We start from the raw sequence: 55,973 nt of genomic DNA, 5'->3' as shown, positions 1-55,973 counted from the left end.
AGCTGGTGCCACTTCGTTGGCGGGAAGCTGGCAAACGCGGGCAGGTGGACGTCGTGCATGGAGAAAAACTGCCGCGTCTGACCGAGTATGTCGTTGATGTCGGAGCGTTTCATAGATTCTCCTTTGGCGTGTTACCCCTAACCCTCTCCCATAGGGGAGAGGGAACTGTACGGTGCGGTTTTGACGTTTCCCCTCGCCCCTTTGGGGAGAGGGCCGGGGTGAGGGGAAGTGGCTGCACAATCCTTACTTAACCGTCCAGCCCTTATACGTTCCGATGTTTTTCTTATCGATTAACGTCACCGGGATCAGCACGGGCTCTTTCGGCGCAGGTTTGCCCTGTAGTATGTCATAGCCGATTTCCACCGCTTTTGCTGCCATTACCTGCGGATCCTGCGCAGGCGTTGCCACAAACAGCGAGTTCTCGCGCTTCAGCGCTTCTTCACCGTCCGGACTGCCGTCGACACCGACGATAAAGAACTCTTTACGCTGCGCCTGTTTCGCGGCCAGATCGGCACCGATCGCCGTTGGATCGTTAATCGCGAACACGCCGTCGATCTTCGGATTCGCTGCCAGCAGCGAAGTCATCACCTCCAGCCCGCCTTCGCGGCTGCCTTTGGCGTTCTGGTTGTCAGACAGCACCTTGATGTCAGGATGCTTTTTGAACTCGGTCTGACAGCCTTCTACGCGGTTCTGCACGGCGGAAACCGGCGGCCCGTTGATGATCACCACGTTGCCTTTGCCGTTCAGGCGATCGGTGATGTATTTACAGGCCATTTCGCCCGCCTGGGTGTTATCGGAAGTGATGGTTGCGTCGGCCCCTTCGGCCGCCACGTCAACCGCCACGACCACGATCCCCGCTTCTTTCGCGCGCTTCACCGCCGGGCCAATGCCTTTGGAATCCGCGGCGTTAAGAATGATCATATCGACCTTCGCGGCGATAAAGTTATCGATCTGCGTGACCTGTTGGCCGAGATCGTAGCCGCTGGAGACCAGCGTCACCTTCACGTTATCGCCAGCCAGTTTGCGGGCTTCCAGCTCAGCCCCTTTGGTTATTTGCACGAAGAACGGGTTGGCAAGGTCGCCGACCGTCACGCCGATGGACTTCAGCTCTTTGGCCTGGGTGAACGGCGCTGCGGTTAGCAGCGCTCCCGCACAGAGCGTAATAGCAATGGGCTTCAAACGCATATGACTTTCCTCATGTAGAGTACTTTTTGTTGTGAGTGCCTGATGGCGCTGCGCTTATCAGGCCTACGGATCGGTAGGCTGGATAGGCGGACACGCCGCATCCGGCAGGTTTATGCACTTTGATGGTGTCGGGTACGGTATTTGTCGATCAGTACCGCAATGATGATCACCGCCCCTTTGATCACCAGTTGCCAGAAGTAGGAGACGCCCATCAGCGTCATGCCGTTGTTGAGCGTGGCGATAATCAGCGCCCCCACCAGCGTGCCGGTGATGGTGCCGATGCCGCCGACGAAGCTGGTGCCGCCGAGAATCACCGCCGCGATGGCGTCCAGCTCGTAGCCCATGCCGAGGTTGCCGTTGGCGCTGTAGAGCCGCGAGGCGCTCATCACCCCGCCGAGCCCGGAGAGCAGGCCGCTCATGCCATACACAAACAACAGCACCAGCCACACCTTAATGCCCGTCAGGCGCGCCGCCTGCATGTTGCCCCCGACCGCGTAAATGTGAACGCCGAGGGTGGTGCGGCGCAGGATGAACCAGCACACCACGATCACCGCCAGCGCGATCACTACCAGCCACGGAATGGGCCCGAGATAGTCGTTGCCGATCCATTCGAAGCTGATATTGGAGTTGATCACCGTCGTGCCGTCCGCCAGCAGATAAGCCGCACCGCGCAGCGCCGTATAGGTGCCGAGCGTGACGATAAACGGCGGCAGTCCGGCGAAAGCGACCAGTGCGCCATTAAACAGCCCGAGCAGCAGGCCGAGCATCAGCGCGGCGGGAATTGAGAGCATGGCAAATTCAGGGATCAGCGATACCACCATTGCCGCCACCGCCGTGGTGCCCAAAATGGAACCCACGGAAAGGTCTATCCCGCCGGTGAGAATGATGAAGGTCATCCCCGCTGCCAGCACGATGTTGATCGACGCCTGGCGGGTAATGTTCAGCAGATTGCTTTCGGTGAAGAAGTTCGACGCAACGAAGCCAAATACCGCCACAATCAGGATTAGGATCGGCAGGATCCCCACGGTCTGCATCAGATCGCCCATCAGCATTTTGCGGGCCGAGGTTTTTGCCACCTGCTGCGGCGAAGGCACGGAATTCTCTTTTTGCGTGGTCATGGTTGTACCGCCTGGTGGTGGGATTCGTTCACGCCCGTGGCGAGCGTCATAATATTTTCCTGGGTGATGTCGTGGTTCAGCAGTTCACCGGCAATGCTGCCCTCGCGCATGACGTACACCCGGTCGCTCATGCCGACGATTTCCGGCAGCTCGCTGGAGATCATCAGGATGGCCACGCCCTGACGCGCCATCTGGTTCATGATGCGGTAGATCTCGCTTTTCGCGCCGACGTCCACGCCGCGCGTTGGTTCATCGAGGATCAGAATGCGCGGGCCAATGGCCACCCAGCGGGAGATCAGCAGCTTCTGCTGGTTGCCGCCGGACAGGCCGCCCGCCCGCACCTGGGAATGCGGCACGCGAATATTCAGCAATTTAATGGCGTCGTCGGAAATGCTTTGCGCCTTTTTGCGATCGAGCATGCCGTAATGCGCGTCACGCTCGAGCGTCGCCATGGTGATGTTTTCCTGCGCAGCCAGTTCGAGGAACAGCCCCTGCTCTTTGCGGTTTTCGGTGAGGAAGCCGATGCCTAAATCAATAGCTTCGCGCGGGGAGTGAATAAGCACGGGTTCGCCGTCCACTTCAATCACGCCGCCGGTGGCTTTACGCACGCCGAAAATCAGCTGCGCCAGTTCGGAGCGGCCCGCACCCACTAAGCCTGCCAGGCCGACGATTTCGCCAGAGCGCACCAGCAGGCTGCATGGCTGTACTTTGCCGCCGTCCGTCAGATGATGAACGTTGAGGCGCGGCTGGCCGTGGGGAATATCACGCTCTTTGTTGAACAGATCGCTCAGCGGGCGGCCCACCATCATGCGCACCAGCTCGGAGGCGTTGAGCTTGTCGCGCATCAGGCTGCCAACGTACTGCCCGTCGCGCAGGACGCTGACGCGGTCGGAGAGCTCATACACTTCCGCCATGCGGTGGCTGATGTAGATGATTGCCATCCCTTCGTCGCGCAGGCGCAAAATGAGTTCGAACAGGCGATGGGTTTCGCGGGAGGAGAGGGCCGCGGTGGGTTCATCCATCACCAGAATGCGGCTATTGCGGTGCAGCGCGCGGGCGATCTCCACCTGCTGCTGTTCGGCAATGGTGAGCTTCATTACCCGATCGGTGGCTTTGAACTGTGCTCCGAAGCGGTTAATGACCTCCTGCGCCTGAGCGACCATGGTTCTCCGCTGTACCAGCCCGCCCCGGGACAGCTCGCTGCCGAGGAAAATGTTCTCAGCGACGGTTAGATTTGGGGCCAGCTGCATCTCCTGATAAATCAGGGTAATGCCCGCTGCCAGCGCATCTTTCGGCCCTTTGATAGCGCGGGGCTTGCCGTCGATCAGGATCTCGCCGCTGGTGGCGGTATAGGCCCCGGCGAGGATTTTCATTAGCGTGCTTTTGCCTGCGCCGTTTTCCCCCATCAGGGCGTGGATTTCGCCGGGAAATACCGTTAAATCCACGCCTTTCAGCGCATAAAACTTGCCGAACGCTTTGGCGATATTGCGCATCTCAAGTACCGGCGTCTGATTCATGGCGCAACTCCTGAGGGAAGGTCGATATCAGCAGTCCATCACAGGAAAGTAAATGCAAAATGTCAGAGGCCGTTCATATTTGTCATAGTGCGGGGAATTTGATTCGGGTCACAGTCAGCCCTCTCCCTGACCCTCTCCCGGAGGGAGAGGGAACCGATCGGCATTCTCCCTTACGCGACCGGAGCCGGTTTGGTTTTCTCCCTCTCCCTTTTGGGAGAGGGCCGGGGAGAGGGTATGCACGAAGCTCACAAACGGAGATACCATGCCACTACGCCAACCCTCGTTCTTTACCAGCGCCCGCGGCCGCCTGCTGTTTTTCAACCTGCTGGTGGTGGCGGTGACGCTGATGGTGAGTGCGGCGGCGGTGCTGGGCTTTCGTCACGCCAGTCAGATCCAGGAGCAGGTGCAGCAGCAGACCTTTGATGACGTCACCAGCAGCATGAACCTGGCGCGCGATACGGCGAACGTGGCGACGGCGGCGGTGCGGCTTTCACAGGTCGTTGGCGCGCTGGAATACAAAGGTGAAGCGGAGCGTTTACAGGCAACGCAAAGCGCGCTGAAACACTCTCTCGACCAGCTGGCCGCCGCACCCCTGGCAAGCCATGAACCGGAGCTGGTGCAGCGTATTATCCAGCGCAGCAATGAACTTCAGCAAAGCGTGGAAGGGATGCTACAGCGCGGCCAGCAGCGCCATCTTGAGCGTAACGCTCTGCTAAGTTCCCTCTATCAGAATCAGAGCTATCTGCGACATCTGGAAACGATTAACCAGCGTCCTGGCGAAGGTTCGCTGGATGAGCGCCTGCTGAAGGAAATGGATCGGCTGATGACGGCGGCAATTGAAACGCCGACGCCGCGTTCGGTGGTGCGTCAGCTGGACGTGGTGATGGCTGGCGTGCCGCAGGCAAGCGCCGATCTTCCCATCGCCTTTATCCTGCCGGACTTTAACGCTGAGCTGCACAAGCTGGCGCCGCTCTCCGTAAAGCTTGAGCAAAGCGATCTGGCTATCAGCTGGTACATGTTCCACATCAAAGCGCTGGTCGCCATCCTCAACGACGACATCAATCAGTACGTGATGCAGGTGGCGCGTTCATCCGAACAACGCGTGGCCGAAAGCCATCGCGAGCTGGGGTCGATTGTTGACCTGATCGTCAGCTTTGCCCTGCTGGCGCTGATCATCACCGGCTTTGCGGGCTGGTATATCTATCGCAACCTGGGCTCGAACCTGAACGCCATCTCCTCGGCGATGTCGCGGCTGGCCCACGGCGAGCAGGACGTTTCCGTGCCTGCATTGCAGCGGCGCGATGAGCTGGGTGAACTGGCGCGTGCCTTCAGCGTATTTGCCCGCAACACCGCTTCGCTTGAGCACGCCTCAAGGCTGCTGAAGCAAAAGACAACGCAGATGGAGCTCGATCGCATCGAGCGCCAGGGGCTGGAGGATGCCCTGCTGCACAGCCAGAAAATGAAGGCGGTCGGACAGCTGACCGGTGGCCTGGCCCACGATTTCAATAACCTGCTGGCGGTGATTGTCGGCAGCCTCGAGCTGGTGAAGCCGAACGAAGACGATGAGGCGCGTATCTCCCGGGCGCTGAAAGCCGCCGAGCGCGGAGCCCTGCTTACCCAGCGCCTGCTGGCGTTCTCGCGTAAGCAGTCGCTGCATCCGCACGCCGTTGAGATGAAGGGACTGCTGGAGAACCTCGGCGAACTGATGCGCCACTCCTTGCCCTCCACGCTGACGCTGGATATTGAGGCCCAAAGCCCGGCTTGGTCGGCGTGGATCGACGTTGGTCAGCTTGAGAACGCCATTATCAACCTGGTGATGAACGCCCGCGATGCGATGGACGGGCAGTCCGGCGTTATCAAAATTCGCACCTGGAATCAGCGCGTCACCCGCAGCGACGGGCGCAGGCAGGATATGGTGGCCATTGAGGTGATCGACCACGGCAGCGGCATGTCGCAGGAGGTAAAGACGCAGGTGTTCGAGCCGTTCTTCACCACTAAGCAGACCGGCAGCGGCAGCGGACTCGGGCTGTCGATGGTCTACGGGTTTGTCCGCCAGTCCGGCGGGCGGGTGGAAATCGAGAGCGCGCCGGGGCAGGGCACCACGGTACGGCTACAGCTGCCACGTTCGACGCTACAGGCAGTGGAACGATTGCCGGAAGCCATCGTGGCCGATGAGCTACCCGCCGAACGGCTGGCGCTGGTGCTGGAGGACGAAACCGACGTGCGTCAGACTCTGTGCGAACAGCTGCACCAGCTGGGCTGGCTGACGCTGGAGGCCGCCGACGGCGATCAGGCTATCGCGCTACTTGATGCCTCAGAAGAGATAGCGATGCTGATAAGTGATTTGATGCTGCCGGGCAGGCTGAGCGGTGCGGAAGTGGTGAATCACGCGCGCACTTACCATCCGCAGGTCGCCGTGCTGATGATCAGCGGTCAGGATCTGCGTCCGGCAAACAACCCGCAGCTGCCGGACGTGGCGCTGCTGCGAAAACCCTTTACCCGAACGCAGCTTGCACAGGCGCTGCGTCAGGCGCAGACGTAATTGAGATTCGTCCGCTACTCGCCGTTATGGGCATTGATTAGGCTGAGGTCAGTTCACTCCAGAGCCTGATCCGATGAAACGACCCGCAACGGCGCTGCTGTTTTGCACGCTCTCCCTGGCAAGCCAGCTGGCGCATGCCGATATCATTGATGATGCGATCGGCAACATTCAGCAGGCGATCAACGACGCGTACAAACCGGACAGCGATCGCGTTTATCACGACGATCGCGACGACGATGACAGCGATCGCCCGCAGAATACCGAACGCAGCCGTCAGTATGATGACCGCTACCGTCAGCTTGAAGACAGGCGTCGCCAGTTAGACGACAGGCAGCGTCAGCTCGACCAGGAGCGCCGTCAGCTCGATGACGAAGAAAATCAGCTGCGGGAAGAGTACGACCGCTAATCCACCACAATGTCCATTCCGTCAAATCCCGCTTCGATGCCTTCCGGCAGCGGGTTGTCCATCATCCACGCGTCAAACTGATGGCTGATGTGCGTCAGCACCACGCGCGGGCAGCGGACGATCTCGTTGATCGCCATAACCGTGTTCAGATCGCAGTGATTGCGCGGCGGCTCCGTGCGCGGCTCGTGGCTACAGTCGATGATCGTCACCTGCGGGCGGTTGTTGAGTAAAAATTTCAGCGTTTTTTCCGGCAGCCCGGCGGTGTCCGAGAGCCACGCCACCCGGCTGTGGGCGGATTCCAGCAGGTAGCCGAAGGTGAGTTTTGAATGGTTGAGCGGCAGCGGTGTGACCTGCAAGCCCTGCAGTTCAAACACCACAAACGGCTCGACGACGTGGCTGAAATCGAGCAGGCCGGGATGCTTAAAGAGATCGTCACACCCCTGCTCGTCCGGCGGCCCGTAAACGGGGATTTTATCACCCACGCCCCAGCGCAGCGGAAACAGGCCCTGCACGTGATCCATATGATAATGGGTGAGCAAAAACTGGCGGAAGCTGCCTGCTGCATGATGGTCCATCAGGTCAGGGATCCCCGCGTCCAGTAGCGTGACAGCGCCGTTGTAGCGCACTTCACCGCTGCATGGGCGACGGCGAAAATCGGAGTTGAGCCGTGCGCGCTGGCAGGCTTTGCATTCACAGCCGAAGGCGGGCACCAGCTGCGCGCCGCCGGTGCCGGTCAGGCGAATGGACAGGTTCATGGGTCACCTCGTCAGAGAGCGCCGGGTGGCGGCTTTGCCTTACCCGGCCTACAAAACCGTAGGCCCGGCAAACGCAGTGCCGCCGGGCAATTGTTCACAGCGTCTTCTTAAACCGAAAATGGCTCTGCTCGTACCCTTCTCGCTGGTAGAAACGGTGCGCATCGGTACGGACCTTGCCGCTGGAGAGCTCCATCAGGCTGGCGCCGTTTTTGCGGGCTTCGTCTTCGGCCCATGCCAGAAGCCGTTTACCAACGTTCAGGCCGCGCATCTGCGGCAGGACGACCAGCTCCTGAATCTCGCCAATCCAGCAGTTGAGGTTCAGCGGGAACATGATCTGGATACCGATAAGCCCGACGACTTCGCCGCTTACCTCGGCCAACTGATAGCGCTGCTGCGGGTTGTTAAGGTTCGCGGCAAAGCCCGCCGCGAAGGTGTTGCGGTCATAGGCTTTCTTTTTCAGCTCGCAAATCAGGCCATAAACGGCTTCGGTATCGGCGAGGCTTGCGGGGCGAAGGTCACAGGACATGCTGGCTCTCTTTCTGGTTTCCATGAGTGCGGATCATCTGCAAAAAGGTGTCCACAGACTGTAGCAGACTGCCGTCGTTGTTCAGCATTAAACAGCCGGTGGGCGTGTAGCGTGCGGCGCGATCGAGCCGCTGTGCTATCTCTTTTTGCGTTTCCCTTCCGCGTTGTTCGAGGCGGCTGCGCAGCACATCGGGTGACACCTGCAAACACACCGGCAGCAGCGCATTGGCATAGCGGGCCTTCGCCTGCGGCAGATGGGCGCGAGAACCGTTCACCACCACGTCAAACCCGGCGTGCAGCCAGACGTCGATTTCAATGCCGACGCCGTAGTACAGCGCGTTGGCGTGCCAGCTCAGGGCGAAAAGCTGGCGCTCGGCGCGGGTGAAAAATTCATGCTCGCTGAGCGCGATATGGTTTTCGCTTCCGGCACTGGCTGGGCGGGTAATGTAGCGATGAGCGACCAGCATCTGTGCGTGTTCCTGCTGGCGTAACGCCGCCAGCAGGCTGTCTTTCCCTGACCCGGACGGGCCGACTAACCAGATAAGTCTTCCCGTCATCAGAACACCCTCTTGCCCTGGCGCCACACGTGGTCGATATGCACGTGCTCGCCTTTGCGGTGCACCAGCACCAGGTCCGCGCGTTTGCCTTCGGCAATCACGCCACGGTCGGAGAGATTAAGCGCCCGCGCGGGGTTGCGCGTGACGAGGTGAATCGCCTGAGGCAGGTTGAACGCATTGCGATCGTCGTCAGCGATGCGGAACGCGGCGTCCAGCAGGCTCGCCGGGTAATAGTCAGACGAGAGAATATCGAGCAGGCCGCGTGAGGCCAGTTCATGTGCCGCCACGTTGCCGGAATGCGAGCCGCCGCGCACGATGTTCGGGGCACCCATCAGCACGTTCATTCCAAGCTGGCGGGAAGAGTGCGCGGCTTCGAACGTGGTGGGAAATTCTGCGATCACGCTACCAATCTGATGCGATTCCACAACATGCTCGTGCGTAGCATCGTCGTGGCTTGCCAGCGCAATATTACGCGCGCGGCAGGCTTCGGAAATGGCCATTCTGTTCGGATACGACCACTCCTCTGCCAGCGCGGTTTGCTCGGTTTCGAAACGCGCCATCTGCTCGTTGGTCAGGTGATATTTGCCCTGATAGTACTCGCGATATTTCGAACGGTCGGCGTACTGGCGCTGGCCCGGCGAGTGATCCATCAGGGAAACCAGCGACACCAGCTCCCGGTCGACCAGCTTTTCAAACAGCGGCAGGGTGGTGAAATGCGGCAGCTCGCAGCGCAGGTGCAGGCGATGCTCGGCGCGGTTGAGGCCGCGCTTTTGCGTGTCCTCGACGGCGTTGATCATCTTCTCTAAGTTTTCCAGACGATCGCCGCCGTCGCGTACGTCGCCAATCGCCACCGCGTCCAGCACGGTGGTGATGCCGCTTGCCACCATCAGCGCGTCATGGCTGCTCATTGCCGAATGCGCGGGCCAGTCGACTTTCGGGCGCGGGGTGAAGAATTTATCAAGGTTGTCGGTGTGCAGCTCAATGAGCCCCGGCAGCAGCCAGCCGCCTTCGCCGTCCATTGCCTGCGGATTCTGGCTTTGGGTTTCGGCGAAGGTACGGATCACGCCGTCCTGAATATCAATGGAGCCGTGAACCACTTCATTTTCCAGCACTAACTTCACGTTGTTGATAATCATGCTGCGGCTCCCATCGGGTACAGGCGGTCGGCGACGCGGGAGCGCACCGCTTCATCATGGAAAATGCCGACGATCGCCGCGCCGCGCGCCTTGGCTTCGTCGATAAGCTGAACCACGGCGGCGCTGTTCTTTTCATCCAGCGAGGCGGTGGGTTCATCAAGCAGCAGAATCGGGTAGTCAACGACAAACCCACGGGCGATGTTGACGCGCTGCTGCTCGCCGCCGGAGAAGGTTGAGGGCGGCAGGTGCCACAAATGTTCCGGCACGTTCAGGCGCGTTAACAGACTCGCGGCTTTGACATAGCACTCATCGCGAGGTACGCCGAGATCCAGCAGCGGCTGCATAACGACGTCGAGCGCCGAAATACGTGGGATCACGCGCAGGAACTGACTTACCCAGCCGATGGTGGTTTTGCGCACTTCCAGCACTTTGCGCGCCGGAGCGGTGACTAAATCGACCCACTCATCACCGTGCCTCACGTGAATGTGGCCCGTGTCCGGCAGATAGTTGGCGTACAGGGAGCGTAAGAGAGTTGATTTTCCGCTGCCGGAATGGCCATGCAGTACGACGCATTCCCCGGCGTCGACGGTCAGTTCGGCTTTCCAGAGCACCGGCAGGTGAATGCCGTTTTGATGATGCAGGACGAAGGTTTTACTCAGGTTTTCAACGCGAATCATGTTGGCCTCGTGATTCTGATTGCCGGGTGGCGCTGCGCTTACCCGGCCTACAAATATATGGCGCTGTAGGTCGGGTAAGGCAAAGCCGCCACCCGACAAAAAGTCAGTTCTGCAATACGGACGACACCAGTAGCTGGGTATACGGATGGTGCGGGTCGTCGAGCACGCGGTCGGTTAAGCCACTTTCCACCACCTGGCCCTCCTTCATCACCATCAGTCGGTCTGCCAGTAGGCGGGCGACACCCAAATCATGGGTGACAATCACCACCGCCAGATCCAGTTCCACCACCAGGCCTCTGAGCAGGTCGAGCAGGCGCGCCTGCACGGAGACGTCAAGGCCACCGGTGGGCTCGTCCATAAACACCAGCTTCGGGTGCGTCACCAGGTTGCGGGCGATTTGCAGGCGCTGCTGCATGCCGCCGGAGAACGTCGTCGGCAGTTCGTCGATGCGTGATGGCGGGATTTCCACCGCCTCCAGCCACTGCTGCGCGGTTTCGCGAATGTGGCCGTAGTGGCGCGCCCCGGTGGCCATCAGGCGCTCGCCGATGTTGCCGCCCGCCGAAACCTGGCGGCGCAGGCCGTCCATCGGGTGCTGGTGGACGACACCCCATTCGGTGCGCAGCAGGCGACGGCGCTTGCCTTCGCTCATGCCGTACAGCGACTGGTTTTCGTAAACCACTTCGCCCTGCTGCGGGGCCAGGCGTGCGGAAATGGCCTTCAGCAGCGTGGTTTTGCCGGAGCCGGATTCGCCGACGATACCGAGGACTTCGCCAGGCCACAGCTCAAACGAGACGTCGGTGAAGCCTTTGCCTGGCGCATAAAGGTGGGTCAGGTTATTGACCGAAAGTAGCGGCTGATTCATTGGTTTAGCGCCTCGCTCTGTTGGCGGCAGTAGTCGGTATCGGAGCAGACAAACATCCGTTTGCCGGTGTCGTCGAGCACCACTTCATCGAGGTAGCTGTGGCGCGAGCCGCAGATGGCGCAGGGCTCATCCCACTGCTGGACGGTGAACGGATGATCGTCGAAGTCGAGGCTTTCCACTTTGGTATACGGCGGCACAGCGTAGATACGCTTCTCGCGACCGGCTCCGAACAGCTGCAGCGCGGGCATATTGTCCATTTTCGGGTTGTCGAATTTTGGGATCGGCGACGGGTCCATGACGTAGCGGTTGTTGACCTTCACCGGGTAGGCGTAGGTGGTGGCGATGTGGCCGAAGCGGGCGATATCTTCGTACAGCTTCACCTGCATCACGCCGTACTCTTCCAGCGCGTGCATGGTGCGGGTTTCGGTTTCGCGCGGCTCGATAAAGCGCAGAGGCTCCGGAATCGGTACCTGGAAAATCAGAATCTGATCCTCAACCAGCGGCGTTTCGGGAATGCGGTGACGCGTCTGGATAAGCGTCGCGTCTTCGGTTTTTTCCGTGGTATTGACCCCGGTAACACGTTTAAAGAAGTTACGGATAGAGACTGCGTTGGTGGTGTCGTCGGCACCCTGGTCAATCACCTTCAGCACGTCCGCTTCGCCGATAACGCTTGCGGTGAGCTGAATACCGCCGGTGCCCCAGCCGTAAGGCATCGGCATTTCACGCCCGCCGAACGGCACCTGATAGCCGGGAATGGCGACGGCTTTCAGAATGGCGCGGCGGATCATGCGCTTGGTTTGTTCGTCGAGATACGCGAAGTTATAGCCGCTGAGATTAGCCACGGTTGCGCTCCTGTTGCAGGCGTTTAAGCAGTTCCAGTTCGGCCTGGAAATCGACGTAGTGGGGCAGTTTGAGGTGTGAGACGAATCCTGCGGCTTCGACGTTATCGGCGTGGGCCAGCACGAATTCCTCGTCCTGCGCCGGGCCCGCAACGTGCTCATCGTACTCCGGTGCCTGAAGCGCCCGGTCCATCAGCGCCATCGCCATTGCTTTACGTTCGCTGAGGCCGAACACCAGCCCGTAGCCGCGCGTGAAGTGAGGCGCTTCCTCTTCCGGGGCGACAAAGCCGTTGACCATTTCGCATTCGGTCATCAGCAGTTCGCCGACGTTCACTGCAAAACCCAGCTCTTCCGGCACAATTTCCACGTTAACGTGGCCGCTGCGGATTTCCCCTGCAAACGGGTGATTACGCCCGTAGCCGCGCTGCGTGGAGTAGGCCAGTGCCAGCAGATAGCCTTCGTCGCCGCGCATCAGCTGTTGCAGGCGGGAAGCGCGTGAGCACGGATAAACCGGCGGCGTGCGGGTGATATCGTCCGGCGTGGCGCCGGTATCTTCTTCGGCTTTCGCCAGTCCCTGGTGGGTCAGCAGGCTGAACACGTGCGGCGAGGCGGCGGGCTGTTCATCGCCCGGGCGAACGCCAGGCGTTTCGCCGTTCGCCAGCAGGGCGAAATCCAGCAGGCGATGCGTGTAATCGTAGGTGGGGCCAAGCAACTGGCCGCCGGGCACGTCCTTGTACACGGCGGAGATACGGCGCTCGATGCGCATGTCGGCGGTGTTAATCGGCTCGCTGACGGCGAGTTTTGCAAGGGTGGTGCGGTATGCGCGCAGCAGGAAGATGGCTTCGACGTTATCACCGCTGGCCTGCTTCAGCGCCAGCGCTGCCAGTTCGCGGTCGGCGATGCCGCCTTCGGTCATCACCCGGTCAACGGCGAGGTTGAGCTGTTGCTCGATTTGCTCCACGGTAATCTCTGGCAGGGCCGGATTACCACGGCGTTTTTGCTCCTGCAAAGCGTGCGCGGCGGCGATGGCCTTTTCGCCCCCTTTGACGGCAACGTACATCAGCAAACCTCCACGTGAGTGGTACGCGGGATGGCCAGCAGGCGGTCGCCGCAGGTCAGAATCAGGTCAACGCCCAGCGGGAACGGGTGCGGGCGTTCGGTCAGCTCATGCAGAATGCACGCCAGCAGCTGTGGGGCGATCATCCGCTCTTCCTGAATGCCCGCGCCGGTCAGGCGCAGCATGCGGCCACCGCTCAGGCTGTTCAGCTGCACAATCAGCGTGGCGCTGGTTTCCGGAGCGATGGCGCTGCCTGCCGAGAGCGCATTCAGCTGTTCGGTGCTGATAGAGGCATCGGTCACGGCGAACAGCGCGTGGTGCGGCTGTTCCACTAAAGGCGCGTTGGTGTGAAAACGCAGGTTCTGACGGGCGATGTCGTTGTCCAGCGGGCCGGAGAGCCACACCGGCGTATCGTTATCGGCGAGCGTCAGCAGTACGCTGGTGGTGGCAGGTGAGAGCGGCTGCCAGCCGTGCTTATGTTGATGCAGCGACACAATCACGCCGGGCTCGCTCATGGCCTTCAGCAGACGGCGAAAACTGTGTTGGGCATCCTGCACCGGAAGCGGGAAAGCGGTTTTCAGTTCGGTAGAAAGCGTCATGCGTTGTCTCCACGCACTAAGGTAAAGAAGTCCACCCGGCTGGCGTTCACTTCTGCCTGACGCGCGGCAATGCGCGCTTCGCGTTCGGCTTCCAGCGGGGCAATTAAGGTTTCCATCAGGGTCCGGAACCGGGATTCGGTTTGCAGCAGGGCATCGATAAGCGCGCAGCGTTCGGCGTGGGCTTTATCGCGCCCGAGGATCCAGCTGTAGCCGATCGTCCCGTCAGCCAGGCGCACAGCGGCGCGGGTCAGCGTGGCGTCTCCGGCGAAGAAGCGGGAGCCCGTGGCACCCATCCGGGCCTGGATTTGCACCAGCCCGCTTTCGGGCGTGCGCAGGGTTTCATACTCAGGCGAGAGCCGTAGCGCCTGCATGCGGGCAGCGAGTGCAGCGGGCTCGCTGTGGGCCAGCGCCGACATCCAGCGCTGGCGGGTTGCGGTATCGAAGGGCATTCAGTGCTCCATGGTGAATTCAATCATGTCGGCGCGGGTCAGGCTGACGGAGTACTCCGCCGCGTTCGCTTCGCTTTCACGGTGGTTCAGGGTGCGCACGCACAGCAGCGGCGCCATGTTCGGAATTTCGAGGACCTTGCTTTCTTTTGCCTGGGCGCGACGGGCGCTGATTCGCGTCTGGGTGCGCGTCAGGCCCAGGCCCAGTTCGGCATACAGAAAATCGTGCAGCGAGCCGCTGTTGAAGCGCTGCAGCGCAGGCCAGAACTGCATGTCGGCAAAGTAGTGATCGATGAGGCACAGCGCGACGCCGTTGACCCGACGCAGGGTGCGCAAGTGGATAACGTTGTCGCCTTCCTGAACCCCCAGCGCATCCGCCACGTGACCAGAGGCCGGGCGCAGCACCGACAGCAGCTTTTCGCTGGTCGGGTGGCTGCCCTGATCGAGCAGGTTCTGGCTGAAGCGGGCCTGAGCGTTGAGCGGGTAATCGAACGGGCGCATCAGCACCAGCACGCCCACGCCCTGACGGCGCTGAACCCACCCTTTTTCCACCAGCTGATCGATGGCGCGGCGAAGGGTATGGCGGTTGACTTCAAAACGCGCCGCCAGCTGATGTTCGGCCGGAAGGTAGTCGCCGCAGCGGTACTGGTTGCGCAGCTCCTGCTCGAGCTTCGCGGCAATCTCCTCGTAGCGCGTCGGATAACTGGTCGGATGTCTGGACAAGTTGATCATAAGGTAGACCTCTTCAACGTATGCCTGGCCTGTAATCCTCACCCTAGCCCTCTCCCTGTAAGGGAGAGGGAACAGTAAGGTGCTTCGGTATAACAAGGTGCAGTGGTTTTTCTCCCTTGCCCCTCCGGGGAGAGGGGCGGGGTGAGGGGGAATTGTCCACATCGTGACGAGGCAATATGACAGCGCCGTTAAGGCACGGTGACTGAGAGATGAAGAGTTAAGGTGAGTCGTGTGACAGGGCGAGTGGCCTCGCCCTGAAGGAGGTTACTGCTGCTGTTTGACGACGTTTATCATCCACGGCACGCCGAATTGATCGACGACTTTGCCAAATCCGTGTGCCCAGAAGGTTTCCTGCCAGTCCATTTCGACCTTGCCTCCCTGCGCGAGCCCATCGAACCAGCGCTTCCCTTCGTTGACGTCCTGAGTGTCGAGTACCAGCGTGAAGCCGGAATAGCTGACGCTGCCAGGCGTGCCGTCGCTCATCATGATGTCGCTGCCCGCGATACGTACGTTGGAGTGGGCGATAGCCTCGGGCGGAAAAGACAGGGCGGACGGACAGTCTTCGTCGCTGTTTTCCGATTTTGGCATTTCACCAAAGGTAATGACGTAACCGACTTCTGCGTTTAGCGCCTGCTGATAAAAAGCGTGGGCTTCTTTGCAGTTACCGGCAAAAGAGATGTAGGGACTTAAAGGCATAACCACGACCTCGGTCTGAATTGACCCGGTAAGTGTAGCTATGTGATGGAAAAGTAACCAGGCGGTAAAAGTTGGGGCGGCGGGAGGAAATGCCCGGCGGCACGTTGTTTGCCGGGCCTACAAAACCAGCATTACCTCACAGGCCCGGTAAGGCGTGGCCACCACCGGGCGATCGTGTCGAGGGATCAGTTTTTCTTCACGAACTCGGATTTCAGCTTCATCGGGCCAAAACCGTCAATTTTGCAGTCGATGTTGTGATCGCCCTCAACGAGGCGGATATTCTTCACTTTTGTGCCGATTTTAAGCATCGAAGAGCTGCCTTTCACTTTCAGGTCTTTTACCACGGTGACGCTGTCGCCGTCGGCCAGCAGGTTGCCGTTTGCGTCTTTCACGATAAGCGCATCGCTGTCCTGAGCAGGCTCGGCGTCGTTCCATTCGTGGGCGCATTCCGGGCAGATAAACATGCCGTTGTCTTCATAGGTATATTCAGAGTTGCATTTTGGGCAATGTGGCAGAGACATAGGAACCTCATAATAATTGAAAATGCGCCACAGACCGGAGAAACTGCCGCTGAGCGCTAAAAGTATGAGTATTATACTGCATATCCCCATGCTTGTCGGGACTATTTACCTTCGGCTTTGTAACATCAGCCTCCGTCTGTACAAATTTCTCCGTTTCCAAATTGCCGACAAATGCAGTTTACGTTATGGTGAAGATCACATATCTGATTATTACCCGGCGCTATCTTATTCTTGCTCTTTCGTCAGGAAGTTTATACGCAATATATCCTGTCGGATGTGGCGTATGGCGCTACTCTGTATATCTCCTGATTGTTTACGCTCTGCGAATTCTGCCGTGGGTACGGATAATTATATAAGAAATTAAAATCGGGAAATAAAAAAGTCTGACTAATAAAAGTTATTAAATTTGCGTTAAGGGAATACTTTAACCATGTACACACAGACAATATTTGAACTGAGTCAGGAAGCTGAGCGTTTGCTTCAGCTGGCATTACGACATCTCGATACCGTGAGCGGACTTCCGGGCCATGCGTTGAGCGACGTACAGGCCCTGACGGGGGCGCCAGAACGTCATCCGGGAACGCATTTATTGACTACGCAGCAGGGCATGCTGAATAACGAGCTGCGTAAAATTACCCGTCTGGAAATGGTGCTGGCCATTGTCGGCACAATGAAAGCGGGAAAGTCCACCACCATTAATGCCATTGTCGGCACTGAGGTTTTACCCAACCGTAATCGCCCGATGACGGCACTACCAACGCTTATTCGTCATGCGCCGGGTCAAAAAGAACCCGTACTGAACTTTATTCATGTGGAACCCATAGAACGTTTAATGCACGAGCTGCAGGAGAAACTCGGCTACGTCGACAGAACAAAGCTGGCGCTTAAGTTAGAAATTGATAAGGACATGAACGCGCTGCTCGAACGTATTATCGGCGGTGTCGCGTTTGAAAAACATTATCTCGGCGCGCAGCCTATTTTTCAGTGTCTGAAAAGCCTCAACGATCTGGTGCGCCTCTCCCGGGCAATGGACGTTGATTTTCCCTTTGCCGACTACGCGGCAATTGAGCATATTCCGGTGATTGAGGTGGAATTTGTTCATCTGGCGGGGCTGGGTAAAAACGCCGGGCAACTGACGCTTCTGGACACGCCGGGGCCAAATGAGGCCGGGCAGCCACATCTGCAAAAAATGCTCAACGAACAGCTGGCCCGCGCCTCCGCGGTGCTGGCGGTGATGGACTACACCCAGCTGAAGTCGATTTCCGATCAGGAAGTGCGCCAGGCCATTGCCGCGATCAGCAAGTCGGTGCCGCTGTATGCGCTGGTTAATAAGTTCGATCAGAAGGATCGCAACAGCGACGATGAAGACCAGGTTCGGGCGATGATTTCCGGCACGCTGATGAAAGGGTTTATCACGCCGGGGCAGATTTTCCCGGTGTCATCGATGTGGGGCTATCTGGCCAACCGTGCCCGCCATGAGCTGAATATCTACGGAAAACTGCCCGATCATCAGGAGCAGCGCTGGGTGCAGGATTTTGCCGAGGCGGCGCTGGGGCGACGCTGGCGCACCGCCGATCTGGATGATGTTCCTCATATTCGCCATGCCGCCGATCTGCTGTGGGAAGACTCTCTGTTCGAAAAGCCGATCAATAAGCTGCTGCACGCGGCCCACGCCAACGCCTCGCTGTTCGCATTGCGTTCGGCCTCGCATAAGCTGCTGAACTACTCACAAAATGCACGGGATTTCCTGGAGTTTCGCCTGCAAGGGCTGACGATGGCCGCCGGGCAGCTTCAGGAGAATATTGCCCGTCTGGAAGAGGATATGGCGCAGTTTGGGGGGCGCCAGCGCGTGGTCAGTGAAGAGATAAGTCATGAAGTCGGGCAGGCGATGGAGGCCGCAGAAGCCTTTATTAGCGGGCAACAACAGGAAATTTTACAGCTGATTGAGCGCTGCTTTAGCGTCGAGAATCTGCGGGTGATGAGTCTTGCCAACGGAGTGGAGGTGAACGGGTCGCAGCAGAATAACCGTGGTGAGTTGATTCTGGAGGACGAGGCGCAAGCGCACCGTCTGCTTAGCCTTATTCGCGCCGATTGTGAAAGCACGGTATTCACCTGCCAGCAAAGCCTGATTCGCGAGCTGTCGCTGCGCCTGGGCCAGTTGGAAACGTCGCTAAGCCGCTCGCTGGACGACGCGCTCAGGCCGATTGAATCTCACGTAAAAGAGGAGCTGCAGCGTGCCGGGTTCCGCACGCGGATAGCGCTCCCGGTATTTCAGTCAGGCTCCCTGCAAATCACTATGCCGCAGTGGTTTAACGGCACCGTTGCGACCGAAGATTTGCCAATGGGCAACGTGCGCGGCGGGGTGCGGGAAACGGTCAGCCGCTGGCTGAACAATCCGAACTGGGGCTCGGACACCTGGGTGATGACAAAAACGCGCTATATCGTTGATGTTGATGCCATTAAGGGGCGAATTATTGACAGCGTGTCGACCTTCTGCGCACAAATCCTTAAAGCTTTGGCGGCGGATGTCGATGTCTCTGTTACGGCGGGCATGACGGCCTTCTTTGCCGAGTTTTCACAAAGCCTGGGTGGTTTGCAGAAAAGTTTGCAGGAGAGCCTGACGTTACGCCAGCAGCATCAGTCCACGGTAAACGCCCTTTGCCAGCAGCTCACGCAGGGCCTGGCAACGGTACGCTGGATTGAAGAGGATGCGCGCCTGTTGCGCGATGATATTCAAACCCTTTTTGCGGCTGAACAGAGATGAACACGCGATTGCTGGAGGGGCCGGGCCGCTGGCTTGAATCCCTCCATGCCCGATTTATGGTCGATCTGGTGCTGGGGATAGAAAACCCCCGGCAGCACACCCTCGCCCCCCAGCAGCAACAGTTTCGTGAGCGTCTGATGAATGAGATCGTGGCGCAGACCCATCTGCGGCCGTGGTCCGTGGCGGGGCTGTTTAGCGATAACCCCGTCATGCGTCTCGGCCTTGCGGAGAAGCTCGCCAGCCAGTTCGATCCCGGTCATCTGGCGCTGGCGCGCATGAGCCGCTATTTACAGCTTTTACAGACCAGAAGCCACGGCTCGCCGGAGCTGCGCCAGCAATATGGCCTGGTCAGCGAGCAGTTTAGCCAGCGTGCCGAATACAAGCAGCGTGCGCTGACACAGCGTGGGCTGATGGTTGAGTCGGGCCAGCACAGCGACGAGGTGTTTACCCGCTGGCACGCCGGACAGTATGACGGCTGGTCGCTGGCAGGGCGCTGTTTCATTGTGCTGGAGGAGCTGCGCTGGGGCGCATTTGGTGATGCCTGGCGGCTGGCGAATGCCGGGGTGCGAGGCCTGCTGAGAGACAGCCTGCGAAAAATGACGTCACAGTATCTCGCCGAAGGCATCGGCGCGGCGACGGAAACGCGCCATTTTTACCACCAGTGGCTGGCTTCGCCCACGTCACCTGGCCTGATGGATTATAAAGAGATGCTGGCGTGGCTTGGCAGCCGCTGTGATGCAGTGCGTCAGCCCGTGTGCTGGTCGGTGACGCAAACCTGGCAGCCGGTGACGCTGGGGATGCCACGGCTTTGTTCAGCGGCTCGTCTGGTGGACGCGATGATCGAAGAGCTGTTTGTGGATGAGGTTTGATTGCCGGGCGGCACTTCGTTTGCCCGGCATGCGATAAAATTGCCTGTTTCGTAGGCCGGGTAAGGCGGAACCGCCACCCGGCGTGTGTCTTATTAATGGTGAAGAGATTCTGCTGCCACAGCTTCCGGCTGCTTTGTTGGTAGATTGCCGAAGCGTTTGGCATAGAGCGCGGTAATAATCGGCACCAGAATCGCGGTGACAATTACGCTTGCGGCCACCAGCGCCGTTGCCGAGGCGGCAACCGGTTCAAAGGCCGGGTTGATCTGAGCGATAATCACCGGGTTTGCCACCGCCGCGCCTGCCGCTGAAGAGGCCGCGACGCCCGCAGTCCCGTTCCCGCCGCCAATCACCCGGTCGGCAATGATCAACGGAATGCCCGTGATGATAATCACCGCCACGCCAAGCACAATGCCCAGCAGGCCGGTGTCCATGATGACGCTCAGATTGATGGTGTTGCCGAGTGCGAAGCCGAAGAACGGAATCAGCACTGGCGTTGCCTTGCTGAAGAAGGCGCGCAGATCGTGGTCGAGGTTGCCCAGCGCAAAGCCAATCAGGAAGGGCAGTACGGCACCGATAAAGTGGTGCGGCTCAAAGGAGGCAAGGCCTGCGGATCCGAGGATCACCATGGTCATCAGCGGGCCGGACTCCAGAGACATCAGCACGAAAGCACCTGATTCTTCTTTTGAGCCGTACTGATTCATCAGGCTGGCATACAGGCCACCGTTGGTCATGTCCATGGCGGATACCAGCGCCAGTACGGATAATCCGGCGAAGAAGCCGGTCTGAATCCCTTCGTCCGGAATAAAGGCTGCGGCAATCATTGCCACCACCCATGCGACCGCTATTTTGGTGAGCACCAGCGTGCCGGATTTGCGCAATACCGTACCGGTGGCACGTAAATCAATCGAGGCGCCGATACAGAAAAACCAGACGGCGAGGATCGGCACCGTTCCACCAATCATGCCTTTTGTGAACGACCCAAAATAATTTCCGGCGTCCGGCGCGAGGGTATTTAATAGTGCCCCGAGCAGCAACGGGACTAACATCATTCCGCCAGGGATGCGTTCAATCGTGGCTTTTATTTTCATTTCCGGTCCTCGCTTCCCACAGCCTTGAGGCCGGGAAGACATAAATAATAGGGTCAACAAAATGGCCGACGTGAGATCGGGTATCTGTTTGTTTATATGATTAAAACTAAGCAGAGGTAGCTTGTCTGGTTTTATGCGCAGCGCGCTGTGGTGTTGCTCTGGCGCTATAATGCGATCATTGGAATAGTAATTCAATTAAAATAAAACAGTGTTTTAGTTGTATTGATCACATATTCGGAGAAAAGCCTTAAGCATGTATTTTTAAGGTTGTTGGGGGTAAGAGATATGTAAAGAAACGTTGGTGAAAAGCGGTTGTTTAAGATGTAAATAAAAGTCTTAGTAATACGTAATGCGCGGAAAGGCCGACGTTTTTGGCAACTGCAATATCGGGGCAAAAATAAGAAATGGCTTAGGGCTGATTTGAACTTTTTGACGTTTCATGAATCAACTTAACAGTGGGTAACATTTTTCGTGAAGTTGATCACACATATAAACGCTGTTAGGGTAAGAAAGGAAGTATCACTATACATAGAGGTTTTGGTCAGAATCTTTTACTGCCAGAGCAGGCGTCAACAGGTTCGGTTGTACAGGCTGTGAGCAGCCAGTGTAAGTAAACCTGCTACGCTTGAAATGTGGGGCCCGGCCATTTTACCGCCCCACTACCGCACCCGCGCGAACCTTTGCGTTCGTCTCCCCTGGTGTGCGCTCACGGCGATAGTTAATGAGGACAACATGCTAAAAAGGAAAAAAGTTAAGCCGATTACGCTGCGCGATGTCACCATCATCGACGACAGCAAGCTGCGCAAGGCGATTACCGCCGCGTCGCTCGGTAATGCGATGGAATGGTTCGATTTCGGTGTTTATGGCTTTGTGGCTTATGCCCTCGGTAAGGTCTTCTTCCCGGATGCTGATCCCGGCGTTCAGATGATTGCCGCTTTAGGGACCTTTTCCGTTCCCTTCCTGATCCGCCCCCTTGGCGGTCTGTTCTTCGGGATGTTAGGCGATAAATACGGTCGTCAGAAAATACTCTCCATCACCATTATTATCATGTCGCTCAGTACCTTCTGTATCGGTCTGATACCGGGTTACGCCACGATTGGTATCTGGGCACCGATCCTGCTGCTGCTGTGTAAGATGGCACAGGGCTTCTCGGTAGGCGGTGAGTACACCGGCGCGTCGATTTTCGTGGCGGAGTATTCTCCGGACCGTAAACGTGGCTTTATGGGCAGCTGGCTCGACTTTGGTTCGATTGCGGGCTTCGTGCTCGGTGCCGGCCTGGTGGTGCTGATCTCCACCATTGTTGGTGAAGATAACTTCCTCGACTGGGGCTGGCGTCTGCCGTTCTTCCTGGCGCTGCCGCTTGGGATCATCGGCCTCTACCTGCGTCATGCGCTGGAAGAGACCCCGGCGTTCCAGCAGCACGTTGATAAAATGGAGCAGGGCGATCGTCAGGGTCTGCAGGAAGGGCCGAAAGTCTCGTTTAAAGAGATTGCAACCAAGCACTGGCGTGCACTGCTGGTCTGCGTGGGGATGGTGATTTCAACTAACGTCACCTACTACATGCTGCTGACCTACATGCCGAGCTACCTGTCACACAACCTGCATTACTCTGAAGACCACGGCGTGCTGATTATTATCGCCATCATGGTCGGGATGCTGTTTGTGCAGCCGATTATCGGGATGCTGAGCGACCGTTTTGGCCGTCGTCCGTTCATTCTGGTGGGCAGCGTGCTGCTGTTCGTCTGTGCGATTCCGGCATTTATTATGATTAACAGCAACGTGACCGCGCTGATTTTTGCCGGTTTGCTGCTGCTGGCGGTGATCCTCAACTGCTTTATCGGCGTAATGGCGTCGTCGTTGCCTGCGATGTTCCCGACGCATATCCGCTATAGCGCGCTGGCGAGCGCATTCAACATTTCGGTGCTGATTGCGGGTCTGACGCCAACGCTGGCGGCATGGCTGGTGGAGTTCACGCAGAATCTGATGATGCCTGCGTATTACCTGATGGTGATTGCGGTTGTTGGACTGCTGACCGGTATCACCATGAAGGAAACCGCCAACCGACCGCTGAAGGGCGCAACCCCTGCGGCATCGGATATTCAGGAAGCGAAGGAAATTCTGCGTGAGCATCACGACAATATCGAACAGAAAATTGAAGATATTGATGCAGAGATTGAAGAGCTGCAGGCGAAACGCTCAACGCTGGTGGACCAGCATCCGCGCATTAACGAATAATTTCCTGAAGCGCTGTATTGCCGGATGGCGCTTTGCTTATCCGGCCTACAACATCAACATGCTGTGATGTTTTGTAGGCCCGGTAAGCCTGCGTCACCGGGCAATTCTCTTAACAGCCTGCGGCGATGTAGTCGCCGTTGGCGCTGATCGGAATGACCGTCAAAAACAGCACCACGGCAAAGAGGATAATCAGCGCTCCGCCGATGATTTTCACCGTGGGTACCAGCCAGCGAATCTGCTCCGAACCCTCACCAAACCACGCCACCGTGCGCTCGCGGGCGTAGCGAACCGCCAGAGACAGGCCGAAAATTGAAAGCGCAGTGCCAAACGCCATCGTCATCACGGCCATGATCCCCCAGGTGACGATCCCGAGCGCATTGGAGAACAGCAGAATCATGATCGCTCCACTGCAAGGGCGCGCGCCGATGGCCAGCACGATGCCCGCACGGGTTTTCCAGTCGGCATGAGTGAGATCGGTGCCCACGCCATGATGGCCGCAGCCGCATTCCGCACCGTGAACGTGATCCCGTACTGGCGTCAGGCTGTGAATATTCATGGTCTCAGGCTTAAGGCTTTTCAGCGTTTGCCAGATGACGAAAGCCCCGAAGCTGCCGATCAGCACGGCGCTGATCTTCTCGATATACCAGCGGCTTTCACTGAGATCGCCGGAGGCCAGATTCATTCCTACCGCCAGAATAAACACGAACGCAATAGCGCTGACGCCCTGCATCAGGCTGCCGATAAACGGCACGACACGTGCGGCCATCTGGCTCTCCTGGTGGGTGCTGAGATAGGTTGTGACAATAAACTTGCCGTGGCCTGGGCCGATGGCGTGCAGCACACCATAGATGAACGAGCCAACCAGCAGCCACAGGCCGCCGCTGTACTGGTGGTTATTTAGCTGCAGCAGGTACATCACCAGATAGCGGTGCAGCGTGATTTGCGTGGCGAGACACCACTGAAGAAAGGCGGGCCAGTGGGCGTGCAGCTGGAAGGCGAGGGCTATCAGTATGGTGATAAGCACCATGGCTGCCGGGATACGCCAGTCACGTCTGGCAACAAAAGTCGTCATGATGAGAATGCGTCGTCTGCAAAGGAATGGAGGAAGTATAAAGGAAGGTGGGCGAAAATGGGCCAGCCCGCAGGCTGGCTTTGTGTCAAAGGGTGTCCGTCAGAGATAGCGCCCAAGCCGCTGGAGCAGCAGCCGGTTTTCCTGCTTCAGGCGTTCATTCTCCTCGAGCAGCGTTAGGGTCACGGCGATGCCAGGCCAGTCGAGCGCCAGTTCGCGGCGCAGGCGGAGCGCGCGATGCACGATGGTGACTGCGCGATCGTCAAACAGCCAGCATTTGTCAGTGCCGGTGTCGGGTTCAATGACGCCCAGACCCACAATTTCGTCGAGCTCCTCTTCGGAGACGCCGGTGTGCAGACAAAACTCCGTCACGGTGAAAGTGAGTGTCACATTAGCCATGATTTTTCCCCCACTGCTGGCGTGGCTCAAAGGTGGATTGTGCATCTGCCAACTGTTGCCACAGCGCGGCCGTTTTCTCATCGCCTTTCGGCGGCATCACGATTTTTATCACCGCGAACAGATCGCCGGTGTGCTGTTTGTTCACCAGGCCTTTGCCCTTGATGCGCAGCCGCTGCCCGGCCTGACTGCCCGGCGGAATGGTCAGCAGAATGGAATCCTTGAGCGTCGGTACGGTGACTTTCGTTCCCAGCGCGGCTTCCCACGGCGCAAGCGGTAGCACGATTTCCAGGTTGTGGCCGACGATATCAAATAGCGGATGCGGCGCAATGCGGATGATGAGCCACAGATCGCCCGCTGGTCCTCCGTTTTCGCCCGGCGTGCCCTGGCCCTTCAGGCGGATGCGCTGCCCGTCGCCGACGCCTGCCGGGATTTTGACGTTGAGCGTTTTCGGGATTTCCTGCTCGACGATGCCGAACACGTTGTAGACAGGGAGCTTATAGCTGATAGAGCGCGTGTGGGCCTCGAGGGTCTCTTCCAGGAAGACGGCGACCTCAATTTCCACATCGTGACCGCGAGCGGTATGGCGTTGGTGAGATTGCTGGGCGCGCTGGCCGAAGATTGAGGAAAAGATGTCATCGAACTCTTCCTGACTGTAGCCGTGCTGCTGACCGGAGCCGGCGTGCGCCTGCTGGTGGAACTGCGGGTCGTTACGGTGCTGCCAGAGGGTGTCATATTCCGAGCGGCGCTGTTCATCGCTGAGTACTTCCCAAGCCTCGGCCACTTCCTTAAAGCGCGCTTCGGCATCGGGCTCTTTGCTGACGTCGGGGTGATACTTGCGGGCGAGTCGGCGGTAGGCGGTCTTAATCGTCTTGAGATCGTCCGTCGGCTTCACGCCCATAATGGCGTAATAATCCTTTAATTCCATGGCGTTATCTCTTATGCATCATACAAACAGTACGGGTTCCCTGAAGAACTTAACGTTGTAAGTGTAGGATACGCCTGTGGAAGAGGGAGGAGAAACGCAAACGGTGCTGCTGATGCCCGGTTTTTCTTTATTTACTCAGGCGTTTTTTGAAACATATCGGGAATGCCTTATCCGAGTTCTGGCTGCATATATTGCTGGTGAAACGCTTCCTTGCTAACCGGGCGAGAAAACAGATAGCCCTGACCATACTGAACCCCATGGCGTAGCATCGTCGAAACGTGGGTGTAGTTTTCGATACCTTCGATAATGACGTCAACATCCCAGTTCGCAATATATTCCAGCATGGTGAAGGTATGCCCGAGTTTGTCGGAGGCGAGACAGCTTCGATCCAGTTTCACATAATCAGGTGTATAGAGCGCCAGCCGAGATTGCAGTTTCTCCAGACTGCCGATGCCGTCCCATGCCAGGTTAGCTCCGGCATCATGCAGGGCGTGCAGATTCAGGCTAACCTGCTCGTTGGGCTGGAGATCGCTGTCCGTAATCTCAAAGACGATATGGCGCGGCGTGAGGTTATATCGGGCAAGCATGCTTAATGCACGTTTAGCGAAACTGGCATCCTGCAGCTGCACCCAGGAAATATTGAGCGTGAAGAGCTGTTTGTCCCGTACTTCCGGCAGCTGGTCAGCAATATAGCGAAAGGCCTGGGCCATGATGTAATCGCCCATCGACACGATCCCACCGTTCATTTCCAGTTCACCGATAAATAAATGAGGAGGCACAATATGACGGCGATGAGTTCCTCTCACCAGGATCTCGCCCCCGATGCAGACAAACCGTGAGAGATCGAAAATGGGTTGAATGACAAAATCGATACCCGCATCGAGTTTATTTTTTTCGACACATTGCATCACAAAATGAATACTTTTTTCCATGCCAGCCTCATGATCACAACAACAAAGCGTAAAACGACCTAAAAACGGCCCAACTTAAATGAGCTGAGTAAATGTATCGACACTAACTGGCAATAATTTTGTTTTTACCCGTTTTCTTTGCCTGATATAACAGCTTATCGGCGCGTGCAATCACCTCGGGAAGTGATGCACCGCCCATTTTAGATAGCCCTGCACTAAAAGAGATCTTCAGGTCATTTTCTCTGAACTTACGGGTGCTGACTGTTATCCGCCATTTCTCGAGATAACTTTGTGCTTTTTCCTGTGAGATACCTTTAAACAGAACGGCTATTTCTTCACCACCGTAACGATAGAGGGTGATATTCTCCAGCCCGCGTAACCGCAGGCCTAATTCAGAGACGGTTTTAAGCACCATATCGCCTACCGCATGGCCCCATGTATCGTTAACTTTTTTAAAATTATCAATATCGATGAGGGCGAGGTATGTCAGCGGTTCGTTATTATATTGCACGACATCAGCATCAAATGAACGTCGATTTTTCAGTCCGGTTAATGCGTCCGTCAGGGCTTCATGCGATATTTTTTCCTGTCGCTGCCGCGAATTATGTATTTCTTCAAATATCATCTCTTCGACAGCCGCGGGCTTGATTGCGCCGTTCCTGATGCTGGTGGCAATGTGCATAAAAATGGTATTCATCGCTGCGCGGGTTGCCCACCAGCAGAAGAACAGCACCACCAGCGTAAACAACATCCCCCAGAAAATATTGAGGCATTGATTCCAGAGCAGACCGTTAAGCTCTTTTTCATCCACTTCATGCACGACCAGCCACGATTGTGATGCGATGGAACGGTAAGCGTAATAGTGTGAATCCATGATAAAATCACCCCGATAATCCCGGGCGTAACGAGCGAGGGCTTTGAGTTTTGCCGGATCAATCGGGTAGCCTGGGTTGATGACCATTTCTCCATCACGGTTCATCACAAAGGTTCTGCTTTTCGTTGGCGGGATGATGCTATTCAATATCTCTGTGCTTTTATCAATATCCAGATTGAGCGCCAGCACGCCATTATTGGAGCCATCTGTGCCATTGATGACGGGAAGAGATATGGTGATCACTCGCTCTTTGTTAGCGAAAGGGTCTCTGCTAATCGTGAAATGTGCTTCGTCAGAATCCTCAATTGAGATGGTAAACCAGGGCTCCTTGCGTGGATCCCAGCTGGAAGTACCTTCAATATAGGGCAAGCGAATGAAACGCCCCTGGCTATCCGCATGAATGATTGAGATTGCATCCGGCAAGATGCGCAGGCGCTCGATCATCCAGCTTCTCAGCTCACGACTGCTGCCAGCGTCGTCTTCAAACTTATGTTGGTCAGCAGCAATTCTCGCCATTTCCCTTACGCTATTCTGATAGCCACCCAGATACGTATCCATAAATGCAGCTATGTTGTTGATATATATCCTGTTTTGTTTTTTGTGGGCCTCTTCAGATGCTGACCATTGTAAATGGGCAATCAGAAGGCCGACTAAAATAAACGTCGCGGCTATGACCGAGAAGCAAATGTTAATTGGCCTTCTGAAATTCAAACTCTCGATCACAGATTACTCCAGACTTTCATATGATGCTGACTGTGGGGTATCGATCGCACAGTATGTTGAGGAATTGTTGGAAATAAATTACGGTTTTAATAATGATAATGGCGACAGGAAAATGATAAATAACGTATAGAGTATAGATCCTACGCCTTCGCATTTTGATTGTCAAAAACGATCGAATATTTATTATTGATCGATAAAATCAATAAACTAAGAAAATGTTGAAACCGATTAGTTGTATCGATTGTTCGATTTAAATTGATTGCCTAAATCGATGAGACTGAGACTGGTTATAAATTAAATCCCTTTTTAATCAGTGTGTTATTGTGTTTTTATGGTGGCAAGATGGGGGGCGAAAGGAGGAGGGCGTAGTAAAATAAAAATGCTTTGCATTATTAAGGGGGGTGGGAAGTGTTATTTCCTCTTGCGAAGGAAGTGATATTTCCAGCGGGAGCGAAATATGGTTTATTCGTTTCTCAGATCCTAATCTATTGGCGTAAAGTCAACCGGCTAGCCATTTTTCCAGGAGAGCGTTTTTCCCTTTTTAACATTAACGACGCTGTTAACGTCAGGATTAGTCATTTACCATCTGCTTTATGGGTACATATTCCCACTGAACCGTTTGATACCCAATGGATTTTGTTAATGATATTGAGCAGAGAGATTACAACGACCGCCATCCGGACTTCATAGCCCTCATGTGCTGAGTGACCTGAATCGACGTTTGCCATCTCGGCTTCCGGCCATTGCGGCCCAGGTCGGTTATATGGCTCTTCCCGAGGTGGCGATGTTCGTGATGCGACGAATCATCGAACCAGATTCGATGCAGAGTCCGGAAGCACAAAAGCAAAAACCCGCCTTTTGAGCGGGTTCTTTAAATGAGTGGTGCCCGGACTCGGACTAACGCCGAAGGCGTTTGAACAGCGCGTTTTTTGCGCTGGCCCGAAGGGTGAGCCGCTTGCGGCGAATCATCGAACCAATTCGATGCAGAGTCCGGAAGCACAAAAGCAAAAACCCGCCTTTTGGGCGGGTTCTTTAAATAGTGGTGCCCGGACTCGGAATCGAACCAAGGACACGGGGATTTTCAATCCCCTGCTCTACCGACTGAGCTATCCGGGCAACGGGGCGAATTAAACCCTAATCGGCGATGCCCGTCAACCCTAATCAAGGAAAACGGGTGTGGTTGCTTAACTTTGCGGCAATTTGCATAATTTCGCTGCGATTTTCACTGACAAATTTGCGCTCAGGTCAGTGCGCCACCTGAACGGCATTGAGCAAAGCGTAAAATATCCTCAGCCAGACGCTGAGCGGTATCGACATCCTGCTGGCTGCGTTTTACCAGCAGGCGGCTCAGGCAGCCCTCCAGCACCAGCTCCATTTGTTTGGCGACCATCGTCGGATCGTCCACTTCAAGCTTCGTCAGCAGCTCGTGCGTAAACTCATGGGCAGCACGTTTTTGCAGGTCCGCAAGCTGGTGAATAGGGTGCTCAGGGTCCGGATAAAACGTACAGGCTGCGATAAACAGGCAGCCAGGATAGCGATTGTTGCTGACGCATTCGGTGAGCGCACTGTAGCGGGCCAGCACTTTTTGCTCATTGCTCAGCTCATCGTTCAGCATCAGCTGGCGACGCCAGATATCAACCTGCTGGCTGAGATGGCGCAGCACGTCATACAGCAGCGCTTCTTTATCGGGCCAGAAGCGCGTCAGTTCATCAAGCGGCGTGGCAACCTCTTTGGCCACCATTTCCAGCGTCGTGTCAGCAATACCTTTAATCTCAAGTAATTGCAGGGCTTTCCCCAGTACGTCTTCGCGTTGCACGGCTTTGTCCTCCGTCTATCCCTTTAAAAGTGTCGTTTACCGGGCCTGTTTCTGCAAATGCGCCTGAAAGGTGGCGGCATCCATAAACCCGGCAACCCGCATGGCTGGGATCTCTTTGCCTGCGGTATCGAAAAACAGAATGGTCGGCAGACCCGGAACTTGCAACTCTTTCAGCAAGGCGACGTCCTGCGCTGTGTTGCGCGTCACGTCGGCCTGCAATAAAACGCTTCTTTTTAACGCTTGTTGCACCTGTGGATCGCTAAAGGTGTATTTCTCAAACTCTTTACATGCCACGCACCAGTCTGCGTAAAGATCGAGCATCACCGGTTTACCTTTCGCCTCGGCAAGCGCCTGGCTGAGTTCGTCCACGTTATTGATGCGCTTGAAGTCCAGATGTGCCTGCTGCTGCGTTTGCGCAGCGCCAAATGCCCAGTCCTGCAGCGGGCGGGCGCTGACCAGCGCGGCGGCCAGCAGAATAATCTGCACCACGCGCAGCCACGGCTTATTTGCCGAAAGGCTGGTGATAAATGCCCAGCCAAAGAAGGCGATACCCAGCATCGACCACAAACGTAAGCCCCAGACGTCACCGATGATGCGTTCCAGCAGGAATACGGGGAGCGCCAGGATGACAAACCCGAAAGCAATTTTGACCTGCGCCATCCACGGACCGCTTTTCGGCAGCAGGCGGTTGCCGAAGACGGTCACCAGAATCAGCGGCAGACCCATACCCAGCGCGTACAGATAAAGCGTACCGCCGCCGAGCCACAGGTTTCCGCTCTGGGCGATGTACAGCAAAATGGCGCTCAGCGGCGCGGTGGTGCAGGGCGAGCAAATCAGCCCGGCGATGGCGCCCATCGCGAACACGCCACCTGCGGAGCCACCTTGTTGGCGATTGCTCATCAGCGTCAGGCGCGTTTGCAGCGACGAGGGCAGTTGCAGGCTGAACAGGCCAAACATGGAGAGCGCCAGCAGAATAAAGACGGCTGACAGGCCAATGAGAACATAGGGATGCTGAAGCGCGGCCTGGAACTTCATGCCGGCCGCGGCGACCACGAGGCCCAGCGCCGTGTAGGTGAGCGCCATCCCCTGAACGTAAACGAAGGCCAACAGCAGCGCCCGGCCCATGGAGAGACGTTTCTGCCCGCCAAGGACAATGCCGGAGATCAGCGGATACATCGGCAGCACGCAGGGGGTGAAGGCGATGCCGATACCGATTAGCAGCGCCCAGAGCGCTGAGAAGGGAAGCTCTGAGTCAGGTTTAGCATTTCTACTTTCCCCTGGGGAGAGGGAGTGACTGGCATCTGAATTGCTTTCTTTTTCCCTCTCCTGGGGGAGAGGGTCAGGGAGAGGGCGTTCGGCAGCCAAAGCTACTACAGCGCTCAGCGGCACCACCTTCGTTTCAGGTGGATAGCAGAAACCCGCTTCGGCACAGCCCTGATACGTGACCGTCAGCGTGGCGCCTTTATCAGCCTGTTTAACCGTAACGGGCAGCGTCAGCCGATGGCGATAAATTTCGCTTTTGCCAAAGAATTCATCTTCATGCCACTCGCCCTCCGGCATCGCCAGCGGCGACACGGATGCCTGGGCTGGCGTGATGCTGACCTGCTTACGATACAGGTAGTAGCCATCTTTTATCTGCCAGCTCAGATTGAGGTCGTGCTCATTCTGTTGAAAATCAAAAGCAAAGGCCTGATCGGCTGAGATGAAGTTTGAGCGGCCGGGTGCGTCAAATAACCCGGCGAAGGCCGATGTGCTGCACAGCAGCAGGATCAGCGTAAGGATGCGTTGAGCCATGAGAAGTAATCGTTGTCTCCGTGGGAAACGGGTAAAACCAGCAGTTCCGGGGTTTGATACGGGTGATGTGACTTCAGACAATCCAGCAGCGCCTGCTGATGAGCGGTATCGGACTTCAGCAGCATTTGCACTTCATACTCCTGCTCCAGCTTGCCTTCCCAGTAATAAAGCGATGTGGCGCCGGGCAGCAGCGTCACGCAGGCGGCGAGTTTTTCCGCCAGCACTTTGGCGGCTAAATCCTGGGCAGTGGCTTCGTCCGGGGCGGTACAGAGAACAACAACGGCATCTGGCTGGGTCATCGGCAACCTCGTATCGGCGAAAAAAGGCACTATAGCACGATGCGGGGAGGAGACATTAACGACCCGGGCCGCTGAGCGGCCCGACTTTAAGTAATTTTACATCCCGAAAGGCGTTAAAGAGCGAAGCTGCCAATCAGGAAGCCGAAGCACACTGAGAAAATGACGCTCATGGTGCCGGGAATGAAGAACGGATGGTTAAACACGAAGCGGCCAATACGCGTGGTGCCGGTGTCATCCATCTGTACCGCGGCGACAAGCGTCGGGTAGGTCGGCAGAATGAACAGACCGGATACCGCAGCGAAAGAGGCTACGGCAGTCAGTGGGGAGACGTTCAGCGCCAGCGCCATCGGCATCAGGGCTTTCGCCGTCGCCGCCTGAGAATAGAGCAGGGCGGAGGCGAAGAAGAAGATCACCGCCAGAAGCCACGGATGGCCCTGAATCACGCTGCCGGCCGTCTCTTTGATCCAGTCAATGTTGTGGGAGACGAAGGTGTCGCCGAGCCAGGCCACGCCGAGAATACAGATACAGGCGCTCATGCCCGCCTTGAAGGTGCTGGAGCTCAGAATGCTGTCGGTTTCGACCTTACAGATAATCGTCGTCAGGGTGGCGACGCTCAGCATGATGATCAGAATCGCGTTAGTGGTGTTCATCAGCGGTTTGGCAACCAGACCAAGGCTTGGGCTGTTAACGATGGCATAAGCCACCACGCAGACCACGCCAAGCAGGAACAGGAGCACCGACAGTTTCGCCTTCGGTTTGATCTCCATCTGGCGTTCACCGCGTAGCTCAATTAACCCTTCTTCCAGGCGCTTGAGGTACACCGGATCGTCGGAAAGCTTAGAGTTAAACAGCATGGTGACGAGGAACGACATCAGCAGCACTGCCAGCAGCGTGGACGGAATGACCACGGAGAGCAGGTGGATGTAGCTGACTCCGTGACCTTCCATTACCGAAGACATGTACACCACGGCGGCGGAAATCGGCGAGGCGGTAATCGCAATCTGCGCAGAGACAACGGCAGTTGAGAGCGGACGGCATGGCTTAACGCCTTGCTCTTTTGCCACTTCGGCAATCACCGGCAGCGTGGCCAGCGAGATGTTGCCGGTACCGGCAAATATAGTCAGGAAGTAGGTAACGATGGGAGCCAGAATGGTGATGTATTTCGGGTTACGGCGCAGCAGTTTTTCCGTCTGATTCACGAGGTAATCCAGACCACCGGCGATTTGCATCGCGGAAATCGCTGCAATCACCGCCATGATGATGGAGATAACGTCGAACGGAATTTTGCCGGGCTCAACGCCAATGGCGGCAAGCACCAGAACGCCAAGGCCACCCGCGTAGCCAATGCCAATTCCCCCTAATCTGGCGCCGAGAAAGATCGCCGCTAATACAATGATAAGTTCGATGACTATCATGATCGCTTCCCTTGATTGTTAGATGTTGGATACTTAAATGTTATTTTTTTGATGTTCCAGAAAAGAAAAAAGGCACGTCAGCCGACGTGCCTTGCCTGATTTTAACCTGAATTATTACTGTTCGCTTTCATCGGTAAAACGCTTAGCTTTATAGGCCGGGTGCATCAGGTTCTGCGGGGAGAAGATATCGTCCAGTTCGGCCTCGGTCAGCAGGCCACGCTCCAGCACCACTTCACGCACGCTCTTGCCGGTTTCGGCACAGATTTTACCGACGATATCGCCGTTGTGGTGGCCAATGAACGGGTTCAGGTAGGTCACGATGCCGATGGAGTTATAGACGTAGCCCTCACACACTTCTTTGTTCGCGGTAATACCGTTGATGCATTTTTCCAGCAGGTTGTAGCAGGCGTTGGTGAGAATGTGGATGGATTCGAACATGGCCTGGCCAATCACTGGCTCCATCACGTTCAGCTGCAGCTGACCCGCTTCGGAGGCCATGGTGACGGTGGTGTCGTTGCCGATAACCTTGAAGCACACCTGGTTAACGACTTCCGGCACAACCGGGTTCACTTTGGCTGGCATGATAGAAGAACCCGCCTGCAGCTCCGGCAGGTTGATTTCGTTCAGGCCAGCGCGCGGGCCAGAAGAGAGCAGGCGCAGGTCATTACAGATTTTCGACAGCTTCACCGCCAGACGTTTCAGCGAGCTGTGAACCATTACATAAGCGCCGCAGTCAGAGGTTGCTTCAATCAGGTCTTCGGCAGGCACCACCGGCATGTTAGCGACTTCTGCCAGTTTCTGTACCGCCAGCTGCTGGTAGCCGTCCGGAGTGTTCAGGCGCGTACCGATGGCGGTTGCGCCGAGGTTCACTTCCAGCAGCAGTTCAGAGGTGCGCAGCAGGTTCTTCGTCTCTTCGTTCAGCAGAACGTTGAACGCGTGGAATTCCTGGCCGAGGGTCATCGGCACCGCGTCCTGCAACTGAGTGCGGCCCATCTTCAGGATATCCTGGAATTCGACCGACTTGCGCTGGAAGCCGTCACCTAACTGATTGATGGCGTCAATCAGTTTCACCACGGACGCGTACACCGCGATGCGGAAGCCGGTCGGGTAGGCGTCGTTGGTGGACTGGCATTTGTTAACGTGGTCGTTCGGGTTCAGATACTGGTATTCACCTTTCTGATGGCCCATCAGTTCGAGGCCGATATTGGCCAGCACTTCGTTGGTGTTCATGTTCACGGAGGTGCCTGCGCCGCCCTGATAGACGTCAACCGGGAACTGATCCATGCATTTGCCGTTATTCAGGACTTCATCACATGCGGCAATAATGGCGTCAGCGACACCTTTTGGAATGGTGTGCAGCTCTTTGTTTGCCAGCGCGGCGGCCTTCTTCACCATCACCATACCGCGAACGAATTCGGGGATATCGCTGATTTTGCTGTTGCTGATGTAGAAGTTTTCAATCGCTCTCAGAGTGTGGACGCCGTAGTACGCGTCCGCTGGAACTTCCCTGGTACCCAACAAATCTTCTTCGATACGAATGTTGTTTAACATGTGAACCTTCTTGATTAAGCTGCTAATGAATTCATCTTACACACAGGACGAGTGGGGTCTTGTCTGTTTTTTGGCCGACGATTATTTCCTTAATCGGCCCGATGCCCACGATCATATGCTGATAATAGCGAATTGCCGTAACCTGGATCACTTAAACTGCGCCGACCCGCATCCGATTTATTAATCTGTGAAATGAATCACCGCAAAAACCGTACGGGAAAAAAGCGTGATGCTGCGGATTGAAAAAGGTTTTTTTGCCTCCATCTCCTGAATACGCGAATCGCAAACCCATTCAAACCGTCGCTACGAGCGGCGGTTTTCACAGGAGAAACCAGTGCGCTGGATACCGCTGCTTGCCATCTTTTTATACGTCTACATCGAGATCTCGATTTTTATCCAGGTCGCGCATGTGCTGGGCGTTTTCCTGACGCTGATTCTGGTGATTTTCACCTCGGTCATCGGGATGTCTTTGATTCGTCATCAGGGCTTCAAAAACTTCCTGCTGATGCAGCAGAAAATGCAGGCGGGTGAAAGCCCGGCGGCGGAGATGATTAAAAGCGTATCGCTGATTATCTCTGGCCTGTTGCTGGTGATCCCGGGCTTCTTTACCGACTTCCTTGGCCTGCTTCTGCTGTTACCGCCGGTGCAAAAACACCTGACGCTGAAGCTGATGCCGCACCTGCGCTTTGCGCGCACGCCGGGTGGGGGTTTCACCTCGCCTGAGAAAGGAGGCGACACGTTTGAAGGGGAGTATCAGCGCAAGGATGAGCAGCACGAGCGCCTCGATCATAAAGACGATCGCTAAGCAGATGAAAGGCCCGGAACTTCCGGGCCTTTTGCTTCTGAAAGCTTCGTTTCGTGAATTAAGGCCAATTCTGAAGATTTTTTTGATGTGCCCCCCTTGAAGGAAAAATTCCCATCCCCATCTCTCTCGTCACTAGCCGGTAAACCACAGCGGCCCGGCGTCATCCATAACTGATAATGACTTTCTCAAAGGAGAGCTATCAATGAGTATTCGTCCGTTACATGATCGTGTGATCGTCAAACGTAAAGAAGTTGAATCCAAATCTGCAGGCGGCATCGTTCTGACCGGTTCCGCTGCGGGTAAATCAACTCGTGGCGAAATCATCGCTGTCGGTAAAGGTCGCATTCTGGATAACGGCTCTGTGCAGCCGCTGGACGTAAAAGTGGGCGACATCGTGATTTTCAACGACGGCTACGGCGTGAAGTCCGAGAAAATCGACAACGAAGAAGTGCTGATCATGTCCGAAAGCGACATCCTGGCAATTGTTGAAGCGTAATTCATTCGCACACTGACAAACGAATTTAAGGGAAAGAACAATGGCAGCTAAAGACGTAAAATTCGGTAACGACGCTCGTGTGAAAATGCTGCGCGGCGTAAACGTACTGGCAGATGCAGTGAAAGTGACCCTGGGCCCGAAAGGCCGTAACGTGGTTCTGGATAAATCTTTCGGTGCACCGACCATCACCAAAGATGGCGTATCCGTAGCGCGTGAAATCGAGCTGGAAGACAAGTTCGAAAACATGGGCGCACAGATGGTGAAAGAAGTGGCCTCTAAAGCGAACGACGCTGCGGGCGACGGCACCACCACCGCGACCGTACTGGCGCAGGCAATCATCACTGAAGGCCTGAAAGCCGTTGCTGCGGGCATGAACCCAATGGACCTGAAACGTGGTATCGACAAAGCTGTCGCTGCTGCGGTTGAAGAACTGAAAACCCTGTCCGTACCTTGCTCTGACTCCAAAGCTATCGCTCAGGTAGGTACCATCTCCGCTAACTCCGACGAAACCGTAGGTAAACTCATTGCTGAAGCAATGGACAAAGTCGGTAAAGAAGGCGTGATCACCGTTGAAGACGGCACCGGCCTGCAGGACGAGCTGGACGTGGTTGAAGGTATGCAGTTCGACCGCGGTTATCTCTCTCCGTACTTCATCAACAAGCCTGAAACTGGCGCAGTTGAGCTGGAAAGCCCGTTCATCCTGCTGGCAGACAAAAAAGTCTCCAACATCCGCGAAATGCTGCCCGTGCTGGAAGCCGTTGCGAAAGCAGGCAAGCCGCTGGTTATCATTGCCGAAGACGTTGAAGGCGAAGCGCTGGCGACTCTGGTGGTTAACACCATGCGTGGCATCGTGAAAGTTGCTGCGGTTAAAGCACCAGGCTTTGGCGACCGTCGTAAAGCTATGCTGCAGGACATCGCAACCCTGACCGGCGGTACCGTTATCTCTGAAGAGATCGGTATGGAGCTGGAAAAAGCAACCCTGGAAGACCTGGGTCAGGCTAAGCGCGTTGTGATCAACAAAGACACCACCACCATCATCGATGGCGTGGGTGAAGAAGCTTCCATTCAGGGTCGTGTGACTCAGATTCGCCAGCAGATCGAAGAAGCGACTTCTGACTACGATCGTGAAAAACTGCAGGAACGCGTAGCGAAACTGGCTGGCGGCGTAGCCGTTATCAAAGTGGGCGCGGCAACTGAAGTTGAAATGAAAGAGAAGAAAGCGCGCGTTGAAGATGCCCTGCACGCAACCCGTGCTGCGGTAGAAGAAGGCGTGGTTGCCGGTGGTGGCGTAGCGCTGATTCGCGTGGCTTCTAAGCTCGGCGAACTGCGTGGCATCAACGAAGATCAGAACGTGGGTATCAAAGTTGCGCTGCGCGCGATGGAAGCTCCGCTGCGTCAGATCGTGCTGAACTGCGGTGAAGAGCCGTCCGTTGTGGCGAACACTGTGAAGGGCGGCGACGGTAACTACGGTTACAACGCAGCGACCGAAGAGTACGGCAACATGATCGACATGGGTATTCTGGATCCAACCAAAGTGACCCGTTCTGCTCTGCAGTACGCGGCATCCGTGGCGGGTCTGATGATCACCACCGAGTGCATGGTTACCGACATGCCAAAAGGCGACGCACCTGACTTAGGCGCAGCCGGCATGGGTGGTATGGGCGGTATGGGCGGCATGATGTAATTTAATCTTCATTCTTCAAGCCGCAGATGCGTTGACTGCGTGAGTTCACCCCGGTCACTTACTTAAGTAAGCTTCCGGGGATTCACCCACTTGTCGCCTTTCTGCAACTTGAATTATTCGATTAAATAAACATTTCGCAAAAAATAGAAAACCCCTGTGGCAGAACATGCCCCGGGGGTTTTTCTTTTGGTCATCTTTTTAGTATAACGTTCACTCGGACAAGTTGTGTCCAGCCCACTAATAACGAGGAATAACATGCGCGTAAAAGTCTGTGCAGGGATCGTCGGTGCCGCTTTAATGCTGGCAGGCTGCAGTTCCAGCAATGAACTGACCGCAGGCGGGCAAAACGTTCGCTTTGTTGAAGATAAGCCGGGCACCGAATGCCATCTGATTGGCTCCGCAACGGGCAAGCAGAGCAACTGGCTTTCTGGCCAGCGCGGTGAAGAGGGCGGTTCAATGCGTGGTGCGGCGAATGCGCTGCGCAACCAGGCGGCGGAAATGGGCGGCAACGTGATTTACGGCGTCAGCAGCCCGACTCAGGGAATGCTTTCCAGCTTCGTTCCGACCGACAGCGAAATGATCGGCCAGGTCTATAAGTGCCCGAACTGAGTCACTTTATGTGATGAATCCGCCCTCCATCGTGAGGGCGTTTTATTATCTGCGATTTGTTGGGTTCAGCTCTGTCGCAGCTGCAAATCCAGCGGCGTTTTGCTTGGTTCACCGCCAATTTCACGGGCCAGTTTTGGCACCATGTAGCCCGAAACCAGCGTCAGTAGTTCGCGCATAATCGTTCGCGCTTCGTCATCGCTCACCATGAAATGTGCCGCACCCTGCACCTTATCCAGCACGTGCAGGTAGTAGGGCATAACGCCGGCATCAAATAAAGCATTGCTAAGGTTAGCCAGCGTCTGCGCATTGTCGTTCACGCCGCGCAGCAGCACGCTCTGATTCAGCAGCGTTACGCCCGCTATTTTCAGTTTGTGCATTGCCTGGCGGAAGTTATCGTCAATTTCCTGGGCGTGGTTGATGTGGTTTACCAGCAGGATTTGCAGAGAGGATCGCGAAAAGCGTTCCGCCAGGGTGTCCGTAATGCGCGCCGGGATAACGATCGGCAAACGGCTGTGAATACGCAGGCGCTTGATGTGCGGGATGGCCTCCAGCGCGTTGAGCAGCCAGTCCAGTTCATGGTCTTTGGCCATCAGCGGATCGCCGCCAGAGAAAATAATTTCATCCAGTTCAGGGTGCGCGCTGATGTAGTCCAGCGCCGCCTGCCAGTTGCGTTTGTTGCCCTGATTCTCAGCATACGGGAAATGGCGGCGGAAGCAGTAGCGGCAGTTGACCGCACAACCGCCCTTCACCAGCAGCAGTGCCCGGTTACGGTATTTGTGCAGCAGGCCAGGCACCACGCTGTTTTGCTCTTCCAGCGGGTCGGTGCTGAAACCGGGGGCGGCGACAAACTCCTGTTGAGCGGTCACCACCTGCAACAGCAGCGGGTCATTCGGGTTGCCTTTTTCCATGCGTGCAGCAAATGCCCGGGGGACACGCAGCGGGAATAAACGCTTAGCGTCGCGTCCGGCGAACAAATTTTCATCAGCGTCTACATTTAAGAGACGTAACAGCTCATCGGGATCGGTGATTACATCGGCAAGTTGCGATAACCAATCTTCTCTGGATGGGGTGTTTAGGGTTACAATATGCGCCATTTTGTGGCTTAGCTACCAGTTAACAAATTTAGAGGGCCTTATGGCGACTTATTCTAGCAACGATTTCCGTGCCGGTCTTAAAATCATGATGGATGGCGAACCGTACGCGGTCGAATCCAGCGAATTCGTAAAACCGGGCAAAGGCCAGGCGTTCGCACGCGTTAAGCTGCGCCGTCTGCTGACCGGCACCCGCGTTGAGAAAACCTTCAAATCCACCGACTCTGCCGAAGGCGCAGACGTTGTGGACATGAACCTGACTTACCTCTACAACGACGGTGAGTTCTGGCACTTCATGAACAACGAAACCTTCGAGCAGCTGGCTGCCGATGAGAAAGCGGTTGGCGATAACGCTAAATGGCTGCTGGACCAGGCTGAGTGCATCGTGACCCTGTGGGACGGCCGCCCAATTTCCGTGACGCCGCCAAACTTCGTTGAGCTGGAAATCGTTGAAACCGATCCAGGCCTGAAAGGTGATACCGCAGGTACCGGCGGCAAGCCAGCGACCCTGAGCACCGGCGCCGTGGTTAAAGTTCCTCTGTTCGTTCAGATTGGCGAAGTGATCAAAGTTGACACCCGCTCTGGTGAATACGTTTCTCGCGTGAAGTAATTCATGCTATAAAAAATCGGCACGGCGTTCGCTGTGTCGATTTTTTTTCAGGGGCAGGGATGATGAACCGTTTAGTCAAACTTTTCTTTGTACTGCTGTTAGGCGGAACGCTGCTTTCCGGCTGCAACACCTTTCGTGGTTTTGGTCAGGATGTCGAACATCTGGGGAACTCTATTTCCCACGCGGCCAGCAAATAATCTCCCATCGTCTTAAAAAATGTGCCTTTTCCGTCCATCTGCGGGGATCTTGTCTATGCTTATGTTGCTACAGCACAAATACTCACTGGCAATAAAAGGATGAGATCATGATTAAGAAGACAATTGCTGCGTTTTTTACTCTCCTGGTACTTTCGTCCGTGCTTTCCGGTTGTAATACGACGAAGGGCGTCGGAGAAGACATTTCCAGTGGCGGCCAGGCTATTTCAGGTGCTGCGACTAAAGCTCAGAACTAAGCTGTTCGGTACGGCTTTGCGGCCGTACCGCTATTCCACACACTCGGCTGAAGGAATAAATGGCGAAAAGCGATTTTCGACTTTCAGCTTCACGCGAATATTGCGCTTATAGGTATAGACGGTTTTCCCGGTAATCTGCATTTCGCTGGCAATGGCCTGATTGCTGGCACCCTCCATCCACAGCGACAACACTTTTTCTTCCTGACGCGTTAACAGCGGCGTGGCGATACGGGCCGGATGAGCTTTAGGCCAGCTGTGTAAAACGGCCAGGATCCGGCGTTCCAGCTTTTCGATTGGCGCGTTTTTAGCAACTTCTTCGCCGACGTTTTTAAACGTCAGCGGTTCGCTTTGCAGACGTATCAGGCGCGAGCGCTGTTCGCAAACGGCGAGCAGCGCGGGAAGAAAATGTGACTGCTGAAGATCGTGCTGGAAGGCGGCGAAATCGGCTATCACCAGATGCGGCTGCCAGCTTTCAATATGCGCTTTCGCCAGAAGCAGGCTATTTAGTGGAGTGACTAAAAATGACGTGGAACCGCCATTGATCTGCTGTAACCATGCCTCCAGCCCGAGGCGGGTGAAACTGCAGCGATCAATAATCAGGATTTTATACATGCTGGGTTGATGAGCACTTCATAGTTGTGGGGCAATACACCATGAAGCCATCATAAAGAAGGTTACGTGCAGATAAAAAGGCGATCTCCGCATTGAAATGCGCCCAATTCACCTCATCATCGTGGAAAGGAGACTTAACCTAAATTCCTTGCATCCCCAAAAAGTGCGGCTAGAATAAAGACTCTTCACGACCTTGCGGGACGACCCGTAAGCGTATCTCAAAAGCCGGGGACGACCCCATCATGGAGTCAAATATGTCCTGGTTAATTCTGGTTGTTGCCGGTTTACTCGAAGTTGTCTGGGCCGTTGGCCTGAAATATACCCACGGTTTTACCCGTCTGGTGCCAAGCGTGATCACAGCCACGGCAATGATTGCCAGCATCGCGCTGCTTTCATGGGCGATGAAAACCCTGCCGGTCGGTACGGCTTATGCCATCTGGACTGGTATCGGCGCGGTCGGTGCCGCCATTACCGGTATTCTGTTGCTCGGTGAATCGGCAAGCCTGGCGCGTATTTTCAGCCTCGTGCTGATCGTCTGCGGCATTATCGGCCTGAAGCTCAGCACGCACTAATAGGTCTGTTTTACCCAAATCAGCTTCTGCACGGGGAAGCCCTGCCGGGTCGCAATGTCCAGCATCTGCTGCTTCATTTCGGGAGTGATGGTCGGCGTGCGGGCGAGGATCCACAGATAATCGCGATCCGGTCCGCAGACCAGCGCGTGCCGGTACTCTTTATCCAGCGTGATCACGTTGTATCCGCCGTAGAACGGGCCAAAGAAGGAGACTTTCAGCGCGGCCCTGTCTGGTGACCCGGTGAAATAAGCTACACCGTCAGTGGATTGCCACATGCCGCGATCCGGGTTCCAGCCTTTGTTCACCACGTTAATGCTGCTATCGCTGCGCAAAGTGTAGGTGACGGTGACTTTCTCCAGACCGCTTTCAAAATTGTGGTCCAGACGGGCGATTTCGTACCAGGTACCGAGGTAGCGGTTAGTATCGAAAGGGGAAACAACGGTGACGCCGGGCGGTGGCACAGGGTTACTACAGGCAACAACCAAAAACGCAGCAGCAACAGTCGCAATGATGGGCAGCAGACGCATGGCAATGTCCTTACAGGCTTTTTTGTAAGTGTAGAACCGTGCGGGGAAAACGTGCGGCAGGCGAACAGAAATATGCCCAGCGCGTGCCGGGCATCTCAGCTTTAGATGAAAATAACACCAACAAGCGTGATCACCGTCAGGATCGCCGCCAGACCGTAGAATACCCATTTGCCGTTAGGCACATGAATTTTCAGGTCATGCATGGCGTGATGAATGCGGTGCAGACCGCACCACAGCGGCAGAACGATCATCAGGAACAGGAACACGCGGCCGATGAAGCTCTGAGCGAAGGCCAGCACGCGCTCGTAGCTGAAGGCGTCATGCGGTGCCAGGCCGAGCGGCAGCAGTATACCGACCAGCAGCACCATCACCGGCGCGACTATCGCGCCCCACATGCCACCCGCACCAAACAGGCCCCAGAACACGGGCTCGTCAGAACGTTTTGGGTTTGGATTGATCATCTTGGTCTCCTTACCAGAACAGTGCGACAAACAGGACAACCACGGTGACCACGATCGTCACCCCCCACAGCGCCTTAATCACCGGCTCTGGCCCCATTTTTTCGCCTTTTACAATCACGTTTGCAGCTTTTGGCGCCAATTCGAACCAGGTTTTGGTATGCAAAAGGGCGGCGGCGAGGGTAATCAGGTTAAGGATCACCACAATTGGGTTTTGCAGAAAGCCCACGTACCCTGCCCAGGATTCCGCACCGTGCTTCAGCGCGAACAGGCCGTAAATTAATACGATACTGAACCAGACCGTCGGCACCGCGGTGCCTTCACGAATCATATAGAACCGGTAGAAGGGCAGTTTTTTCCACCACGTGGAGGTCATTGGCTGCACGTAGGGTTTGCGTTTTGTCGTCATGATGCACTCCTTAGCGTGGTTTCAGGGTCGCAATAAGAAAGTCTTTCGAGCTTTCCACTTTACCCTGCTGAATGGCGGCGGCCGGGTCGACGTGCTTCGGACACACTTCCGAGCAGTAGCCGACAAATGTACAGCTCCAGACGCCATTTTTGCCGTTCAGTTGCGCCATGCGCTCCTTTTTGCCGTGGTCGCGGCTGTCTTCGTTATAACGATGTGCAAGCGTAATGGCCGCAGGGCCAATAAATTCTTTATTGAGCCCGAACTGCGGACAGGCGGCATAGCACAGGCCGCAGTTGATGCAGCCGGAGAACTGATGGTATTTCGCCATCTGCGCAGGGGTTTGCTTGTTCGGTCCCTGTTCCGGCGTGCGCGGATTGCCGATGATGTACGGCTTAATGGCTTCCAGACTTTCGATAAAGTGAGTCATGTCGACCACCAGATCGCGCTCAATCGGGAAGTTAGCCAGCGCCTCGACCTTCAGGCCTTTCTCGTAATCACGCAGGAAGGTTTTACAGGCGAGCTTCGGCACTTTGTTGACCATCATGCCGCAGGAGCCACAAATCGCCATTCGGCATGACCAGCGGTAGCTCAGGTCGGGCGCCAGGTTATCTTTGATGTAGCCGAGCGCGTCCAGCAGCGACGTTTGTTCATCGTAAGGCACTTCGTAAAACGCGCTGTGCGGGGCCGTGTCCACTTCCGGGTTGTAGCGCACGATCTCGACTTTCAGGTTTTTCATCTCAGCCATTGGTCGTCTCCTTCTTCTCAGCGGCTTCCGCTTCCGCACCGTACACGCGTTTTGCCGGCGGCAACGTAGTGATTTTCACGTCGCTGTAGTCCAGACGCGTGGTGCCGTCTGCATCGCGGAACGCCAGCGTGTGTTTGAGGAAGTTAACGTCGTCGCGTTCGGTGCAACCTTCGTCAAGGCGCTGGTGGGCGCCGCGAGACTCTTTACGCGCCAGGGCAGAGTGCGCCATACATTCGGCAACGTTCAGTCCATGGCCCAGTTCGATGGTGTACAGCAAGTCGGTGTTGAAGACGCTGGAGGTATCGGTAATGCGCACGCGTTTGAAGCGTTCCTGCAGCTCTGCAAGCTTATCAATGGTTTTTTGCATCAGCTCCGGCGTACGGTAAATGCCGCAGCCTTCTTCCATCGACAGACCCATTTCGTCGCGGATTTTCGCCCAGCTCTCGTTGCCTTCCTGATTGACCAGCGCTTTCAGGCGTTTTTCGACATCGGCGACCTGTGCATCCAGCGCCGCGCCGTTGGCTTCACCCGCAGTTGAGGCGCGCTCCATGGCTCGTTCACCCGCCATTCGGCCGAAGACCACCAGCTCAGCCAGCGAGTTGGAGCCCAGACGGTTAGCGCCGTGCAGGCCGACAGAAGAACATTCGCCGACGGCGAACAGGCCTTTAATGCGGCTCTCACACTGCTGATCGGTTTCAATCCCGCCCATGGTGTAGTGCGCGGTCGGACGAACCGGAATCGGTTCTTTAACCGGGTCCACGCCGACGTAGGCCTTCGCCAGTTCGCAGATGAACGGCAAACGTTCGAGCAGTTTTTTCTCGCCCAGATGACGCAGGTCGAGGTACACCACGTCGCCGCGCGGGGTGGAGATGGTGTTGCCTTTGCGCCATTCGTGCCAGAACGCCTGCGAAACTTTGTCGCGCGGGCCAAGCTCCATATATTTGTTTTTCGGCTCGCCAAGCGGCGTTTCCGGGCCCATGCCGTAGTCCTGCAAATAGCGGTAGCCGTCTTTGTTGACCAGAATACCGCCTTCACCGCGGCAGCCTTCGGTCATCAGAATGCCGGAGCCCGGCAGGCCAGTCGGGTGATACTGGACGAATTCCATATCGCGCAGCGGTACGCCGTGACTCAGCGCCATACCCATGCCGTCGCCGGTGACGATACCGCCGTTGGTGTTGTAGCGATACACGCGGCCCGCGCCGCCGGTCGCCATCACCACCGCGTTGGCGCGGATCTGGATTAGTTCGCCCTCCATCATGTTCATCGCTACCAGGCCGCGAGCCTGGCCGTCGTCGACCAGAATATCGAGGACGAAATGCTCGTCAAAGCGCTGGATTTGCGGGAACTGCAGGGAAGTCTGGAAGAGGGTGTGGAGCATATGGAAGCCGGTTTTATCCGCGGCAAACCAGGTACGCTCGATTTTCATCCCGCCGAAGCGGCGCACGTTAACGGATCCATCTTCGCGGCGGCTCCACGGACAACCCCACTGCTCAAGCTGGGTCATCTCGGTCGGGCAGTGGTGGACGAAGTAATCCACCACGTCCTGCTCGCAAAGCCAGTCGCCACCGGCGACGGTATCGTGAAAATGGTATTCGAAGCTGTCATGATCCTGTGCGACAGCTGCCGAACCGCCTTCTGCGGCAACGGTATGGCTACGCATTGGATAGACTTTTGAAATCAGTGCGATTTTAGCGTTGGGATTGGCCTGCGCTGCGGCAATTGCAGCGCGTAATCCCGCCCCGCCAGCGCCTATAACGGCCAGATCGGCATGAAAGGTTTGCACGACATTCCTCCAGAATTGTTGTTATTTCGTCACCCGCCTGACTAAAGGTAGTTCACCGGGTCGAACCCGGGAGATGACGAAAGCGTTTCCACTGCTCCTTTATGGGTATCGTAGTATAGCCTTATGATCTGGAGGGAAATTTGACGCGTTCGATTTTTTTGCTGATCCGCCTGCGCATTTATCATCGAAATTGATGGACTGCATCACGAAATGCGCTTTGCGGCGGAAACCCCGAATTTCACCGGGCAAAATTTGTCTCGTGTCCCGCTTGCGGGTAGACTTCGGGCCTTTGTTTGCATTCGGAGAGAGTTACCATGAGCGAAACGGCCACCTGGCAGCCGAGCGCCTCCATCCCCAATCTGTTAAAACGCGCGGCTATTATGGCGGAGATCCGCCGCTTCTTTACCGACCGCGGCGTGCTGGAGGTGGAAACGCCGTGCATGAGTCAGGCGACGGTGACCGATATTCATCTGGTGCCGTTTGAGACGCGTTTTGTCGGCCCGGGCCACTCTCAGGGTATCAATCTCTACATGATGACCAGCCCCGAATACCACATGAAGCGGCTGCTCGCTGCGGGCTGTGGCCCGGTATTCCAGCTGTGCAGAAGCTTCCGCAATGAAGAGATGGGGCGCCACCACAACCCGGAATTCACCATGCTGGAGTGGTATCGTCCGCATTACGACATGTATCGTCTGATTAACGAAGTGGACGATCTAATGCAGCAGGTGCTGGAGTGCCAGCCGGCGGAAAGCCTCTCCTATCAGCAGGCGTTCCAGCGTCATCTGGAAATCGATCCGCTGTCGGCGGATAAAGCGCTGCTGCGCGAAGCAGCGGCGAAGCTCGATCTCAGCAATATTGCCGATACGGAAGAAGACCGCGACACGCTGTTGCAGATGCTCTTTACCTTCGGCGTTGAGCCGCATATTGGCAAAGATCGCCCGACCTTTATCTACCACTTCCCGGCCAGTCAGGCTTCTCTGGCGCAAATCAGCACCGAAGATCACCGCGTGGCGGAGCGCTTTGAGGTCTATTACAAAGGCATGGAGCTGGCGAATGGTTTCCATGAGCTGACCGATGCCCGTGAGCAGCAGCAGCGCTTTGAGCAGGACAACCGCAAGCGTGCTGCGCGTGATTTACCGCAGCAGCCGATAGATGTGAACCTTCTGGAAGCATTGAAGGCAGGCCTGCCGGATTGCTCCGGCGTGGCGCTGGGCGTGGATCGTCTGGTGATGCTGGCGCTTGGCGCAGAACAAATCAGTGATGTTATCGCTTTTACGGTCGATCGGGCCTGATTTCAGGCATTGCCCGGCAGCAAGGTAAAAAGCAAAAACCCTCATCAAGAGGGTTTTTTAGTGTTTGCACCCCTCGCCCTGTGGGAGAGGGGCCGGGGGAGAGGGCATCAGGCCGCACTCCCCTGAAAATTACAAACTTCCCGCCGTACGTCCGCGCCCTGCCGACGTCATCATTCTGCCCGTCTTACGCCCGTCCAGCGTTTCCAGTCGCATCTGGAAAGGCGGGAACGGCATGTCGATTCCGTGCTCGCGGAAACCGGCGAGGATCAGCTGGTGGATCTCATGGCGAAGCGGCATACGATGGCCCATCTCGGCGGCATAGATACGCAGTTCAAAAATCTGAATACCCTGCTGCAAATCGACGAGGAACACTTCCGGCGCCGGGTTATCGATGACCAGCGAGCAGCGTTCGGCGGCGGTCATCAGGAGCTGCGTCACCTCTTCGCTGTTGGCGTCGGACGGGGCCGGAACGGTCAGCACCACGCGCGTGACGGAATCCGACAGCGACCAGTTGATAAACTGTTCCGTGATAAACGCCTTGTTCGGCACGATGATCTCTTTGCGATCCCAGTCGCTGATCGTCGTCGCTCGGGTGTTGATCTTCGTGACGCTGCCGGTCAAATCGCGGATCGTCACTGTGTCGCCGATGCGGATCGGTTTTTCAAACAGGATGATCAGGCCGGAGATAAAGTTAGCGAAGATCTCCTGCAGGCCAAAGCCGAGCCCGACGCCGAGTGCCGCCACCAGCCACTGCAGTTTTGCCCATTCGATACCAATCATCGAGAAGCCGACCAGGCCGCCGATCAGCATCAGCAGGTATTTGGTGATGGTGGTGATGGCGTAGCCGGTGCCGGGCGTCAGGCTCAGGTGTTGCAACACCGCCAGCTCCAGCAGCGCCGGAAGGTTGCGTACCAGCTGCGTCGTAATGATAAATACCAGAATCGCAATCAGCACGGCGCCGAGGGTGATTGGCTCGAGACTCTCGACGCCCTGCACCGTTGAAGTCACATCCCACAGCGAGATGTTTTCAAGGAAGCCAAACGCCGAGTGGATTTCCGACCACAGCACGATCACCGACACCAGCGCGATCAGCATCAGAATCGATCGTACCAGCCGTAGCGACTGGGCGCTTAACGTGTCGAGATCCACTTCGGCGATGTCCACTTCCGTCGCTCCTTCCAGGCTGGTGGTGTGGTAGGGATCGTCCTCACCGCGCGCACGCTGAGCGAGCATCTCGGCACGACGGTGCTTAGCGCGATCGAAAGCGATACGGCGGCGCTGAATCAGCATCCAGCGGCGGATGACGTGATAGACCACCAGCAGCAGGAACCAGATGGCGACGGAGGTCTCAAGACGGGCAAGCAGCGCCTGGGCCGTAGCCAGATAACCGACGGCGGCCGCAAGGATTGCCGCCAGGGGCGCGCCCATCAGCAAATTCCACAACATGCGGTTGATTGCGTTATCGCCGGAGCCTTCTTTATCGAGATACAGCGGGATCCCTGCGCGTTTGAGGCTGAGCGTGACCACGCCCAGCGCGCCGCAGATCAGCATAAAGCAGAGCCTGCCAAGCGATGCTGAGAATTCGCGATCGCTGAGATTATCGAACATGATCAGCGCCATAATCAGCGGCACGATGAGGCCAACGCTCATCAGGTAGTAGCGCATCGCGCGGGCAACGCGGTTCCGTGGCCAGCCGAAGTGCGCCACGAACAGACCGTTAGGGCGAGCAAAGGCGGCGCAGATCATGACCACCCACAGCAGCGGCACCGTGGCGGTGACGCCGTCCCCGATGGCCACCGCCAGCGGCCAGGGCCAGGCCTCCTGCAACCCATAGCCCAGCGTCATCCAGAGCACCGGCAGCGGTGAGGCCACCAGAATCGACCAGAAGAGCGTGCGCAGCGTCAGCCAGAAGTGATCCTGGGTGACTTTGCCCACCCGGTTGCTGGAGCGTTCCAGGAAGCGGGTAAAGTGCTTGCGGGAGCTGATGCTGAAACCGACCAGGATCAGCGCCGCAAACAGCGGGATCAGCGTCTCTTTGCTGGTCAGCATCATCACTGAGGCTTTGCCGAGCTGGCTGAAGGTATCCAGCGAAATCAGGCGGCGCAGATCCTGCACAATTTCCAGCGGCCAGGCGAAGGTGATGGGGCTGACGTCTGAGGTCCAGAACAGATAGCGGTGGGTTGCTTCGTTAATTTCTTTCAGCGCATCTTCCAGCTGCCCGTTGGCGACTTTCAGCTTGGTCAGTTCGAGGATCAGCGTATCGCCGCCCTGCAGCAGGGAATTGAGTAATTCGCGCTGGGTGCGAAGCTGGGCATCCAGAATACGGGTTTCTTCCGCCGACAGCGGCTGCCCATTGGCCTGTCGCAGCTGCGGCTGTTTGCTGAGTAAATCTTCATAGCGCAGGCGATGTACGCGCAGCTGCGCCATTTCGGTATCAAGCTGCTGCGGCTTGGGCATTTCCGGCAGTCGGGCCACCTGCGCGCGCAGGGCTTCGCCTAACAGATTGGAGGAGCCGAGCCACTGCGACTGTTCACGCAAAGTATTGAGTGCCTGTCGCACCTGCAACGTCTGATTGGTAGCCTGACGCTGCTGGGAGGCCACCAAATCCATCCGCTGAGCCTGCTGGTTTAACGCCTGGGAGAGCTCACGGTTGACGGCGAACTGCTTTACGATGTGCGGCGGCAGGTTTGCGCTGTTTTCGGCTAATAATTCGGTGCTTTCCAGCGCTTTTTCAGCTTCGCGCTGGCGCTGGCTATTGAGCTGATTGCGCAGGCCTTGCAGATAAGTATCCAGCTGCTCGCTCTGCTTTTGCGCAAGCTCAGAGCGCATACGCGCCAGCTCCTGGCGATTGTTTGCCGAAAGCTGGGCCAGCTCAAGTTCGTTCACCAGCGCCTTTAATTTGGCCGATTCTGCCTGCAAACTCAGATTTTGCGCCTGGGCCGTATTGCCCGTCGCCGTGCCGACGCGGCGTTCGACCTCATTGAGCTGACGGCGAGCATCGGTTTGCTGTTGCGGCAGCTGATTGAGGGAGTCGGCGATCTCGCGTGCGCGCTCCTGTTCCTGCTGTGCCTGACGGCTTTTTTCCAGCAGCTGGCTGCTGACCTGAAGGATCTCCTGATTCAGGGCATCCGTGGTCAGTGCCGTCGGCACCTGGCGTGGTTCATCGCTCAGGCGGGAAAGCTGCGCGCGCAGGGTTTGCGAGAGCTTAGAGAAGTTATCAATGGATTGTTGATATTGTGCGGCGCGCTCAAGAGAACCTTTTCGTTCCTCAAGCGCGTTCAGCGCAGACTGAAGCGCCTCAACGGCTTCCGGCTGGGCGGGCTTCGCCGCTTTTGCCTGTTCCAGCTCCTGGGCGATCTGTCTGGCGTCGGGGGCGCTTGCTGCGTACGCCCCCATGCTGAGGCACCAGGCCATCAGAAAAGTGATAATCAGGCGCACGTCAGCGATCCTTCTGTAATTAGCCTTCGTCTTGTTTATCGTCAACCAGCGGGCTGGCGTCGTGCTCAGTTTTGATCTCTTCTTCTGCCAGCGGCGCAGGCTGTGCGGCTGGAGCGACGAAGGTCTCAGTTGAAACGGCCAGCGGTTGACCCAGTTTGGTGACTGACAGGCTGGCCAGTGTTTCAACCAACTGAACTTTGCCCGGCGCAAACAGGTTGATCACGGTGGAACCCAGCTTAAAGCGGCCCATCTCCTGACCTTTCAGCAGCGCGACGGAGCCTTCGCTTTCGCCTGCCGGCCATGTCCAGCGCTTAATGATGCCTTCACGAGGTGGCGTGATGGTGCCAGCCCAGACGGTTTCGATGCTGCCAACGATGGTTGCGCCGACCAGAATCTGCGCCATTGGGCCAAATTCGGTATCAAACAGGCAGATGACGCGTTCGTTGCGGGCAAACAGGTTCGGTACGTTCTGCGCGGTCAGGTGGTTGACGGAGAACAGGTCACCCGGCACGTAAATCATTTCACGCAGAATGCCGTTACACGGCATGTGTACGCGGTGATAGTCGCGCGGTGAAAGATATGTGGTGGCGAAAGAACCGTTGCGGAACAGATCCGCCATCAGGTAATTGCCCGCCAGCAGTGCTTCCAGGCTGTAGTTATGCCCTTTGGCCTGCAAAATTTTGTCTTCTTCAATTTTGCCCAGCTGGCTGATCACGCCGTCGGCTGGCATCACCAATACGCTCGGATCGGTGTCGAGTGGGCGCGCTTCATCGCGCAAAGGACGCACAAAGAATTCGTTGAAGGTACGGTAGCTGGCGGTGTCCGGCTTCTGCGCCTCTTTCATATCAACCTTGTAATACTTCACGAACAGGTCAATCACCAGCTTCGTCAGCCAGCCCGCTCGTTTGCTTGCGCCCCAGCCTGCGAGGCGCGTGAGCCACAGTTTCGGCAGAATGTATTGAAGCGAAAGTTTGAATGAATTTAACAAGATAGCCTCCAGGCCATATTCATTGTTTCAGGCTCTCGACGGAGCCTTTTTCAAAAAAGGGGCTGATTCTAGCGACGTTCAGCTTAAATGTCAGTCATCGGTTTCAGAAAAGCTTTTACGCGTTTTTACCTGTACCTGCTTCATGCTTTCGAGAATATGGTGATAGTTTTCAAAGCGCGTTTCGGCAATCTCACCTTTTTCCACCGCCTCACGGATGGCGCATCCCGGATCGTTATCGTGCTTGCAGTCGCGGTATTTGCAGGCGCCCAGATAGTCGTGGAATTCGACAAAGCCGTTGAAGATTTGTTCCGGTTCAAGGTGCCAAAGGCCGAATTCACGCACGCCAGGAGAATCAATCACATCGCCGCCGTGCGGGAAGTGATACAGACGCGCAGCGGTCGTCGTGTGTTGGCCGAGGCCCGAGTTATCGGACACGTCATTAGTGAGAATTTCTTCCTGCAGACCGAGCAGGGCGTTCAGCAGGCTGGATTTGCCCACGCCGGACTGGCCCGCAAAGATGCTGATGCGCCCGGTGAGCGCTTCTTCCAGCGGCTTGAGCCCGTCCTGAGTGCGGCTGGAGACCATCAGTACGCGATAGCCAATCTTGCGGTAGATATCCATCTGCTCGTTGACGAAAGCCAGGCCGTCGTCGTCCAGCAGATCGATTTTGTTCAGCACGATGATGGGTTCAACGCTCAGCGTTTCGCAGGCGACCAGATATCTGTCGATAATATTCAGCGACAGCTCGGGCAGAATGGCGGAGACGATCACTATCTGATCGATATTTGCGGCGATCGGTTTGACGCCGTCGTAGAAGTCCGGGCGCGTCAGCACGGAGGTGCGTTCATGAACCGCCTCAACGATGCCTTTAACGTTGACGCCTTCCGCCGCGGTTTTACCCGGACGCCAGACCACGCGGTCGCCCGTTACCAGAGAACGAATGGTGCGACGAATATTGCAGCGGTGGATGCTGCCTTCGTCGGATTCCACATCGGCATGCATGCCAAAGCGGCTGATAACAATGCCTTCAGCCGTTTCGCCAAACAGGTTGTCATCGAAATCGGGCTTCTCCGCAGTGGTTTTGAGACGGCGCTGATGGTTGGCTTTTACCCGGCGCTGCTGCCCTTTGGAGAGTTTATTTTTACTCAATCGTGCTGACTCCTGGTCGCCCCAGGGGGGCAAAACCTCTATGATACACGCTATTTTAGATGAATATAGTCACTGTCGTTGTGACGCGAGAAGGGTGGAAAATAGCATGAGTGCAAATGAAAACAACCTCATTTGGATCGATCTGGAAATGACAGGGCTCGATCCTGAGCGCGATCGCATTATCGAAATCGCCACGCTCGTGACCGATGCAAACCTCAACATTCTGGCGGAAGGGCCGACCATTGCGGTACATCAGTCCGATGCTCAGCTGGCGCTGATGGATGACTGGAACGTGCGTACGCACACCGGCAGCGGTCTGGTGGATCGCGTGAAGGCGAGCACCCAGGACGATCGCGCAGCAGAACTGGCAACTATTGAGTTTCTTAAAGAGTGGGTTCCAGCGGGCAAATCGCCCATCTGCGGTAACAGCATCGGCCAGGACCGTCGCTTCCTGTTTAAATACATGCCGGAGCTGGAGGCGTACTTCCACTACCGCTATCTCGATGTCAGCACGCTGAAGGAGCTGGCGCGTCGTTGGAAGCCAGAAATTCTCGACGGCTTTAAGAAGCAGGGCACGCATCAGGCGATGGACGACATTCGTGAGTCCGTGGCGGAGCTGGCGTACTATCGCGAGAACTTTATTAAGCTGTAACGGCGAAAAATGGCTTGCACAGGCCCGGCAAACGCAGAGCCGCCGGGCATTCGCCGTAAAAATAATCTATCTGGCGATTAATGCAGCACTTGAGCAAAAATCAAAAAAAATCGCGTGAAGGGGGGTTGCAGCTACAAGGATTTCTCGTATAATGCGCCTCCCGTAACGACAGAGAATTACGCGTTACGTCAGCAACAAATTTGCGGGAATAGCTCAGTTGGTAGAGCACGACCTTGCCAAGGTCGGGGTCGCGAGTTCGAGTCTCGTTTCCCGCTCCAAAATTTGTGCAACAAGTTGAAAAGTATCGTAAGATACGCACCACCCAAGCGGGAATAGCTCAGTTGGTAGAGCACGACCTTGCCAAGGTCGGGGTCGCGAGTTCGAGTCTCGTTTCCCGCTCCAAAATTTGCGCATCACCAGATGTAGTATCGCAAGATACGCACCACCCAAGCGGGAATAGCTCAGTTGGTAGAGCACGACCTTGCCAAGGTCGGGGTCGCGAGTTCGAGTCTCGTTTCCCGCTCCAAATTTTTTCAATATATCTTCTTATCCACAGCGAATAAACGCGCTGGGGGCGATTTTTATTGTCTCAGTTACACTCTTGTAAACAGACTTATCCACAGGTCCGCATCGTGCTCTTCGAGCGTCAATTGCTTCTGAATGTGAATCAAATTTTTTTAATTATCTGATTAATAACAATAAAAATAGATTTCAAATTGTTATCGCGATCACTTGACGATTTTTTCGCCCTTGAATTTCAATGTGTTTTTATTTTTATTCACACCCTGTGAATGAATCATGCATCCCTCGGCAGGCCTTTTTCAATCACCCGAACCAGACGCTGTTTTTGCGGTAGCTGCACTTCAATGACGTTGGCATTTCGCTTATCAATTTGCTGCGCAATCGCCCACGCTATGTGCTCATCGAGAAGTGGGTGCTCACCCTGACGGCTTTCCAGTGCCGCAAGATTGCGCGGATCCCACGGGGCATTACCCAGCGCCACGCTGATATTTCGCAGCCAGCGTAAATGGCCGATGCGGCGGATGGGTGACCCCTCCGTCACTTTCAGAAAGTGGGCCTCGCTCCAGGCGAACAGTTCGATAAGTTCAGGTGCGTGCAAGGCCTTGCGCGGGCTGAAGTCGTCCTCTTCCGTGAGCTGCGAGTAGCGATTCCACGGGCAAATCAGCTGGCAGTCATCGCAGCCGTAAATGCGGTTGCCCATCAGCGGCCGGAATGCTTCCGGGATCGCGCCCTCAAGCTCAATGGTCAGATAGGAAATGCAGCGGCGTGCGTCGACGGTGTAAGGCTCCACAATAGCGCCGGTCGGGCAGATGGTCATACAGGCAACGCAGCGGCCACAGTTTTCTGCCACTGGTTTATCAATGGGTAACGCAAGGTCTATCAGCAGCTCGCCGAGGAAGAAGAAGGAACCCGCATCGCGGCTGAGGATAAGTGAGTGCTTACCTGTCCAGCCAAGCCCTGCTTTTTCTGCAATCGGGCGCTCCAGAACGGGCGCAGAATCGACAAAAGGTCTAAAATTCAGCGAGGCACACCGTTCCTGAATTTTCTCGCCCAGCTTTTTAAGGCGATTGCGTAACAGCTTGTGGTAATCACGCCCGAGGGCATACCGGCTGACGTAACCGAGTGACGGGTTTTTCAGGGTGCTGGCAAACGCTGCGTTGGCAGGTAAATAGTTCATTCGCACGCTGATAACGCGCAGCGTACCGGGCAGCAGTTCATGAGGGCGGGCGCGGAGCATTCCATGGCGCGCCATCCACTCCATTTCGCCGTGGTACTGTTTGTCCAGCCATGCCTGCAGTTTGGGTTCGCTGGCGCTGAGATCGGTATCGGTAATGCCGACGTGCTGAAAGCCCAGTTCGGTGCCCCACTGTTTGATATCTTGCGCTAATTGATTGAGATCGAGGGGCTGTGACATGACGGACCATACAATGACGAGAAACCCCGCAAGTATACCACACACCATCTGGTCTGCGGATGCCCTGCGTCGCGCAGAAATTGAGGCCGCTGATGCGCTCGGATTAACCCTTTACGAACTGATGCTGCGTGCGGGAGAAGCCGCTTTCCAGCTTGCATGTGGCAGATATCCTGCCTCGGCACACTGGCTTATCCTTTGCGGTCACGGCAATAATGGCGGCGATGGTTACGTGGTGGCGCGTCTGGCGCAGGCTGCAGGCCTTGCCGTGACGCTGCTGGCCGTTGAAAGCGATAAACCGCTGCCTGACGAAGCTGCTGAAGCACGGGAAGCCTGGCTGAACGCGGGCGGCGTTATTCATGCGGCGGATGCGGGTTGGCCTGACGGCGTAGATTTGATTATTGATGCGCTGCTCGGAACCGGCAGTAACAGTGCGCCCCGCGAACCTATCGCCACGCTCATTGCACAGGCGAACGATCATTCGGCTCCCGTCGTGGCACTCGACATCCCTTCCGGCTTGCTTGCCAATACCGGCGCAACGCCTGGCGCAGCGATCCGTGCTGCCCATACCATGACTTTCATTGCGCTCAAGCCGGGTTTGCTGACAGGCAAAGCCCGCGATGTGACGGGCACTTTGCATCATCATGCGCTGGGCCTTGAGGCCTGGCTGGCTACGCAATCCACGGATCTTCAACGAATCGACGCCGGTCAGCTTGTCCGCTGGTTGCCGCTGCGTCGCCCAACGTCGCATAAAGGCGATCACGGTA

55 protein-coding genes and 4 tRNA genes (2 of these 59 cut by a window edge) are annotated in these 55,973 nt (G+C 56.4%); 19 read left to right on the top strand and 40 right to left on the bottom strand.

Going from position 1 to position 55,973, the window contains the following annotated elements; all coding sequences use genetic code 11:
• The 4 genes from AB1287_RS09215 to AB1287_RS09200 all read right to left on the bottom strand — a co-directional run.
• On the bottom strand, positions 1 to 113 hold the beginning of the coding sequence (locus AB1287_RS09215) for a D-lyxose/D-mannose isomerase (protein ID WP_435617590.1). The gene continues 583 nt to the left of window position 1, outside the view; the window shows 113 of its 696 coding nt (coding positions 1-113); its start codon is at positions 111 to 113; its stop codon lies off the left edge, out of view.
• Positions 114 to 243: 130 nt separating this feature from the next.
• Positions 244 to 1,185 (bottom strand): ABC transporter substrate-binding protein, encoded by a 942-nt coding sequence (locus AB1287_RS09210; RefSeq protein WP_435617589.1) that lies wholly within the window; start codon positions 1,183 to 1,185, stop codon positions 244 to 246.
• Between the two features lie 110 nt (positions 1,186 to 1,295).
• The gene (locus AB1287_RS09205) at positions 1,296 to 2,303 is read right to left on the bottom strand and encodes an ABC transporter permease subunit (RefSeq protein ID WP_435617588.1); all 1,008 of its coding nucleotides are present in this window, start codon (positions 2,301 to 2,303) and stop codon (positions 1,296 to 1,298) included.
• Positions 2,300 to 3,820: a sugar ABC transporter ATP-binding protein gene (locus tag AB1287_RS09200; RefSeq protein WP_435617587.1), complete on the bottom strand. Its 1,521-nt coding sequence runs from the start codon at positions 3,818 to 3,820 to the stop codon at positions 2,300 to 2,302. Before AB1287_RS09200 ends, AB1287_RS09205 begins: the two co-directional genes overlap by 4 nt.
• 262 nt (positions 3,821 to 4,082) lie before the next feature.
• Between AB1287_RS09200 and AB1287_RS09195 the strand changes: the two genes are divergently transcribed.
• Both AB1287_RS09195 and yjdP read left to right on the top strand, forming a co-directional pair.
• On the top strand, positions 4,083 to 6,362 hold the full coding sequence (locus tag AB1287_RS09195) for an ATP-binding protein (protein WP_435617586.1): 2,280 nt from the start codon (positions 4,083 to 4,085) through the stop codon (positions 6,360 to 6,362).
• Positions 6,363 to 6,435: 73 nt separating this feature from the next.
• The gene (gene yjdP / locus AB1287_RS09190; protein ID WP_312627602.1) at positions 6,436 to 6,768 is read left to right on the top strand and encodes a DDRRRQL repeat protein YjdP; all 333 of its coding nucleotides are present in this window, start codon (positions 6,436 to 6,438) and stop codon (positions 6,766 to 6,768) included.
• Here the strand turns inward: yjdP and phnP are convergent.
• The 13 genes from phnP to AB1287_RS09125 all read right to left on the bottom strand — a co-directional run bounded on the left by phnP (position 6,765) and on the right by AB1287_RS09125 (position 16,170).
• On the bottom strand, positions 6,765 to 7,523 hold the full coding sequence (gene phnP / locus AB1287_RS09185) for a phosphonate metabolism protein PhnP (protein ID WP_435617585.1): 759 nt from the start codon (positions 7,521 to 7,523) through the stop codon (positions 6,765 to 6,767). The genes yjdP and phnP overlap by 4 nt on opposite strands.
• A 94-nt stretch (positions 7,524 to 7,617) precedes the next feature.
• Positions 7,618 to 8,049 (bottom strand): aminoalkylphosphonate N-acetyltransferase, encoded by a 432-nt coding sequence (gene phnO, locus AB1287_RS09180; protein ID WP_435617584.1) that lies wholly within the window; start codon positions 8,047 to 8,049, stop codon positions 7,618 to 7,620.
• On the bottom strand, positions 8,039 to 8,605 hold the full coding sequence (gene phnN, locus AB1287_RS09175; protein WP_435617583.1) for a ribose 1,5-bisphosphokinase: 567 nt from the start codon (positions 8,603 to 8,605) through the stop codon (positions 8,039 to 8,041). Before phnN ends, phnO begins: the two co-directional genes overlap by 11 nt.
• A complete protein-coding gene (gene phnM / locus AB1287_RS09170) occupies positions 8,605 to 9,741 on the bottom strand; it encodes an alpha-D-ribose 1-methylphosphonate 5-triphosphate diphosphatase (protein ID WP_435617582.1) in 1,137 nt (378 codons plus the stop codon). Before phnM ends, phnN begins: the two co-directional genes overlap by 1 nt.
• Positions 9,738 to 10,418 carry a phosphonate C-P lyase system protein PhnL gene (phnL, locus tag AB1287_RS09165; protein WP_435617581.1) on the bottom strand — a complete coding sequence of 227 codons (681 nt, stop codon included), beginning with the start codon at positions 10,416 to 10,418 and terminating at the stop codon, positions 9,738 to 9,740. Before phnL ends, phnM begins: the two co-directional genes overlap by 4 nt.
• Positions 10,419 to 10,521: 103 nt before the next feature.
• Positions 10,522 to 11,280, bottom strand: a complete 759-nt coding sequence (gene phnK / locus AB1287_RS09160; protein ID WP_435617580.1) for a phosphonate C-P lyase system protein PhnK — start codon at positions 11,278 to 11,280, stop codon at positions 10,522 to 10,524.
• On the bottom strand, positions 11,277 to 12,122 hold the full coding sequence (gene phnJ / locus AB1287_RS09155) for an alpha-D-ribose 1-methylphosphonate 5-phosphate C-P-lyase PhnJ (protein WP_435617579.1): 846 nt from the start codon (positions 12,120 to 12,122) through the stop codon (positions 11,277 to 11,279). The genes phnK and phnJ overlap by 4 nt, the downstream gene beginning before the upstream one ends.
• Positions 12,115 to 13,179, bottom strand: a complete 1,065-nt coding sequence (locus AB1287_RS09150) for a carbon-phosphorus lyase complex subunit PhnI (RefSeq protein ID WP_435617578.1) — start codon at positions 13,177 to 13,179, stop codon at positions 12,115 to 12,117. The genes phnJ and AB1287_RS09150 overlap by 8 nt, the downstream gene beginning before the upstream one ends.
• On the bottom strand, positions 13,179 to 13,775 hold the full coding sequence (gene phnH, locus AB1287_RS09145; RefSeq protein WP_435617577.1) for a phosphonate C-P lyase system protein PhnH: 597 nt from the start codon (positions 13,773 to 13,775) through the stop codon (positions 13,179 to 13,181). The genes AB1287_RS09150 and phnH overlap by 1 nt, the downstream gene beginning before the upstream one ends.
• Complete coding sequence (phnG, locus tag AB1287_RS09140; RefSeq protein ID WP_312627613.1) at positions 13,772 to 14,224, bottom strand: phosphonate C-P lyase system protein PhnG; 453 nt, start codon at positions 14,222 to 14,224, stop codon at positions 13,772 to 13,774. The genes phnH and phnG overlap by 4 nt, the downstream gene beginning before the upstream one ends.
• The gene (phnF, locus tag AB1287_RS09135; protein ID WP_435617624.1) at positions 14,225 to 14,950 is read right to left on the bottom strand and encodes a phosphonate metabolism transcriptional regulator PhnF; all 726 of its coding nucleotides are present in this window, start codon (positions 14,948 to 14,950) and stop codon (positions 14,225 to 14,227) included.
• A 267-nt stretch (positions 14,951 to 15,217) separates the two neighbouring features.
• A complete protein-coding gene (gene yjdN / locus AB1287_RS09130) occupies positions 15,218 to 15,649 on the bottom strand; it encodes a VOC family metalloprotein YjdN (RefSeq protein ID WP_312627614.1) in 432 nt (143 codons plus the stop codon).
• 185 nt (positions 15,650 to 15,834) lie between these two features.
• Positions 15,835 to 16,170: a zinc ribbon domain-containing protein YjdM gene (locus AB1287_RS09125; protein ID WP_312627616.1), complete on the bottom strand. Its 336-nt coding sequence runs from the start codon at positions 16,168 to 16,170 to the stop codon at positions 15,835 to 15,837.
• Positions 16,171 to 16,600: 430 nt separating this feature from the next.
• Between AB1287_RS09125 and crfC the strand changes: the two genes are divergently transcribed.
• Both crfC and AB1287_RS09115 read left to right on the top strand, forming a co-directional pair.
• Positions 16,601 to 18,934 carry a clamp-binding protein CrfC gene (gene crfC, locus AB1287_RS09120; RefSeq protein ID WP_435617576.1) on the top strand — a complete coding sequence of 778 codons (2,334 nt, stop codon included), beginning with the start codon at positions 16,601 to 16,603 and terminating at the stop codon, positions 18,932 to 18,934.
• A complete protein-coding gene (locus tag AB1287_RS09115; protein WP_435617575.1) occupies positions 18,931 to 19,803 on the top strand; it encodes a diguanylate cyclase regulator RdcB family protein in 873 nt (290 codons plus the stop codon). Before crfC ends, AB1287_RS09115 begins: the two co-directional genes overlap by 4 nt.
• A 92-nt stretch (positions 19,804 to 19,895) precedes the next feature.
• Here the strand turns inward: AB1287_RS09115 and kdgT are convergent, their stop codons facing one another.
• Complete coding sequence (kdgT, locus tag AB1287_RS09110; protein ID WP_435617574.1) at positions 19,896 to 20,891, bottom strand: 2-keto-3-deoxygluconate transporter; 996 nt, start codon at positions 20,889 to 20,891, stop codon at positions 19,896 to 19,898.
• 732 nt (positions 20,892 to 21,623) lie between these two features.
• Here kdgT and proP point away from each other — a divergent pair.
• A complete protein-coding gene (gene proP, locus AB1287_RS09105; protein WP_312627622.1) occupies positions 21,624 to 23,126 on the top strand; it encodes a glycine betaine/L-proline transporter ProP in 1,503 nt (500 codons plus the stop codon).
• 109 nt (positions 23,127 to 23,235) lie between these two features.
• Here the strand turns inward: proP and AB1287_RS09100 are convergent, their stop codons facing one another.
• The 11 genes from AB1287_RS09100 to aspA form a co-directional block, all read right to left on the bottom strand.
• The gene (locus AB1287_RS09100; protein ID WP_312627623.1) at positions 23,236 to 24,198 is read right to left on the bottom strand and encodes a nickel/cobalt transporter; all 963 of its coding nucleotides are present in this window, start codon (positions 24,196 to 24,198) and stop codon (positions 23,236 to 23,238) included.
• A 99-nt stretch (positions 24,199 to 24,297) separates the two neighbouring features.
• Positions 24,298 to 24,594 carry a chaperone modulator CbpM gene (gene cbpM, locus AB1287_RS09095; RefSeq protein WP_312627624.1) on the bottom strand — a complete coding sequence of 99 codons (297 nt, stop codon included), beginning with the start codon at positions 24,592 to 24,594 and terminating at the stop codon, positions 24,298 to 24,300.
• On the bottom strand, positions 24,587 to 25,519 hold the full coding sequence (cbpA, locus tag AB1287_RS09090; protein WP_435617573.1) for a curved DNA-binding protein: 933 nt from the start codon (positions 25,517 to 25,519) through the stop codon (positions 24,587 to 24,589). The genes cbpM and cbpA overlap by 8 nt, the downstream gene beginning before the upstream one ends.
• 167 nt (positions 25,520 to 25,686) lie before the next feature.
• Entirely contained in the window at positions 25,687 to 26,451 is a 765-nt protein-coding gene (locus AB1287_RS09085; protein ID WP_435617572.1) for an EAL domain-containing protein, read from the bottom strand.
• 82 nt (positions 26,452 to 26,533) lie between these two features.
• Positions 26,534 to 28,027: a diguanylate cyclase gene (locus AB1287_RS09080; RefSeq protein WP_435617571.1), complete on the bottom strand. Its 1,494-nt coding sequence runs from the start codon at positions 28,025 to 28,027 to the stop codon at positions 26,534 to 26,536.
• Positions 28,028 to 29,067: 1,040 nt separating this feature from the next.
• A tRNA-Phe gene (locus AB1287_RS09075) sits at positions 29,068 to 29,143 on the bottom strand.
• Positions 29,144 to 29,267: 124 nt separating this feature from the next.
• A complete protein-coding gene (locus tag AB1287_RS09070) occupies positions 29,268 to 29,843 on the bottom strand; it encodes a transcriptional regulator (protein WP_435617570.1) in 576 nt (191 codons plus the stop codon).
• A gap of 36 nt (positions 29,844 to 29,879) precedes the next feature.
• Positions 29,880 to 31,637, bottom strand: a complete 1,758-nt coding sequence (locus AB1287_RS09065) for a protein-disulfide reductase DsbD (RefSeq protein ID WP_435617569.1) — start codon at positions 31,635 to 31,637, stop codon at positions 29,880 to 29,882.
• A complete protein-coding gene (gene cutA / locus AB1287_RS09060; RefSeq protein ID WP_435617568.1) occupies positions 31,613 to 31,936 on the bottom strand; it encodes a divalent cation tolerance protein CutA in 324 nt (107 codons plus the stop codon). Before cutA ends, AB1287_RS09065 begins: the two co-directional genes overlap by 25 nt.
• Positions 31,937 to 32,049: 113 nt before the next feature.
• Positions 32,050 to 33,351 carry an anaerobic C4-dicarboxylate transporter gene (locus AB1287_RS09055; protein ID WP_435617567.1) on the bottom strand — a complete coding sequence of 434 codons (1,302 nt, stop codon included), beginning with the start codon at positions 33,349 to 33,351 and terminating at the stop codon, positions 32,050 to 32,052.
• Between the two features lie 114 nt (positions 33,352 to 33,465).
• On the bottom strand, positions 33,466 to 34,902 hold the full coding sequence (aspA, locus tag AB1287_RS09050) for an aspartate ammonia-lyase (RefSeq protein ID WP_312628986.1): 1,437 nt from the start codon (positions 34,900 to 34,902) through the stop codon (positions 33,466 to 33,468).
• 334 nt (positions 34,903 to 35,236) lie between these two features.
• On the opposite strand from aspA, the gene AB1287_RS09045 reads away from it, so the two are divergent.
• The 4 genes from AB1287_RS09045 to AB1287_RS09030 all read left to right on the top strand — a co-directional run bounded on the left by AB1287_RS09045 (position 35,237) and on the right by AB1287_RS09030 (position 38,496).
• Complete coding sequence (locus tag AB1287_RS09045) at positions 35,237 to 35,707, top strand: FxsA family protein (protein WP_312628984.1); 471 nt, start codon at positions 35,237 to 35,239, stop codon at positions 35,705 to 35,707.
• 202 nt (positions 35,708 to 35,909) lie between these two features.
• Entirely contained in the window at positions 35,910 to 36,203 is a 294-nt protein-coding gene (locus tag AB1287_RS09040) for a co-chaperone GroES (RefSeq protein WP_005120976.1), read from the top strand.
• A gap of 40 nt (positions 36,204 to 36,243) precedes the next feature.
• Positions 36,244 to 37,887: a chaperonin GroEL gene (gene groL / locus AB1287_RS09035; protein WP_435617566.1), complete on the top strand. Its 1,644-nt coding sequence runs from the start codon at positions 36,244 to 36,246 to the stop codon at positions 37,885 to 37,887.
• 255 nt (positions 37,888 to 38,142) lie between these two features.
• Positions 38,143 to 38,496, top strand: coding sequence for a DUF4156 domain-containing protein (locus tag AB1287_RS09030; RefSeq protein WP_312628981.1), 354 nt, complete (start codon positions 38,143 to 38,145; stop codon positions 38,494 to 38,496).
• A 65-nt stretch (positions 38,497 to 38,561) separates the two neighbouring features.
• Here AB1287_RS09030 and epmB read toward each other — a convergent pair whose 3' ends face one another.
• Positions 38,562 to 39,590, bottom strand: a complete 1,029-nt coding sequence (gene epmB / locus AB1287_RS09025; RefSeq protein WP_435617565.1) for an EF-P beta-lysylation protein EpmB — start codon at positions 39,588 to 39,590, stop codon at positions 38,562 to 38,564.
• A gap of 40 nt (positions 39,591 to 39,630) precedes the next feature.
• Here epmB and efp point away from each other — a divergent pair, with 40 nt between their 5' ends.
• The 3 genes from efp (at position 39,631) to ecnB (ending at position 40,648) form a co-directional block, all read left to right on the top strand.
• Entirely contained in the window at positions 39,631 to 40,197 is a 567-nt protein-coding gene (gene efp, locus AB1287_RS09020; RefSeq protein WP_435617564.1) for an elongation factor P, read from the top strand.
• Between the two features lie 59 nt (positions 40,198 to 40,256).
• Complete coding sequence (locus tag AB1287_RS09015; protein ID WP_312628977.1) at positions 40,257 to 40,394, top strand: entericidin A/B family lipoprotein; 138 nt, start codon at positions 40,257 to 40,259, stop codon at positions 40,392 to 40,394.
• A 107-nt stretch (positions 40,395 to 40,501) separates the two neighbouring features.
• On the top strand, positions 40,502 to 40,648 hold the full coding sequence (gene ecnB, locus AB1287_RS09010; RefSeq protein ID WP_312628976.1) for a lipoprotein toxin entericidin B: 147 nt from the start codon (positions 40,502 to 40,504) through the stop codon (positions 40,646 to 40,648).
• Positions 40,649 to 40,678: 30 nt separating this feature from the next.
• Here the strand turns inward: ecnB and AB1287_RS09005 are convergent, their stop codons facing one another.
• Positions 40,679 to 41,260, bottom strand: a complete 582-nt coding sequence (locus AB1287_RS09005) for a LuxR family transcriptional regulator (protein ID WP_435617563.1) — start codon at positions 41,258 to 41,260, stop codon at positions 40,679 to 40,681.
• A gap of 254 nt (positions 41,261 to 41,514) precedes the next feature.
• On the opposite strand from AB1287_RS09005, the gene sugE reads away from it, so the two are divergent.
• A complete protein-coding gene (gene sugE / locus AB1287_RS09000) occupies positions 41,515 to 41,832 on the top strand; it encodes a quaternary ammonium compound efflux SMR transporter SugE (protein ID WP_312628973.1) in 318 nt (105 codons plus the stop codon).
• On the opposite strand, the gene blc is transcribed toward sugE, so the two are convergent.
• The 5 genes from blc to frdA all read right to left on the bottom strand — a co-directional run bounded on the left by blc (position 41,829) and on the right by frdA (position 45,754).
• Positions 41,829 to 42,359 (bottom strand): outer membrane lipoprotein Blc, encoded by a 531-nt coding sequence (blc, locus tag AB1287_RS08995; RefSeq protein ID WP_435617562.1) that lies wholly within the window; start codon positions 42,357 to 42,359, stop codon positions 41,829 to 41,831. The genes sugE and blc overlap by 4 nt on opposite strands.
• Before the next feature lie 101 nt (positions 42,360 to 42,460).
• Complete coding sequence (gene frdD / locus AB1287_RS08990) at positions 42,461 to 42,820, bottom strand: fumarate reductase subunit FrdD (protein ID WP_312628971.1); 360 nt, start codon at positions 42,818 to 42,820, stop codon at positions 42,461 to 42,463.
• A 10-nt stretch (positions 42,821 to 42,830) separates the two neighbouring features.
• Positions 42,831 to 43,226, bottom strand: coding sequence for a fumarate reductase subunit FrdC (frdC, locus tag AB1287_RS08985; RefSeq protein WP_312628970.1), 396 nt, complete (start codon positions 43,224 to 43,226; stop codon positions 42,831 to 42,833).
• 10 nt (positions 43,227 to 43,236) lie between these two features.
• The gene (locus AB1287_RS08980; protein WP_312628969.1) at positions 43,237 to 43,971 is read right to left on the bottom strand and encodes a succinate dehydrogenase/fumarate reductase iron-sulfur subunit; all 735 of its coding nucleotides are present in this window, start codon (positions 43,969 to 43,971) and stop codon (positions 43,237 to 43,239) included.
• Complete coding sequence (gene frdA / locus AB1287_RS08975) at positions 43,964 to 45,754, bottom strand: fumarate reductase (quinol) flavoprotein subunit (RefSeq protein WP_312628968.1); 1,791 nt, start codon at positions 45,752 to 45,754, stop codon at positions 43,964 to 43,966. Before frdA ends, AB1287_RS08980 begins: the two co-directional genes overlap by 8 nt.
• A gap of 314 nt (positions 45,755 to 46,068) precedes the next feature.
• Between frdA and epmA the strand changes: the two genes are divergently transcribed.
• Complete coding sequence (gene epmA / locus AB1287_RS08970; RefSeq protein WP_312628967.1) at positions 46,069 to 47,046, top strand: elongation factor P--(R)-beta-lysine ligase; 978 nt, start codon at positions 46,069 to 46,071, stop codon at positions 47,044 to 47,046.
• Positions 47,047 to 47,175: 129 nt separating this feature from the next.
• On the opposite strand, the gene mscM is transcribed toward epmA, so the two are convergent.
• From mscM to rsgA, 3 genes are all read right to left on the bottom strand, one after another.
• Positions 47,176 to 50,484 carry a miniconductance mechanosensitive channel MscM gene (gene mscM, locus AB1287_RS08965; protein WP_435617561.1) on the bottom strand — a complete coding sequence of 1,103 codons (3,309 nt, stop codon included), beginning with the start codon at positions 50,482 to 50,484 and terminating at the stop codon, positions 47,176 to 47,178.
• A gap of 19 nt (positions 50,485 to 50,503) precedes the next feature.
• Entirely contained in the window at positions 50,504 to 51,472 is a 969-nt protein-coding gene (gene asd / locus AB1287_RS08960) for an archaetidylserine decarboxylase (RefSeq protein ID WP_435617560.1), read from the bottom strand.
• 90 nt (positions 51,473 to 51,562) lie between these two features.
• Positions 51,563 to 52,621, bottom strand: a complete 1,059-nt coding sequence (gene rsgA, locus AB1287_RS08955; protein ID WP_435617559.1) for a small ribosomal subunit biogenesis GTPase RsgA — start codon at positions 52,619 to 52,621, stop codon at positions 51,563 to 51,565.
• Between the two features lie 106 nt (positions 52,622 to 52,727).
• Here rsgA and orn point away from each other — a divergent pair, with 106 nt between their 5' ends.
• The 4 genes from orn to AB1287_RS08935 all read left to right on the top strand — a co-directional run bounded on the left by orn (position 52,728) and on the right by AB1287_RS08935 (position 53,799).
• Positions 52,728 to 53,273, top strand: coding sequence for an oligoribonuclease (orn, locus tag AB1287_RS08950; RefSeq protein ID WP_312628963.1), 546 nt, complete (start codon positions 52,728 to 52,730; stop codon positions 53,271 to 53,273).
• Between the two features lie 202 nt (positions 53,274 to 53,475).
• A tRNA-Gly gene (locus AB1287_RS08945) sits at positions 53,476 to 53,551 on the top strand.
• 48 nt (positions 53,552 to 53,599) lie between these two features.
• A tRNA-Gly gene (locus AB1287_RS08940) sits at positions 53,600 to 53,675 on the top strand.
• A 48-nt stretch (positions 53,676 to 53,723) separates the two neighbouring features.
• Positions 53,724 to 53,799 (top strand) — tRNA-Gly (locus tag AB1287_RS08935).
• Between the two features lie 270 nt (positions 53,800 to 54,069).
• Here the strand turns inward: AB1287_RS08935 and queG are convergent.
• Positions 54,070 to 55,209 (bottom strand): tRNA epoxyqueuosine(34) reductase QueG, encoded by a 1,140-nt coding sequence (gene queG, locus AB1287_RS08930; protein ID WP_435617558.1) that lies wholly within the window; start codon positions 55,207 to 55,209, stop codon positions 54,070 to 54,072.
• On the opposite strand from queG, the gene nnr reads away from it, so the two are divergent.
• Positions 55,208 to 55,973 carry the beginning of a bifunctional ADP-dependent NAD(P)H-hydrate dehydratase/NAD(P)H-hydrate epimerase gene (gene nnr, locus AB1287_RS08925; protein WP_435617557.1) on the top strand. 785 nt of this gene lie beyond the right edge of the window, so the window shows 766 of its 1,551 coding nt (coding positions 1-766); the start codon lies at positions 55,208 to 55,210; its stop codon lies beyond the right edge, outside the window. The two genes, queG and nnr, sit on opposite strands and share 2 nt — an antisense overlap.

Origin of the sequence: Scandinavium sp. UTDF21-P1B, assembly GCF_040750395.1 — a bacterium.
In the GTDB taxonomy this organism is placed as follows: domain Bacteria; phylum Pseudomonadota; class Gammaproteobacteria; order Enterobacterales; family Enterobacteriaceae; genus Scandinavium.
Note: the sequence above shows the minus strand (reverse complement) of the source record. Positions and strands in the feature narration are given on the sequence as shown.

What these genes read in the sequence shown, in the direction of transcription:
- AB1287_RS09210 (WP_435617589.1), bottom strand. Translation starts at nt 1,185, where the DNA reads ATGCGTTTGAAGCCCATTGCTATTACGCTCTGTGCGGGAGCGCTGCTA.
- AB1287_RS09205 (WP_435617588.1), bottom strand. Translation starts at nt 2,303, where the DNA reads ATGACCACGCAAAAAGAGAATTCCGTGCCTTCGCCGCAGCAGGTGGCA.
- AB1287_RS09200 (WP_435617587.1), bottom strand. Translation starts at nt 3,820, where the DNA reads ATGAATCAGACGCCGGTACTTGAGATGCGCAATATCGCCAAAGCGTTC.
- AB1287_RS09195 (WP_435617586.1), top strand. Translation starts at nt 4,083, where the DNA reads ATGCCACTACGCCAACCCTCGTTCTTTACCAGCGCCCGCGGCCGCCTG.
- yjdP (WP_312627602.1), top strand. Translation starts at nt 6,436, where the DNA reads ATGAAACGACCCGCAACGGCGCTGCTGTTTTGCACGCTCTCCCTGGCA.
- phnP (WP_435617585.1), bottom strand. Translation starts at nt 7,523, where the DNA reads ATGAACCTGTCCATTCGCCTGACCGGCACCGGCGGCGCGCAGCTGGTG.
- phnO (WP_435617584.1), bottom strand. Translation starts at nt 8,049, where the DNA reads ATGTCCTGTGACCTTCGCCCCGCAAGCCTCGCCGATACCGAAGCCGTT.
- phnN (WP_435617583.1), bottom strand. Translation starts at nt 8,605, where the DNA reads ATGACGGGAAGACTTATCTGGTTAGTCGGCCCGTCCGGGTCAGGGAAA.
- phnM (WP_435617582.1), bottom strand. Translation starts at nt 9,741, where the DNA reads ATGATTATCAACAACGTGAAGTTAGTGCTGGAAAATGAAGTGGTTCAC.
- phnL (WP_435617581.1), bottom strand. Translation starts at nt 10,418, where the DNA reads ATGATTCGCGTTGAAAACCTGAGTAAAACCTTCGTCCTGCATCATCAA.
- phnK (WP_435617580.1), bottom strand. Translation starts at nt 11,280, where the DNA reads ATGAATCAGCCGCTACTTTCGGTCAATAACCTGACCCACCTTTATGCG.
- AB1287_RS09150 (WP_435617578.1), bottom strand. Translation starts at nt 13,179, where the DNA reads ATGTACGTTGCCGTCAAAGGGGGCGAAAAGGCCATCGCCGCCGCGCAC.
- phnH (WP_435617577.1), bottom strand. Translation starts at nt 13,775, where the DNA reads ATGACGCTTTCTACCGAACTGAAAACCGCTTTCCCGCTTCCGGTGCAG.
- phnG (WP_312627613.1), bottom strand. Translation starts at nt 14,224, where the DNA reads ATGCCCTTCGATACCGCAACCCGCCAGCGCTGGATGTCGGCGCTGGCC.
- yjdN (WP_312627614.1), bottom strand. Translation starts at nt 15,649, where the DNA reads ATGCCTTTAAGTCCCTACATCTCTTTTGCCGGTAACTGCAAAGAAGCC.
- AB1287_RS09125 (WP_312627616.1), bottom strand. Translation starts at nt 16,170, where the DNA reads ATGTCTCTGCCACATTGCCCAAAATGCAACTCTGAATATACCTATGAA.
- crfC (WP_435617576.1), top strand. Translation starts at nt 16,601, where the DNA reads ATGTACACACAGACAATATTTGAACTGAGTCAGGAAGCTGAGCGTTTG.
- AB1287_RS09115 (WP_435617575.1), top strand. Translation starts at nt 18,931, where the DNA reads ATGAACACGCGATTGCTGGAGGGGCCGGGCCGCTGGCTTGAATCCCTC.
- kdgT (WP_435617574.1), bottom strand. Translation starts at nt 20,891, where the DNA reads ATGAAAATAAAAGCCACGATTGAACGCATCCCTGGCGGAATGATGTTA.
- proP (WP_312627622.1), top strand. Translation starts at nt 21,624, where the DNA reads ATGCTAAAAAGGAAAAAAGTTAAGCCGATTACGCTGCGCGATGTCACC.
- AB1287_RS09100 (WP_312627623.1), bottom strand. Translation starts at nt 24,198, where the DNA reads ATGACGACTTTTGTTGCCAGACGTGACTGGCGTATCCCGGCAGCCATG.
- cbpM (WP_312627624.1), bottom strand. Translation starts at nt 24,594, where the DNA reads ATGGCTAATGTGACACTCACTTTCACCGTGACGGAGTTTTGTCTGCAC.
- cbpA (WP_435617573.1), bottom strand. Translation starts at nt 25,519, where the DNA reads ATGGAATTAAAGGATTATTACGCCATTATGGGCGTGAAGCCGACGGAC.
- AB1287_RS09085 (WP_435617572.1), bottom strand. Translation starts at nt 26,451, where the DNA reads ATGGAAAAAAGTATTCATTTTGTGATGCAATGTGTCGAAAAAAATAAA.
- AB1287_RS09065 (WP_435617569.1), bottom strand. Translation starts at nt 31,637, where the DNA reads ATGGCTCAACGCATCCTTACGCTGATCCTGCTGCTGTGCAGCACATCG.
- cutA (WP_435617568.1), bottom strand. Translation starts at nt 31,936, where the DNA reads ATGACCCAGCCAGATGCCGTTGTTGTTCTCTGTACCGCCCCGGACGAA.
- AB1287_RS09055 (WP_435617567.1), bottom strand. Translation starts at nt 33,351, where the DNA reads ATGATAGTCATCGAACTTATCATTGTATTAGCGGCGATCTTTCTCGGC.
- aspA (WP_312628986.1), bottom strand. Translation starts at nt 34,902, where the DNA reads ATGTTAAACAACATTCGTATCGAAGAAGATTTGTTGGGTACCAGGGAA.
- AB1287_RS09040 (WP_005120976.1), top strand. Translation starts at nt 35,910, where the DNA reads ATGAGTATTCGTCCGTTACATGATCGTGTGATCGTCAAACGTAAAGAA.
- groL (WP_435617566.1), top strand. Translation starts at nt 36,244, where the DNA reads ATGGCAGCTAAAGACGTAAAATTCGGTAACGACGCTCGTGTGAAAATG.
- AB1287_RS09030 (WP_312628981.1), top strand. Translation starts at nt 38,143, where the DNA reads ATGCGCGTAAAAGTCTGTGCAGGGATCGTCGGTGCCGCTTTAATGCTG.
- epmB (WP_435617565.1), bottom strand. Translation starts at nt 39,590, where the DNA reads ATGGCGCATATTGTAACCCTAAACACCCCATCCAGAGAAGATTGGTTA.
- efp (WP_435617564.1), top strand. Translation starts at nt 39,631, where the DNA reads ATGGCGACTTATTCTAGCAACGATTTCCGTGCCGGTCTTAAAATCATG.
- AB1287_RS09015 (WP_312628977.1), top strand. Translation starts at nt 40,257, where the DNA reads ATGATGAACCGTTTAGTCAAACTTTTCTTTGTACTGCTGTTAGGCGGA.
- ecnB (WP_312628976.1), top strand. Translation starts at nt 40,502, where the DNA reads ATGATTAAGAAGACAATTGCTGCGTTTTTTACTCTCCTGGTACTTTCG.
- AB1287_RS09005 (WP_435617563.1), bottom strand. Translation starts at nt 41,260, where the DNA reads ATGTATAAAATCCTGATTATTGATCGCTGCAGTTTCACCCGCCTCGGG.
- sugE (WP_312628973.1), top strand. Translation starts at nt 41,515, where the DNA reads ATGTCCTGGTTAATTCTGGTTGTTGCCGGTTTACTCGAAGTTGTCTGG.
- blc (WP_435617562.1), bottom strand. Translation starts at nt 42,359, where the DNA reads ATGCGTCTGCTGCCCATCATTGCGACTGTTGCTGCTGCGTTTTTGGTT.
- frdD (WP_312628971.1), bottom strand. Translation starts at nt 42,820, where the DNA reads ATGATCAATCCAAACCCAAAACGTTCTGACGAGCCCGTGTTCTGGGGC.
- frdC (WP_312628970.1), bottom strand. Translation starts at nt 43,226, where the DNA reads ATGACGACAAAACGCAAACCCTACGTGCAGCCAATGACCTCCACGTGG.
- AB1287_RS08980 (WP_312628969.1), bottom strand. Translation starts at nt 43,971, where the DNA reads ATGGCTGAGATGAAAAACCTGAAAGTCGAGATCGTGCGCTACAACCCG.
- epmA (WP_312628967.1), top strand. Translation starts at nt 46,069, where the DNA reads ATGAGCGAAACGGCCACCTGGCAGCCGAGCGCCTCCATCCCCAATCTG.
- orn (WP_312628963.1), top strand. Translation starts at nt 52,728, where the DNA reads ATGAGTGCAAATGAAAACAACCTCATTTGGATCGATCTGGAAATGACA.
- queG (WP_435617558.1), bottom strand. Translation starts at nt 55,209, where the DNA reads ATGTCACAGCCCCTCGATCTCAATCAATTAGCGCAAGATATCAAACAG.